The sequence below is a fragment of the Reyranella sp. genome (genome assembly GCF_044224635.1).
Classification (GTDB): Bacteria; Pseudomonadota; Alphaproteobacteria; order Reyranellales; family Reyranellaceae; genus Reyranella.
Genome location: NZ_JBGAKA010000044.1, coordinates 1 through 55,795, shown reverse-complemented (window position 1 = coordinate 55,795; position 55,795 = coordinate 1). Strand labels below are relative to the sequence as shown.

Genomic DNA, 55,795 nt, shown 5'->3' with positions numbered 1-55,795 from the left:
GGCGCTTAGCCTGGTGCTTCAAGTCGGCATCGCCTGGCTGGCCTGGTGGGGGCTGCAATCGTTCGCGACCTTCGAGATGAAATGGATCAACGAGGCAATCCGCTGGCTGGGCGGCGGCGCGGTCATCGTGCTGGCGCTGATGCTGTTTCCGGCAAGCTTCGGCATCGTGATCTCGATCTTCCTCGAGCAGATCGCCGATATCGTCGAAAGCGAGCACTACCCGCATCTCGGCCGGGCAAAGGGCATTCCGATTTGGACCGGCATCTGGACCGGCGTCGTCTTCCTGCTGGCCGTGATCGCCCTCAACCTGGTGATGCTGCCGTTCTACATCCTGTCGATCTTCATCGCCGGCCTGGGCGCGGTGCTGTTCTACGGCATCAACGGCTGGCTGGCCGGCCGCGTCTACTACGAGCAGGTGGCGCTGCGCCGCCTCACGCCGGCCGAGGTCAAGGCATGGCGACGCAACAATGCCGGCGTGCTGTGGCTCACCGGCATCGTCATCGTCTTCCTGGGCACCATTCCCATCCTGAACCTCATCGTGCCGGTGGTGGGCGTGGCGGCGATGGTGCATGTGGCGCAGCAGCTCAAACCGCCAGCCGCTCCACCCGGCCGGCCCTTTAATCCGCCCGCGGTCCCGCGCTAGACTGACGGACATGAGATCGGCTCGATCGGCGCTGGCGCTGGCGCTTCTCCTCGGCGGCTGCACCACCGGTTCCGATTCCGGATACTCCCTGACCGGCGGCGAGAAAGGCGTGTTCAGCTCGCGCAACGCCGGCACGCCGATCCCGGCCGATCGCATCAAGGGCCTCGACGAGACGCAGCTCGCAGCCCTGTTCGGCGTCGGCGTGCTCGACCGCAAGGACGATCCGGCGCGCGCGTTGCGCTACCAGTCCGACGCCTGCCAGCTGTTCGTCTACCTCTACCGCCGCGACGGCACGACGTGGCGTGCCGAATATGCCGACGCCTACGATCTTCATCTCAGACCGCTTCCGGTCGATCAGTGCGCCGGTTCGGTGGCGGCGCAGAAGCGCCAGGTGGCCTGAGAGCAGCGAAGAGTCATTGGCCGATCACGGTCGATCAGGTCAAGAAAGCGGGGTGGCCGGCATGATCCGGATCGGACTTCTAGGCGCCGGCGCCATGGGAAAGGTGCATGCGCTGGCCTATGCCGGCATGCCCGGGGCGAAGGTCGTCGGCGTGTACTCCCGCGAGGCCGCGCGGGCTGCGGCGGTTGCCGCCATGTGCGGAGCCGAGGCCTGCACCGACGCCGCGCTGCTGATCCACGATCCCGACATCGATGCAATCGATGTGTGCCTGCCGACACCTGTGCACGCAGAACACGTGATTGCCGCCCTGCGGGCCGGCAAGGACGTCTTCTGCGAGACCCCCTTCGCGCTTTGCCTGCGCGACGCGTACGAAATGCAGGAAGCGGCGCGAGAGGCCAATCGTCTGCTGCAGGTCGGACTGCTGATGCGTTCCGTGGCGGCGCACCAGCATGTGAAGCACGCGACCGATTCCGGCTCGCATGGAGGCCTGCTCAGCGTCGCCGCGTGGCGGCTCGGGTCGTACCTGCAGCCGGAAAGTCCCGGCCGCAAGGCGCACTACGGCGAACCCTCGATCGAGCTCATGACCTTCGACTTCGACTTCATCCATTGGCTGATGGGACGCCCGACCACTTTGTCGGCCAGCGCCGTGCAAACAGCGAACGGGCCCGGCGAGCTCTCGACCCTGCTGAACTATGAGGACGGCCGACACGCCACGGTGACGGCAAGCGGCCTGATGCCAGTGGGCTTTCCCTTCACCGCGGGCTTTCGCGCGCTGTTCGAGCGTGCGGTCTTCGAGCATTCATCGGTGTTCGATAAGGATGGACCGCCGACCAGCCACTTCACCATGGCTGACGAAAGCGGTCCGCGGCCCGTGGCCATCCAGGACCGCAATCCCTATCAGGTCGAACTGCAGCGCTTCATCGAGTGCGTCGCCGGCGTCGCCGACCCCGGCTTGCTTGCCGTCGAGCAGGCCATCGAGGCTCTCGTGTTCTCAACAGCGACCCGGATGTCGCTGGAAGACAAACGCCCGATCGAGATCGACTAATTCATGCTCTTCCGGACCGCGAGCGTCTCGCTCGCGGTCCGCAAGAGCATGAGGACGCCTCAGCGGCCGCCGCGATCCTCGCGCCACAGGTCGAGGCGCTCCTGGACCGGCCGGTCGGAGAAGGAGAACAGCACCGACTCGTCGGTCGCCTGGTGCACGACGGTGGCCCAGCTCGGGACGACGAAATGATCGCGCTTCTTCCAGCGGAAGGTCTTGTCGCCGATCCGGCTTTCACCCTGCCCTTCGACGACCGAGAACACCGTGCCGTCGGTACAGCGGTACGGCGCCGACGAAAAGCCCCTGGGCAGGAGCTGCATGAAGGTGCCCATGGTGGCGATCGGCGCGCCGCCATTGGCCGGATTGACGTAGCGCAGCTTGTAGCCGTGACAGGCGTCGGGCGGGCCTGCCTTGGCCAGGCGCTGCAACGCTTCGCGCGTGCGCGGGTAGGGATAGTTGAAGATCGGCGAGGTCTGGCGCGACGGCTTCCAGTCGACCGGCAGGAGGCCGCTGGCATACCTCGCATCCGACGTGCCCTCGGGTGAGGTGACGGCCTGCTCGTCGCTCTCGCCGTTCTCGGCGAAGCCGGCGTTGAACATCGCCACCAGCGGGATATCGAGCCCGTCGAGCCACACCATGGGCTTGCTCGAGTCGTTGCCGTGGTCGTGCCACGTCCAGGTCGGCGTGATGACGAAGTCGCCCTCGCGCATGATCGTGCGCTCGCCGTCGACCGCGGTGTAGGCGCCCTCGCCCTCGACGATGAAACGCAGCGCCGACTGGGTGTGACGATGGCTGGGCGCCACCTCGCCCGGCAGGATGAGCTGCAGGCCGGCATAGAGCGTGGGCGTGATGCAGGCCGAGCCCGGCATCGCCGGGTTCTCCAGGATCAGGACGCGTCGCACAGCTTCCTTGGCGGTGATCAGCGTACCCGATTCCATCAGGAAGGGGCGCACCGCATCATAGCTCCAGCACGCCGGCTGGTATTTCGGGGCCGGTTGCGTCGGCACCAGCTGGTGCAGCGACTCCCACAGCGGCGCCATCGACAGGCTGCCGATGCGCTCGTAGAAATCGCGGCGGGCGTTGTTCAGGGTCGCGGGCGTGGCCATCCCGCGAGATTAGCCTACTCGGCGGCGACGCGCAGTGCCGGCCGCAGCCGCGAGGCCGCGCGCGCCCGGCAGGCGGCGGCAAAAGCGTCGAACAGTTTCATCGAGACCGGGTTCTCGAGCGCGCGATGCTCGGGATGCCATTGCAGGGCAAGCGCAAAGGCGGGTGCGTCGGGAACACTGAACGCCTCGACCTGTCCGTCGTCGGCGACCGCCTCCAGCCGGGCGCGCGGCGCCAGCCGATCGACCCCCTGGGCGTGCAGCGAGTTCACCATGACGCGGCGCTCGCCCACCAAGGCGTGCAGCAGGCCGCCCTCGACGATGTCGATGGCATGAGCCGACACATAGTTGGCGTCGACGGACCCAGCCTTGGGCGAACGATGGTCGCGCCGGCCCGGCACCTCGTGGACGAGCTGGTGAAGCGTGCCGTCGAGGGCAACGTTCACCTCCTGCAGGCCACGGCAGATCGCCATCAGTGGCACTGCCCGGTCGATCGAATGACGGATCAGCGGCAGGGTCGTGGCATCGCGCGCCGGATCGTGCGCGGTGCCTGACCGGCTCTGCTCGCCGCCGTAGTGATGCGGCTCGACGTTGGAAGGGCTGCCGGTCAGCAGGACGCCGTCGAGGCCGTCGAGCAGGCGATCGAGCGCCGCGGTCATCGCCGCTTCCTCGTCGAACTCGGGGCCGATCGCCGGGATCAGGACGGGCAGGGCGCCGACGGCGCGGACGGCCGCCTGGATGTACCGGTCGCCGACGGTGTGATGCCAGCCGCCGCGGCCGTTTTCCTTGAAGCACGCGGTAATTCCCACGATTGGCCGAAGAACCGGGGGCCGAAGAGCAGATCGATCCATATCCTTGCAGAACGGTGCAAATTCAGTGCCGGCATCATCGTCTTGACGGCGGGATTTTGCAATTGACGCGGGTCCGCACCAGCCCGCGCCTTGTGCAGTGCAGCCCTGCATGGTACCGCCCGCCGCCGAGATTCCCGCCCCTCGCAACAGCGAAAGTCCGACATGTCGACCACACCGCCGCCCACTCCGCCTCCCGGCAACCCCCAGGCTCCCACCGCGCCGCTCATCATGCACGGCCAATACATCAAGGATCTCAGCTTCGAGAATCCGCGCGCGCCGCAGAGCCTGATCGAGCAGACCCAGCCGCAGCTGACGCTCAACGTGCAGGTCGGCAACCGCCAGTTCGACGCCAAGACCTTCGAGGTATTTCTCACCATCGAAGCCAGCGCCAAGACCCCGAAGGACGAACCGCTGTTCATGCTCGAGCTGGTCTATGCCGGCACGGTGACGCTGGGCGAGGTGCCGCAGGAAGCCTACGGCCCGCTGCTGTTCATCGAGACGCCGCGGCTCCTGTTCCCGTTCGCCCGCGCCGTCGTCGCCAACGCCACGCGCGAGGCCGGTTTCCCGCCGCTCAACATCGCCCCGGTCGATTTCGTGGCGCTCTATCGCCAGCAGCTCGAAGCCAACGCCGGCAAGACGCCGGGACCCGGCGAAGGCCAGATCGGCCACGCCTGACAACGCTCTTATTCATGCTCTTGCGGACCGAGAGTGCCTCGCTCGCGGTCCGCAAGAGCATGAGTTCAATCCTTCCCTGCGGAGTCGACGGTGCCAAGCTCAGGCGGGTGGCGCCACGTGACTCTTTCCCTCCCCCGTCATCGAGGGAGGGAAATGAAATCACGCCCTCAGCCACAGCGGATCGGTGATCTGCTTCAGGAAAGCGAGATGGGCAGCGAGCTCCTCGGCGCTCGGCGCATGCGGCCGCGGTGGACGGACCGGACGTGGGCCAGACACGACACCGCGCGCGGCAGCAGCCAAGCCGACGCCGAAGCCGAGATCGCGCTGCCGGCCGCCGCTCAGCTCGAGATAGACCTCGGCCAGCAGCTCCGAGTCGAGCAGCGCGCCGTGCTTGCTGCGGTTCGAATTGTCGACCCCGAAGCGTTCGCACAGCGCATCCAGGCTGACGCGCTGGCCGGGGAACTTCCGGCGCGCCATCGACACCGTGTCGACGTAGGAATTGACCAGCTTCGCCCGGCCGACGCGCTCCAGCTCGGCATTGAGGAAGCCGATGTCGAACTGGGCGTTGTGGATGACCAGCTGATCCTCGCCGATGAACGCCAGGAACGCCTCGACCCGGTCGGCGAACAGCGGCTTGTCGGCCAGGAACTCGTCGGTGAGGCCGTGAATTTCCTGCGCCTCCGACGGCATGATCATTTGCGGATTGAAGTAGGTGTGGAACGTCTTCCCGGTGGCCACGGTGTTGAGCAGCTCGAGGCAGCCCAGCTCGACCACGCGATGGCCGGAAAGCGGATCGAGGCCGGTGGTCTCGGTGTCGAGAACGATCTCACGCATGCCCGACTTGTAGCCTACTTGCGCCGCTCCCGCGCGAGCCGGGCTGTGAATTTCTCCCGCCACGGGTTGGGCGGCCAGAAGCGGCCGTGGCCCCGCTCGAGCGCCGCGATGGCCTCGCCGAGCGCACGGCGCGTCGGCGCAAGGCCGAGGCCGGTCGGGATGACGACGCTCGCCTTGCGCCGCTTGATGGCATCGGGAACCTGCTGGCGCAGGATGCCGTCGAGGCGCTGCTCGGTCATGCCCGGCCGGGCCATCACGCGCCGACGCTGCAGGAAACCCGGCGCGCTCACCACCAGCGTGGCGTCGACCCGGCGATCACCCAGGCCCTCGAACAGCAACGGGATGTCGAGCACGACCAGCTTCTCCCGCCGCAAGGCCGCCCGCTTGAGGAAGGCGCGCTGGCGCTGGCCGACCAGCGGATGGACGATCGCCTCGAGCCGGCGCAGCGCCTCCCTGTTACCGAACACCCGCGCGCCCAGCGCCTGGCGATCGAGCACACCATCCTTCACCACGCCAGGAAACGCCGCCTCGATCGCCGGCAGCGCCGCGCCGCCCGGCGCCTGCACGGCATGCACGTTGGCGTCGGCGTCATAGACGGGCACGCCCATCTGTCGCAGCATTCTGGCCGCGGTCGATTTACCCATGCCGATGGAGCCGGTCAGGCCGACGATCATCATTGCGGCCTCATGCCCGCCGGGCCAGCTGCTGGTCCGCCTTGTGCAGGCGCGCCACCCAGATCGCACCCCAGGCGCAGAGGGCGCCCACGACCACGACGCCGATCGCGACGATCGGCCGATACCACAACCAGGCGACGGCGATGATCAGCGGGGCCATCACGACGGTGAACAGGAACCCGACCAGCCCGGCGCCGGCGCGGACGACGTCGCCGATGATGGGAATGAGATCGCCCAGCACGCCGAGCGGCCCCAGGATCAGGCAGAAGCCGAAGAACATCAGCACGCAGCCGGCGCCGCGGAGCAACCACGTCAAGGTCTCGTTCTCCTGCTGGGCCGACTTGAACATGTCGGCCGAGGGCACGCGGCCCGGCATGATCAGCTCGACCGTGCCACCGGCATGGGTCTGGTAGGGACCGAGGCCGATCGGCGACTGGCGGGCAACCACGCTCGCCTCCTGCGTTGGCACTTCGGCGAAGGCGATGCGCAGATCGCCGACGGCCGGTTTGGACGGATCGCCGCCGATGTAGAGCACGCCATCGACGACGCGCACCGGCTTGCGCAGCCGCCGCTCCAACGCCGCCGCCCGATCGTCGGGAAACGGCAGAGGCTGCGCAATGCCGAAGCCAGTCACCATGCTGTCCGGCAAGCCATAGGCGCCGATCCTGGGCTTGGCGGCCAGCAGGTTGCGTTCCTGATAGGGCATCGCCGGGTTGGCATGCCCGGTGCGCTCGTGGAACTTGGACGAGTCGACGGCGTGGTCTGCCCACTTGCGGGTGTAGCGCCAGGTCGTGACCCTTTCCTCGGCGCCACCCAGCTTGCGGTGCGTCTCGGTGTGCTGCTCCTCGGTCCACTGGTACATCTCGACCTTGCGCACCAGCCGCAGGCCATTGCTGCGGACGCCGAAATCGACGTCGCTGATCGCGCTCGCGACCGAGATCGGCCCGGCCACGTAGACCAGCCTGCCGTCGTTGGCCGGATCCAGCTTGGCTGCCTCGACCTCGACCACGACGGCAGCGCCTTCCGTCAGGGACTGCGCGGTCTCGATGGCGCGGCCCTCGTTCCAGAACAGCAGCATGCCGGAACCGGCTATCAGCAGGAATCCAACAAGGACCCCTCCGAACGAGCGACCGAGACGGGTCAGCCAGCCGGTCCGCTGGACCTCGCTGACCTCGTCCTGTCGGCCTTCCTCCTCGGCCATCAGGGCACGAGAACGGTCTGCCCGGTGGTTTTGCGCCCTTCGAGGTCGATGTGCGATTGCGCCGCCTCGGCCAGCGGGTAGCGCTGGTCGATGGCGATCTTCACCTTGCCGCTCTTCACCATCCTGAACAGCGACGCCGCCGACGCTTCGAGGTCCTTGCGCGTGGCCGTATAGGCGCCGAGGCTGGGCCGCGTCAGGTAGAGCGAGCCCTTGGTGTTGAGGATGCCGGGCGGCTGCGGCGCCACCGCACCCGACGCGTTGCCGAACGAGCACAACAGGCCGCGTGGACGCAGGCAGTCGAGCGAGGCGTTCCAGGTATCCTTGCCGACGCCGTCGAACACCACCGGCACGCCCTTGCCCTTGGTGATCTCCTTCACCTTGGCGACGACATCCTCCTTGGTGTAGTCGATCACCCACTTGTAGCCGTTCTTCTTGGCGAGCTTGGCCTTCTCGGGCGACGACACCGTGCCGATGCACTTGTAGCCGCGCGCCTTGGCCCACTGGCCGAACAGCAGGCCGACGCCGCCGGCGGCGGCATGGAACAGCACGATGTCGCCCTTCTTGAGCCACGGCTTGGCGCAATGATCGACGAGGTATTCCGTGGTCATGCCCTTCAGCATGATCGCCGCGGCCTGCTCGTCGCTCACGCCCTTTGGCACCTTCACGAGCTGCTCGGTTCCCATCAGGCGTTCCTGGCAATACGCGCCCAGCACGCCGCAATAGGCGACGCGATCGCCCTTCTTGAAGCCGCGCACCCGGGGCCCGACCTCGACGATCACGCCGGCAGCCTCGCGGCCCACCGCATTGGGCAGCGGCGTCTGGTAGAGGCCGGAGCGGGTGTAGACATCGATGAAGTTGAGGCCGATCGCGGTGTGCCTGACCTTGACCTGGCCCGGACCCGGCTTGCCGACCTCGACGTCCTCGAGGACCATCTTCTCCGGGCCGCCATTCTCATGCATCAGGATCGATTTGGACATGTGAGCTCTCCCCTTTTCGTGGTGACTTGCTTCGCGCTACTCGGCCGCCTTCTGCGCCTGGGCGTCCTGGTACTTCTTGATCTCGCTCTCGACGGCCGCCTGCGACTGCACCGAGTAGGTGCCGCGATTTCCGGTGGCGGTGTCGTAGCTCAGCCGGCGCAGGTCGTTGGCGCCGCGCTGGAAGTGCGGATGGACGAAGCGCGCCATCAGCTCGTACGAACGCTGCGTCGCCGGCCAGTCGGCCCAATTGTGGGCGAGCAGCAGCACGGCACCGAAGCCGCCATCCGATCCCTTCCACAGCCTCTCGAAGTGCCTGACGCAATCGTCCGGTGTGCCGATGCAGGCGATGCCTTCCCTGGTCAGGAATTCGGCCGGGTCGGTGATGCCGGGCGGCAGGATCGGGAAGGTTGCAACGTCGGTGAAGTACTTGGTGAAGCGGTCGAGACCGAACCTGACCTCCTCGCGCGCCTGCGCAGCGGTCGGCGCGACGTGGGCGAAGGTGACGATGCGCCACTTGCTGCGGTCGGCGACCTGGCCGTTCTGCTTGGCATGGTCGCTGTAGATCTTCCAGTTGTTGGCATGCGCCAGCAGGGCGTCGTCCGACGTGCCGCCGATCGACAGCATGCCGATGCCGTGACGGCCCGAGGCGACGGCGCCGACCGGCGAGCGGGCGCAGGCTACCGCCATCTCCATGCCAGGCTGGCTGTAGGGCGGCAGTTGAAGCTGCGCGGCGGTAAGGTCGAACCAGTCGGTCTTGCGCGTCACCGACTTGCCGGCCATCAGCTCCATGATGACGTCGAGCGATTCGTTCATGCGGCTGCGCTGGTCGGCCGGCTTGACGCCGATCTTGGCGGCATCGTGCACCAGCGCGCCCGGGCCGACGCCGAACATGGCCCGCCCGCGCGTCATGTGATCGAGCTGGCGCATGCGCGAGGCCAGCATGAACGGGTTGTGATAGGGCAGCGACACCACGCCGGTGCCGAGCCGGATATGGCGCGTGCGCTCGGCCGCTGCGGCGATGAACATCTCCGGGCTGGCGATGATCTCGAAGCCGCCGGAGTGGTGCTCGCCGATCCAGGCCTCATGATAGTTCAGCCGGTCGAGGTGCTGGAGCAGCTCCATGTCGCGCTCGAGGGCGAGGGTGGGGTTCTCGTCCAGGGCATGGAAGGGTGCGTGAAAGATGCCGGTTCGCAAATAGCGGTCGGTCACAGGGGTGTCCCCCAATTTTGAGATTGCTGGTCGGCGTCGAGTATAATCGCCACGCCAACGTGCGCCAGTCTGCCGGCGAAAACGTCTGCCGGCGAAAACGTCTGCCGGCGAAAACGTCCGCCACCGCCAGATCGACAGGAGAGTCCATGTATCGACGCCGATTCGTGCTCGCTGCCGGCACCACGCTGGTCGCGCCTGCGGTGGTCCGGGCGCAGGAAATCATCCGAAGCGCCAAGGGGAACTACCGCTTGGTCACGCTCAGCCGCGACCTGGAGCAACCCTGGAGCATGGCCTTCCTGCCCGACGGCCGCATGTTGATCACCGAGCGGCCAGGCCGGCTGCGCGTGTTCGCCAGTGGGCGGCTGGAGCGGACGGCGCTGTCCGGCCTGCCCAAGGTCCATGGCCGCGGCCAGGCCGGGCTGCTCGACATCTGCCTGCATCCGGACTTCGCCCGCAATCGGGTCCTGTACCTGTCCTACATCAGCGATGGACCGGGCGGCCCGGTGACGACGGCCGGCCGCGCCGAGCTCGGCGCCGGCGGCTTGCACGGCATGACGCCGATCTTCGAGGCCCTGCCGCGCCGGTCGGGCAGCCTCAATCTCGGCTCGCGCCTGCTGTTCGATCGCGCCGGCCTGCTCTACGTGACCTGCGGCGATCGATTCCAGATGAACCAGGCGCAGGATCTCGCCGACCTCGCCGGCAAGATCGTCCGTTTGCGCGACGACGGCTCGGTACCAAGCGACAACCCGTTCGTCGGGCGGGCGGGGGCGCGGCCGGAGATTTTCACCTGGGGCAATCGCAACCCGCAGGGCCTCGCGCTGCATCCCGAGACCGGCAAGGTCTGGGAAGTCGAGCACGGGCCGCGCGGCGGCGACGAGCTCAACATCCTGAAGGCCGGGGCCAACTACGGCTGGCCGCGCGTCACCTGGGGCGTGAACTACGACGGCAGCAAGATCACCGACAACCGCAGCCTGCCCGGCATGGAGGACGCGCTGCGCACCTGGGTGCCGTCGATCTCGCCCTGCGGGCTCTCCTTCTATACCGGCGACCGTTTCCCCGGCTGGAAGGGCTCGCTGTTCACCGGCGCGCTGTCGGCCTATGCGCTGTTCCGCATCGAGCTCGACGGCGAACGCTACCGCAGCGAAGAGCGGTTGCTCGAGGGCCGCCTTCCCTACATCCGCGACGTGCGCCAGGGGCCCGATGGGCTGATCTACCTCGTCACCCACAGCGACGACGGCGGACTCTTCCGCCTGGAACCGGCCTAGGGCTTGGAACGAAATTGTCGATACAGTAATGGCTCATTCTCCTCCCCAGCGAAGCTGGGGAGGAGCAGTGAGCGCTGCGCTCGGGGATACAGGAATCATCATGCCGCCACCGCTCATCCTCGCCTCGGCCAGCCAGTCGCGGCGCCAGATCCTCGCCCATGCCGGGCTCGACTTCACGATCGAGCCGTCGGGCGTCGACGAGGACGAGGTCAAGCTGAGCCTGCTCGGCGAACGCGCGAAGCCGCGCGATATCGCCACGACGCTGGCTGAAATGAAGGCGACCCGGGTTTCGGCACGACACAGCGGCGCCCTGGTGATTGGTGCTGACTCGACGCTCGCCTGTAACGGCCGGCTGTTCGACAAGCCGCCGACGCTCGCCGCGGCGCGCCAGCAATTGAGCGAGCTCGGCGGCCAGACGCACGAGCTGCATTCCGCGGTCGTGGTGGTGCAGAATGGCGCCCGCCTCTGGCAGGCTGCCGATCACGGACGGCTCACCATGCGATCCTTCACCGACGCTTTTCTCGATGCCTACCTGGCGCGCGCCGGCGAGGCGGTATGCGCCTCGGTCGGCGCCTATCAGCTCGAGGGGCTGGGCGCCCATCTGTTCAGCCGCATCGAGGGCGACTACTTCACCATCCTCGGCCTGCCCTTGCTGCCGCTTCTCGCCTTTCTCGCCGAGCACGGCATCGGCCTGGAGCAACCGACATGAGCGCCTACACGACCCTTCTCGACGAGGCCCGCGGCCGCCCGTTCGCCGCCATCGTCGGCTGGCCGATCGCCCATTCGCGCTCGCCGGCGCTGCACGGCTTCTGGCTGAAGCAGCACGGCATCGACGGCCATTACGGCCGCCTGCCGGTCGAGCCCAACCGCGCCGCCCTCGAGGAGCTCGTTGCCTTCCTGCGCCGCACGCCCAATGCGCGCGGCTGCAACCTCACCCTGCCGCACAAGATCGACATCATGCCGCTCTTGGATCTCATCGATCCGGCGGCGGCGCGCATTGGCGCAGTCAACACCGTGATCAAGCAGCCCGACGGCACGCTCCAGGGTCGCAACTCGGACGGCTTCGGCTTCATGGAAGCGCTGCGCTACAACGCGCCGTCGTGGCGTCCCGAGGCCGGTCCGGTGGTCGTCCTGGGCTCGGGCGGCGCGGCGCGCGCCATCGTTGCCAGCCTGATGGATGCTGGCGTCCCCGAGCTGCGCCTGATCAACCGCACGCGCAGCACCGCGATCGATCTCGGCGTCGCCTTCACGCCCCGGGACGGGCGGCAGATCGTGGTCGATCACTGGGACGACCGGGCGCGCGCGCTCGACGGCGTCACCCTGCTGGTCAACACGACCTCGCTCGGCATGGCCGGCAAGCCGCCGCTCGACCTCGATCTCGCCCACCTGCCGCACGCGGCGGCCGTCTACGACATCGTCTACACGCCGCTCGAGACCGGGCTGCTAGCCGCCGCCCGCGCGCGCGGCAACCGCTGCATCGACGGGCTTGGCATGCTGCTGCACCAGGGCCGCATGGGCTTCGAGGCCTGGTTCGGCGTCGCCGTCACTGTCAGCGTCGAGCAGCGCCGCGCCGTCGCCGCCGATCTGGGAGCCTGACGCCCGGGCGCTGGCTTTCGCCTCTCCTCCCCAGCTTCGCTGGGGAGGTGCCCCGTCGTACGGGGCGGAGGGGTCATGAGCAGCGGGACTGGGGCTCATGACCCCTCCGTCGCCGAAGACGGCGACACCTCCCCAAGCTACGCTTGGGGAGGAAAATGAGAGAGCGCCCGTATGCGAATGCCCTGCCCGCCAGTTACTGGCCGGGAAGTTCGTTGCTGGCGACGGACCGGATGGCCGAAGCAAGGATGCCGACGATCTCGTCGATATCGGATTCAGTGACCACGAAGGGCGGCGCGAGCGCCAGCGTGTCGCCCTCGACACCGTCGACACAGCCGGCATTCGACAGCATCAGCAGGCCGTCGGCCGCCGCCCTGGCCACCACTTTTTCGCCGACCTGGTGCGATCGGGCGAACGGCACCTTCGTCGCCTTGTCCCGGACCAGCTCGAGGCCCCACAAGAGGCCCCTTCCCCTGACGTCGCCGACCATCGGCAAGTCGGGCAAGCGGTCCAGCGCCTTGCCGAGATAGTCGCCCATCACGCGCGCGCGCTCGACGAAGCCATTGCGCTCGATCTCAAGCAGGGTGGCGAGGCCCGCGGCGCAAACCAGGGCGTGTCCGGTGAAGGTCTCGCCGTGGCGGAACGAGCTTCCGGCGTCTTCGAAGGCGTCGTAGACGCGCTGGCGGACCACGGTGGCGCCGATCGGGACATAACCGCCGCCGACTCCCTTGGCGACCGTGATCAGGTCCGGCACGACGCCCGAATGGTCGACGCCGAAGTTACGGCCGGTCCGGCCGATGCCCGAGACGACTTCGTCGGCGATCAGCAGGACGTTGTGGCGATCGCAGATCTCCCGGATCCGGCGGAAATAGTCGTCCGGCGACACCAGCGCGCCGAGCGGGCCGCCGGCCACCGGCTCGACGATGAAGGCCGAGACGTACTGCGGGCCGATCCGGCGAATGATCTGCTCGAGCTGGTCGGCGCACGCGAGGTGGTACGCCGCCTGATCCGTGCCGGGCGGGCGGCGATAGCCATAGGGTGGGTCGATGTGGGGAAAGTCGAGCAGGTAGGGCTCGAACGGCTCGCGACGCCGCGGCTGGCCAGTGAGCGACAGAGCGCCCAGCGTGCTGCCGTGATAGCTGTTCCATCGCGCCACGACGCGCGTCTTCTCGGGATTGCCGGTCAGCAGATGGTATTGCCGCGCCAGCTTGATGGCCGTCTCGTTGGCGGCCGAGCCGGACGTCGACATCCAGACCTTGGCAAACCCCGTCGGCGCGAAGGCCAGCAGCCTGGCAGCGAAGTCGATGGCGGCCTGGCTGGTGAACGTCCCGGTATGGGCGAAGCTCACCCGCCGGGCCTGCGCCACCAGCGCCTCGATGACCTGTTGATTGCCGTGACCGAGATTGGTGACGAACACGCCGCCGGCGCCGTCGATGTAGCGCTTGCCTGCCGTGTCGTAGAGATGGATGCCTTCGCCGCGGTCGATGGTCGGGTACTCGCGACCCAGTTCGCGCTGAAAGACCGGATCTGCGTTCGAGCCTCTGTTCACGGTCGGCCTCCTGTCCCGGGCGCGCTGGCGATCAGTAGGTGGCCGGCTGCTCGACCTTGCGCGCGCGCCCTGCCCGAGCCTCGTTCATCGCCCAGTCGAGATCCCCGAGATATTCTTCGACGATCGGCTCGTGGGTCAGGTTCAGCATCAGATGGATGCCGGGCGGCTCGACCAGGCGTCCCACGAACCAACCGCGCGTCGACAGACGATCCGCCACCTGCGCGATATCGATCGCGGCGGAGCCGTAGCTCAGGATGCTGAGTTCCGGCCTGCCCCAGATTTCCAGGCCGAGTTTCTCGACCCCCGCGCCAATCGCCCTGCGGGTATCCAGAAGGCGCCGCGTGATGGCGCGGTAGCCGTCCTCGCCCAGGAAATTCATCACCGCCCACGCCGCCGCGATCGCGCCGCCGGCCCGGGTGCCGACCAGGGTCTGGGTCGCATAGACGCCGCGCGGCCAGTCGGAAAAGGAATAGGCCTGGAACTTGAAGGCCGCGGCGTCGCGATACAGCACCGTCGAGGCGCCCTTGGCCGCATAACCGTATTTGTGCAGGTCGGCGGACATCGACACGACGCCGGGCACGGCAAAATCAAAATCGCCGATCGGCTCGCCCAAGGCCTTGGCGAACGGCGCGATGAAGCCGCCGACGCAGGCGTCGACATGCATCCAGAGATCGTGCCTGAGCGCGACCGCCGCGATATCGGCAATCGGGTCCATGACGCCGTGCGGAAAGGCCGGCGCCGATCCCACCAACATGATGGTGCGCGGCCCGATCGCCGCCGCCATGGCGTCGGCGTCGGCGTGAAAGTCGGCGCCGACGGGAACGCGCTGCACCTCGATCCCCAGCCAATCCGCCGCCTTGTTGAAGGCGGGATGAGCGGTCTGCGGCACCACGATGTGCGGCCGCTCGACGGCCGGCCGCGCGACGCGGGCCCAATCGCGCGCCGACTTGACGGCCAGGAAGATGCTTTCGGTGCCCCCCGTCGTCATGGCGCCGCGCGCATCGCTGCCGCCATGCAGCAGGCGCAGCGTCATCGCCACGACATCGCTCTCGAACCGCGCCAGGCTGGGAAATGCCCGGGGGCCGAGGCCGTTCTCCGAAAAGAACTTCAGGTAGGCCTTCTTGGCGACGTCGAGAACCTCGTCTCCGGCGTAGTGGATATAGACTCCCACCCGGCCGCGGCGCCAATCGACGTCGCCGTCGCGGGCGGCATCCATCTCGCCATCGAGCTCGCTCCACGACTTCCCTTGCTTCGGCAACGATGTCATCGGGGCCCTACCTGTTCCAGCGTGTCAGCCATTGTTCGATGCGGGTCATGATCATCGACAGCGCGTCGGCGAGAACGACCAGGACCAGCAGCACGGCGAAGACGCCATCGGCGTCGAACGTGTTCGAGTAGTAGCTGATCAGGCTGCCGAGGCCCTTGCCGCCGGCGATGAGCTCGGCCGTGACGACGCCGAGCAGCGTGTAGACCAGGCCGAGCCGGAGACCGACGAAGATCGAGGGGATTGCCGTGGGGATGACGATCCGCTGGAAGACCTGTCGCCTGGACAGCCCGAGGCTGCGCGAGAGTTGCAGGTGATCGGGGTCGACCGACTGGGCGCCGGCAAGCGTGTTGTAGAGCAGGATGAAGTACATCAGCGACACGCCGGAAACGACCTTCGACAAGGTTCCCAGGCCGAACCACACGATGAACAGCGGCACCAGCGCCACGCGCGGCAAGGCGTTCAACGCGTCGATATAGGGATCGACCAGCTCCTTCAGCGTCGGATAGACCGCGAGCGCCAGCGCCGTCAGGAGCGCCAGGACTCCGCCCAGCACGAAGGCCATCAGGGTGGCCGACAGCGTGTCGACGGCGGCAACGGGGAACTTTCCGCTCAGCGTCTCCTCGACCAGGAGGGGCAGGAACTTCGAGGGTCGTCCGATGAAGGCCGCGGGGACCAGGCCCGTCCATGCCAGCGCTTCCCAGATGCCGACGACGGCCAGCAGCAGGACGAGGCGGCCCCACAGGACGAACAGCCTGTGCCGGCGCTGCCTGTCGCCGTCGTCCCGGACGGCGTCATCGAGGGCCGCGTTGTCGGCCGAGCTTGCCATCTCAGGCCGCGCCACCTCAGGCTCCCAGGGCCGGGCCGGTCGCCCGTTCGAGTTCCCGCCACAGCCGGGAATAGAGCTCGTGATAGTCGCTCATGCTTTGCAAAGCGCTGACCGAACGCGGTCGCGGAAGATCGATCGCGATGTCGGCGGCGATGCGGCCGGGACGAGCCGACATGACGACGACTCGATCGGCCAGCGCCACGGCTTCGGCGAGATCGTGGCTCACCAGGACGACCGTGCTCTGCATCTTCTCCCACAGCCGCAGCAGCTTGTCCTGCAGCACGAGCTTGGTCTGCGCATCGAGCGCGCCGAACGGCTCGTCGAGGAAGACGAAGTCGCTTTCCAGCGAGAACGTCCGCGCCAGGGCGACCCGCTGCCGCATGCCCTGCGACAGCTGCCGGGGATAGGCGTTCTCGAAGCCGTTCAATCCGACGTCGTCGAGCAGCTCGTGGATCACCGTGCGACGCCTGTCGCGGTCCGGGTTGCGGGTCGCCATGGCGAAGTCGACATTGGCGTAGGCGGTCCGCCACGGCAGCAGCGCATCGCGGGCGAACATCCGCGCCGTGTCGGAGCGCCCGACCGCCGGCGGCATCCGGCCGACCGTCACGCGGCCGCGCTGCAGCTCGACGAGGCCGCTCAGGATGTCGAGCAGCGTCGTCTTCCCGCACCCGCTCGGGCCCACCAGCGCCACGAACTCGCCGCGCCTGATCGAGAGCGAGATGCCATCGAGCACCGTCAGGTTCCTGTCCCGTCCGCGATAGGAATGGACGACGTCCTCGATCACGATGCCAGCGCTGCCGGCGGCGGCGAAGCTCAAGGCTTGGGCGCCCCGGCGTAGATGACGTCTTCCGCCTTCACCGCATGCGGGATCAGCTTGTTCTCCAGCAGGTACTCGTTCCAGGCGGCGATGGCGCCGCGGTCCACCGTGTAGCCGAAGAAGCGATTGTAGTTGTCGATCATCAGGCCGATGGTCTCGCTGCGCTTGTCCTCCGGGATGACCGACGTGTTGACGTACTTGCCGACTTCCACGACCAGCTTGGGCCGGTTCGCCGGATCCTTGATCCAGGTGATCGCGTCGACATGCGCCTTGATGAAGGCGTTCACCACGTCGGGGCGTTCGCGGATATAGGACGCCTTGGCGGAGAAGCCCTCGAAGGCGCCGCCCAGCTTCTGCAGAACCTCGGGTCCCTGGCCGCTGCTGAGATCGACCGCCGAGCGGCCGCTGCCGAGCGCCGCGATGATCTCCGGGAAGGGCGTGAAGCCCATGACGGCGTCGACGCGACCGGCTTGCCAGGCGGCCAATGCGGTGTTGGTCGAGCCGACGGCGACATAGGTCACGTCGTCGGGCTTGAGGCCGGCGCCCTTCAACAAGGCGTTCATCATCAGGTGGGTGGTGGCACCCAGCGCATTGACGCCGATGCGCTGGCCCTTGAGATCGCGGATCACGTCCTGGTAGCTGCTGCCGGCGGGCGGAAGCTTGACCTTGTTGGAGACGACGAGATTGAAGAAATTCTTGACCTCGTTGCCGACCACGACCTTGAGGTCGGTTCCCTTGATCTGATTGGTGATGATCTGGTCGGTCGGCGGCTCGACGAAGTCGAGGCTGCCGCCCAGCAGCGCGGCAACGCCGGCCGGTCCGGAATTGACCACGATGAGCTCGGCATCGAGCTTGTATTTCTCGTAGAAGCCCAGGTTCTTGGCGATCTGCGCGGGCAGCGACGTATAGGCGCCGTTGTAGACCATCACCCGGATCTTGGCCGGCGACGCGGGGATCTTGTCGGTCACCGGCAACGCATCGGTCTGGGCGGCGGCGATCGCCGCCCAACCGACAAGTCCAACGCACAGCAAGCTCGACCAAAGAGTCTTCAGGATCCTGAGCATTTCTCCCTCCTCAGCCGCTCGGTCGCGGCGTTATCCACCCCGTAGTCATCACCCTCGAGCACAACCCCATAGTCGCTCTCGGCCGCAGCGCGGCTGACCAGCCCGTCCTGCACATCGCGCACCACCAGCTCCACCGGACGGTCGAACGGGTTGCCGAATCCGCCGCCGCCGGGCGAGCGAATGGTCAGGCGCACCGGTCCGAGCTCCTTCAGGCAGTAAGGATCGGGACTCCAGGACGCGCGATCCGCGCCGGCGACGCGCACCTCGCCGATCGCCCCGGCGCGTCCTGCTTCGACGCCCAGCCCGGTCGGCCGCGTCGTGCCCTCGCCGCGGAAGGAATATTCGGCGGCGCCTTTGATATCGACCTCGAACTCGACCCCCGTGCCGCCGCGATGGTGTCCCGGGCCGCCGCCATCGGGTCGCAGCTCATGGCGGTGCACCGTGATGGGATAAAGCTGCTCGTAGGTTTCCATGTTGGGAATGACGAGGCCGCCCAGGGTGATCATCGGCCCCATCTGGTTGAAGCCGTCGCGGCCGGCAACGGCGCCGGCACCGGAATTACCGCCCCAATTGTACATCACCCAGGTGACGTTCTCGGCGTCGCGGCCGGAGGTGACGGGAAAGACGTTCTTGCCCCAACCCGCGATCGACCGCTTCGGATCGGCCTGGCCCAGCGCCCACCAGATCATGTGCATGATCTCATGCGCGGGAAACACCGTGCACATCGTGAGCGGCGCTGGCGCCACGGCGTTCACGACGGTGCCGCGCGGAGCGACGATCGAGACCGACCGGAAGGTTCCCTCGTTGCGCGGCAGGTCGCTGTCGAAGAATGACGCAATGCCGGCATAGACGGCGGAATAGGTATTGGCGAGCGAGGAGTTCTTGAAGCCGCGGATCTGCGGGGCGGTGCCGGTGAAATCGACCGTGATCCGATCGGCGCTCTTGGTGAGCGTCAGCCGCAGATCCACCCTCATCGCCGAGAAACAATCATTGTCGTAGCGTTCCTCCGCCCGGTAGACGCCGTCCGGCAGCTCGAGGATCGCCGCGCGCAGCCGCCGGTCGGCGTAATCGAGGATCTCGCCGAACAGCGCGACCGTCGCGACCAGGCCGAAATCGTCGACGACCTTGCGCAACTCCTCGACGCCGACGCGCGTCGCGCCGAGCATGGCCCGAAGGTCGCCGTCGAGCAGCTCCGGGCAGCGCGAGTTGATCATCAGGAGCTGCCAGAGGTCGTCGCGCGTCGAGCCCTGCTCGACCAGCTTCAGCGGCGGCAGGCGGATGCCCTCGTGGAATATCTCGGTGGCCTGGGGATTGTAGGTGCCGGCGGCGCCGCCGCCGATGTCGGACTGGTGTGCGCGATTGCAGGCAAAGGCGATCAACCTTCCTTCGGCAAAGACCGGCCGCGCCACCACCCAGTCCGGCAGATGGTTGCCGCCCGCGACGTAGGGGTCGTTCAGCAGGAAGACGTCGTCCTCCAAGATCCTGCCGGCGAATGTTTCGAGCAGGGCGCGCACCGCGAAGCCGCCGCCGCCGGTATGGATGGGAATGCCGTCAGCCTGGGAAACCAGCATTCCCTCGGCATCGGTGATGAAGCACGAGAAATCGTGCGACTGGTTGAAGATCGGGCTGCGCGACGTCCGGATCATCACCCAGCCCATCTGCTTGGCGATCTGATCCAGCCGGTTCTGCACCAGGGCGAGCGTGATGGGATCGGCCTCGGCCATCGTCTATCTCGCGATCTCGATGCTGTAGTTGCCGCTGGCATCAACCGCGACCCGGTCGTTGCGGCCGGCCAGCAGCGTGGTCGTCGCTTCGTTGATCACCGCCGGCCCGACGATGACGTTGCCGGCATGCAGGGTCGCGCCGTCGTAGACCGGCGTCTCGGCCCAACCCATCACGGCATCGATCCAGACACGCCGCCGCTCGATCGGCCGCGGATCGGCCGTGGCGCGTTCGGCCTCGACCATCTCCAGGCGCGGGATATGCCCGAAGGCCTGGATCCTGAGCTTGGTGATCTCGATCGAGCCGCCGGGCTGCATGTGCCCGAACAGCCGCTCGTGCTCGCGCTCGAAATCGCGACGAATGGCGGCGCGATCGAAAGCGGCGTCGGCCAGAATCGTGATGTCCCATTGCTGGGCGATGTAGCGCAGGTCGAGCGCGCGCTGGATGCGCATCTCCTTGTCGGCGAATCCTTCGCGGGCCAACGTTGCTCTCGCCTGCCGCTCGAGCTGGCGAAAGACGGCCTCGGCTTTTTCCGTCTCCGCGCTGTCGAGCTTGTCGAAGAACACGCGGACATAGTCGTGGCGGACATCGGCGTGCAGCATGCCCAGCGCGCAGAACGCGCCGGAAAGGCGCGGCACGTAGGCGCGCGGCGAGCCGAGCGGGCGGGCAACGGCAACGGCGTGCAAGGGGCCCGCGCCGCCGGCGGCGACGAGCGTCAGCCGACGCGGATCGTGGCCGCGCTCCGAGCTCACGCGCTGGACGGCATGGAGCAGCTTCTGCTCCATGAGCTGGATCATGCCGGCCGCCGCGCGCTCCAGCGGCAGGCCCAGCGGACGGGCGACGGCTGCTTCGATCGCCTCAGCCGCCAGGTCGCCATCGATGGTCACGGCGCCATTGGCATAGGGTCCGGACTTCAGTCGGCCCAGCACGACATGGGCATCGGTAATGGTGGGATCGCGCCCGCCCAGCCCGTAGCAGGCCGGTCCGGGATGGGCGCCAGCTCCCTTGGGCCCGACCTGGAGCAGGCCGGCCGCATCGACGCGGGCGATGGTGCCGCCGCCGGCGCCGATCGTGTGGACCTCGATCGCCGGGCTCGCGCACTTGTATCCGCCGATGTCGAGCAGGTCGGTGAAGCCGACCTCGCCCCGGCTCATCAGGATGACGTCGCAGCTCGTGCCGCCGATCTCCATGGAGACCAGATCGGTGGAGCCGATCGCCTCGCCGAAATACTGCAGCGCGCCGCGCCCCGCCGCCGGACCGGACAGCAGCAGCGTCACCGGCCGATCGCCCAGCTCCGCGACCGACACGACGCCCCCGTTGCTCTGGATCAGCAGCATCGGCGAGCGCAGCCCCAACTCGCCCAGCCTGGCATTGAGGGAGCGCAGGTAGGACAGCGTTCTCGGCGCGACGTAGGCATTCAACACTGCCGTCGAGGAACGCTCGTACTCGCCGATGATCGGCGCGATCGCGCTCGATACCGACACGAAGCCGCCGGGAAAGTCCTTCACCGCCGCGGCCGCCGCGCTTTCATGGCTGGCGTTCGAGAAGCTGTTGAACAGGCAGATCGCGATCGCCTCAACGCCCTTGTCGCCAAAAGCCCTCAGGGCGGCACCGATATCCTCGACGGAGAGTGCCTCGGTTTCCTTGCCACTGCGATCGATCCGGCCGCGCACCGGAAGCCGCAGATGGCGCGGCACCAGGACGCCCGGATAGGGCGTGCGATGATCCCACGGGTCGTCGCGCGCGCCGCGGCGGATTTCCAGCGAATCGCGAAAACCCGCCGTCGTCAGCATGCCGACGCGCGCGCCCTTGCCTTCGAGCACGGTGTTGGTGGCGACGGTGGAGCCGTGCACGAAGAGCGAGCAGGCGGCCAGCAGCCGGGCGACCGGAAGGCCTTCGCTCTCCGCGGCGCGTTGCAAGGCGTTCAGCACGCCCTGGCTGGGGTCCGCGGGGATGGACGGGACCTTGAAGACCCTGACGCCGCGGCCCGCCCCGACCAGGACGAGGTCGGTGAAGGTGCCGCCGACATCGACACCGATGCGCCACGACGGGGATGCCGTCTCCATGATGCGGCCCCCTCTACGCAGCCAGTCTCGTTGACTGGGGCAGCGCAGCGGCGATCTCGGCGCTCGCGGCGGAGAGCGCTGCGACGCTGCCCTTGATCCACTGCGACGACATGCGATAGCGCGGGACGGCGATGCAGAGCCCGGCGGGCCCATAGGCCGGATTGCACGGGATGGCCACGGCGATGCCGCCGACTTCCGCGCTCCAGCCGCCGCGATTGATCGAATAGCCGCGGGCGCGCACCTGGGCGATCTCGCGACGAAGTCGCTCGGGATCGGTGATCGTCTCCGGTGCGGTCGATGGCAGCCGCTTGGGCAGCACGCGATCGAGATAGTCCGTTCCCTGCGCCGCCAGCAGCGCCAGTCCCGTCGAGGTGCAATGGGCCGGGATGCGCTGGCCGACCTCGGCGTGAACGCGCACCGCCTGCGGGCTGCCCACCAGATGGACATAGGCGACATCGAAGCCGGACAGCACGCCCAGGATCACGCCGTCATTCACGGCCGCGGCGAGCCTGCCCATCACCGGAGCGGCGACCTCGACGAGCCGATCGGTCGGGACGAGCCGGCCGATCTCCCACGCCTTCAGGCCGATCGAATAGACGCCACCCGCCATGCGATTGGCGTAGCCACAGCGCACCAGGGCGGACAGCAGGCCGTGCGTGCTCGGCTTCGACGTCTTGAGGCGCCGCGCGATCTCGGCGAGCGCCAGCGGCTCGCCTGCATGCGCCAGAATCTCCAGCGCCTCGATGCCGCGGACCAGGGTCGAATACATCGTTCAGAATACCTGAATAGCTGTTTCGATATCCTGAAATACTAGGTTCGTTCTCCGGAAAGCGTCAAGCATGGGCGCGCTGACAATGCAGGCGTCGCTATGGAGAAAACTCATGGCGGGGGCGCGCCATTCCCAGAGCAGAGATTGTGAATCGTCGGTCGACGCCGAGCGGTTCAATCCATCGATTAAATGAAAGGTCCCTCGCTCACGCTCGGGATGACATCACCTTTTGGCGCAGCACCCTCGCTGTCATCCCGAGCATGAGCGAGGGACCTTTCATTTGGTCAATCGATGATCGATCGATACGCAGGCTGCGATAGCAGCCCGCTAATCCGTCGCCTTCGCTCGCCGCATGGCTTCCGCAGCGAGGCGCCTGCCTCGTCAAGCCGGGCCTGGCGCTGGTCCGCCGTGCTGGTGGCGACCACGCCGAACGGGGCACGCATGACATGGCCGACGCCGCAGCAGGTCAGCACGCAGGATCCAGCCTTTCACGATGGCCGGCGGCGCGCCCCGCAATTGGGATGCACCACGGCGAGCAGGTCGCTGGTGCGCAGCTCGTCGATGTGCGTTTGCACCGCCTTCATGCCGTCCCGCCGATCGCCCGGGCGCTACTGGTTCATCGAGCTGAAGAAGTCCTGGTTGGTCTTCGCTGTCCGGAGCTTGTCGAGCAGGAACTCGATGGCATCGACGGCGCCCATCGGCATCAGGATGCGGCGCAGCACCCACATCTTGGAGAGCGTCGCGCGATCGACCAGCAGCTCCTCCTTGCGGGTGCCCGACTTGGTGATGTCGATCGCCGGGAAGGTGCGCTTGTCGGAGACCTTGCGGTCGAGGATGATTTCCGAGTTACCGGTGCCCTTGAATTCCTCGAAGATCACCTCGTCCATGCGGCTGCCGGTGTCGATCAGCGCCGTGGCGATGATGGTGAGCGAGCCGCCTTCCTCGATGTTGCGGGCGGCGCCGAAGAAGCGCTTGGGCCGCTGCAAGGCATTGGCGTCGACGCCGCCGGTCAGCACCTTGCCCGAGCTCGGCACGACGGTGTTGTAGGCGCGGCCCAGGCGGGTGATCGAATCGAGCAGGATCACCACGTCCTTCTTGTGCTCGACCAGGCGCTTGGCCTTCTCGATCACCATCTCGGCGACGGCGACGTGGCGGCCGGCCGGCTCGTCGAAGGTCGAGCTCACGACCTCGCCCTTCACCGTGCGCTGCATGTCGGTCACTTCCTCCGGCCGCTCGTCGACGAGCAGCACCATGAGGTAGACCTCGGGGTTGTTGGCGGTGATGGCGTGAGCGATGTTCTGCAGCAGCACCGTCTTGCCGGTGCGCGGCGGCGAGACGATCAGGGCACGCTGGCCCTTGCCGATCGGCGCGATCAGGTCGATCACGCGGGTCGAGATGTCGAGCTGCTGCTGCGGCGTGCTGGTGGTTGCCTTCTTGGTCAGCGTGCCGGTGCGCCGGGTGCTGACGCGGCCCGACGAGGTGGCGCGCGGGCTGCTCTGCTCCTCGGAGATCGTCGGCGCCATGACCGCCGCGCCGTTCTCCATCTCGAGCTTCAGCTTCTCGTCGGGATAGAGCGGGGTCAGCGAGTCGAAGTTGATGCGATGGCGCAGCGCGTCGGGATCGTCGAAATTGATCTTGTTGATCTGCACCATGGCGAAGTAGCGCTCGCCGTCCTTGGGCGCGCGGATCTCGCCTTCCACCGTGTCGCCGGTGCGCAGGCCGAATTTGCGCACCTGGGTCGGGCTGACATAGATGTCGTCGGCGCCCGGCAGGTAGTTGGCTTCCATCGAGCGCAGGTAGCCGAAGCCGTCGGGCAGCACCTCGATGGTGCCGACGCCGAAGATCGCCTGGTCGGCGGCGGCGAGCTTCTGCAGGATGGCGAACATCAGCTCCTGGCGGCGCATCATCGCCGCGCCTTCGACGCCCTGCTCCTCGGCAAAGGCGAGCAGCTCGGGCGGTTTCTTCTTCTTGAGGTCCTGGAGGTTCATGGGTCTTCAGTCAGAGGTGGGAATGATGACGCACGCGCCCCGGCCGCTGGTGCGGCCGTCGTGAAATTGCGCAGTGTCGTTCAAGGTGGACCCCGTCGATCACCGCCGGGGAGGCAGCGCCAAGGGTCCTGGGTGGCGGCTATGTACAGGGCGGACGGCGCGCTGTCAAAGGCGGCTGATCGAGCTGAAAAGCCGGCTCGGCCTCGGCATCGTGCCTGTCCCCTACAAGGACATACGTGACCAGCCTCGCTCGCCGCCGCGGCTAGCGCAGCCGCGGGCCGGGGTCGAGCCCGAGGAAGGCGCGGCCGCCGATCGGATACCACTCCGGAGCCAGCGTCGCCGCCTGGCCGACCACCTGCAGGTCGCGCCACACCTCGGCCAGGCGGCTCTCGGTCTTGAACGAGGTGCTTCCGCCGTGCCGGAACATCAGGTCCATCGCCTGGCGCGCGCAGTCGCCGGCATGCACCGCGGCGAGCCGGCAGCGGGCACGCTGCTCCAGCGTGGTCTCGCGGCCGGCGGCGAGCGCATTCCACAGCTCCGCGATCATCGCGTTGCGATAGACGCGTCCGGAATTGAGGATCGCATCGGCGCGCCCGACCGCGTCCTGGACCTGCGGATTGTCGCACAGCCTGCCGGTGCGGCCGCGCGGCGTCTTGTCGGCGGCAAGCTCGACCAGCGCGTCGATGCCGGCGCGCGCCAGCCCGGTGATCACCGCGCATTGGTGCGGCCCGACCCAGGCCTGGGCCGGCAGGGCGTAGGCGATGCCCGGCCAGTGCCCCCACTGGTTGTCGAGCGGCACGCCGGCATGGATGGTCGTGCGCCGCTCCGGCAGGAAGAGATCCTTCACCGCCCAGTCGAAGCTGCCGGTGCCGCGCAGCCCGCTTACCTCCCAGCTGCCGGGAATGACCTCGACCTCGGCGCGCGGAAACAGGCCGCGCCAGAACAGGCCGCCATCGTCGCGGCGGCGCGGCTGGCCGTCGTCGAGAATCTGGAAGCTGCCGAGCATCCAGGCAGCTTCCTGACAGCCGGTGCCGAAGGTCCAGCGCCCGTTGACGCGATAGCCGCCCTCGACCGGGACCGCCTGGCCGCCGCCCTGCACCGCGGTGCCGGCAACCACGGTGCGATGGCCCTTGGGATAGATCTCCTGCACGCCGTCGTCGGGAAGGGCGAGCGTGACAAGCTGGCCGACGCCGTTGTTGGCGACGTTCCAGCCGACCGAGCCCGCGCCTTCGGCCAGGTGCTCGATGACGCGGATGTAGGTCAACGGATCGGCCTGCAGGCCACCCAGCGAGCGCGGCAGCAGCAGGCGGTAGAAGCCCGCCGCGTGCATCTGCTCGACCAGCTCGGGCGACAGCCGCTGCTCGCGCTCGATCTCGTCCTGGTAGCGTCGCAAGGTCGGCTTGAGCGCGGCCGCCGCCTGGACCACCGGCTGGGCCTCGATGTCGGCCGGCAAGCGGCGGTCTTCGACGATGGACTGCATCGGCACCTCCTGTTGCCCACCCCGGGTCGCGACGGGCGCGCCGGCGACCGTGTCAGGGGCAATGAACGGCATGGCCTCGGCAAACAGCCTGTTGGATCGTATCACGGCTCGGCGGCTCAAGGGTGAATGCAGCGGGCACCGTTGGTTTGGTAAGAACAACCGGCACTGCGACATGCAGGGAGGAACCCGATGAAAGAATTTTCCGGAAGGATTGCCGTCGTCACCGGCGGCGGCTCGGGAATGGGACGCGAGCTGGTGCGCCTGCTGGTGGCCGAGGGCTGTCATGTCGCCATGTGCGACGTCTCGATGAAAGGCATGGCGGAGACGCGCCGACAGTGCGAGGCGTCGGGACTGCCGCAAGGCCTGCGCGTCACCGCCCATCTCGCCGACGTATCCAGCGAAGCCGACGTGATGCGCTTTCGCGACGAAGCTGCCCGGCAGCACGCGACCGACCGCATCCATCTGCTGTTCAACAATGCCGGGATCGGCGGCGGCGGCAGCATGATCGCCAACGGTCGCGACGAATGGGAGCGCACCTTCAACATCTGCTGGGGCGGCGTCTACCTCGCCACGCGCGCTTTCCTGCCCCTGCTGCAGGCGGCCGACGAGGCGCATGTCGTCAACACCAGCAGCATGAACGGCTTCTGGGCCTCGATCGGCCCCGGCGCGCCGCATACCGCCTATTCGGCGGCAAAGTTCGCGGTGAAGGGGTTCACCGAGGCCCTGATCACCGACCTGCGGCTGAACGCGCCACACATCAAGGCCTCGGTCGTCATGCCCGGGCATATCGGCACCGGCTTTCGCACCAACTCGCTCAAGGTCCAGACCAGCAACGAGTCGGACGAGCTCGATGCCCGACAGATCGCCCAGGCGCGCGCGCGGCTCACCTCGATGGGCAAGGACGCGTCGGCGCTGTCGGACGAGGAGATCAAGGCCATGCTCGCCGAGCGCGCCCGGCGTTTCCTGAACGATGCACCGACCAGCGCCGCCGAGGCGGCCAAGATCATCCTGGACGGGGTCAAGTCGGAGCGGTGGCGCATCCTGGTCGGATCGGACGCCCACCTGATGGACCGGATGGTGCGTGACGACCCCGAGCACGCCTACGACGACCAGTTTTTCGGCCGCTTCGCGTCCGCGGCGGGCTGGCATCCGGGGCGTTAGAGTGTGAAGAAATGAAAGGTCCCTCGCGGCGCTCGGGATGACACAAGTGCCGCAATGACGGCAATGCCGTCATCCCGAGCGCCGCGAGGGACCTTTCATCTCATCGGTCGACTGCGCTGGCCGGCGCAGTTCGAACATTCACAAACTCTCAGGGTGAGGATTCCACCTGAAGCAATTCCGCTCTAGCCCTTCACGTACTCCAGGCGGAAGCCGTCGCCCCAGCGCTTGATGTGGCCGACCGAGGGCGACGGGAAGTGCATCGTGCAGCACAACGTGTCGGCGTCGCAGTAACGCTCGAGGAAACCTCGCCGCGTGCGGACGGCCTGGTCGCGGTCGGTGTCGACGCGCATGACCAGCTCGGGATAGCGGGCCTGGATCGGCGAATGGATCAGATCGCCGGTGAACACCGCGGCGTCGGAGCCCTTGCCGGCGCAGACCGCGAAATGGTCGGGCGTGTGGCCCGGCGTTGGGTTCAATCGGATATGGTCGTTGAGCGCATGATCACTGCTGACCAGCTCGGCCCGGTTGGCCTCGATGATCGGCAGCACGCTGTCGGTGATCTGGTCGAGCGGTGTCTTCTGATGGATCTCGCTCCAGTAGGTGTATTCCTTCTTCGAGAACAGGTAGCGCGCCTTCGGGAAGGTCGGGACCCAGCGGCCATTCTCCAGCCGCGTGTTCCAGCCGACGTGATCGCCGTGCAGGTGCGTGCACATCACGAAATCGATGTCCTCGACCCCCAGGCCGGCTGCCTTCAGCGCCGTCATCCAGTTGGGATCGGTCTTCTTGTTCCAGGTCGGCCGCAGCGGGAAGTTCTTGTCGTTGCCGATGCAGCTGTCGACCAGGATGTTGTGGTGCGGCGTCTTGACGACATACGACTGGAAGCACAGCACGACATTCCCGCTCGCGCTGTCGTAGCCGCCAGGCGCCAGCCAGGCGAGATTCTCGCTGAGGGTCTCTTTCGACAATGTCGGCAGGAAGTCGAGCATCGGCGTGAAGCCGGCCTCCTGCTCGACGATCCGGTGGATGGTCATGTCATTGACGGAAAAGCTGGTGCGCATGGCTGGCGTCTCCTCGCCCGTGGGCTAGCTCGAATTTGCCGGGCCATCGTAGCCCGGCCCGGAGCCGATGACGAACGGCGCGTTTGCGTCACAGCAACCGAGCGATCTCTCTCACGTCGTCGCAATCTTCCAGCCGCCGGACGGCGTCGACCAATCGCCCGGCAGTGCGGCTCGGCATCGCGTTCTCCGCGAGAGCGACGCACTTGGCGAATTTCCCGGCCACTTCGTCGAACGATAGCGGGTTGGCGGGATGGCCCTTGACGTTCGGCTCGCAGCCGATGACCGTCCGGCCGTTGGCGAGATGCACCTCGACGTCGGCCGACGCATATCCTTCGCGCGACGCCAGCTCGTTCTTCTCGGCACTGGGTTGGACCTGGATCTTCTTCGCCAGACCCGTCACCCGGTCGTCGCCGAGGATCGCGTCATTGAACACGTCGGGGAAGACGGATCCCCGCACGGCCACCGCCGCCATGGTGAACGGGATGCTGAACTGCGCCTCGTTGAGGTTGCGCGGCGCGTGCTTGGGCTCGCCATGCTCGTTCAGGACCGCGAGTCGCATGTTGTAGTCGCTGGTGCGCACGTCGATCCTGTCGATGGCCGCCTCGTCGATGCCGTGGTGCGCCATCAGCGTCTGCAGGGTATAGATCGCGTGATGCGTCGCCTTGCACGACGAGTAAGGCTTGATGCTGACGTTGCCGCTCTCGAATTCCTTGCCCAGGTCCGAGAGCAGCGCGTCGGCGTGATACTCGCCGCGGAAGTACAAGGGGTAGAGTCCCGAGCTTCCCAGCAGCGGTGCCCGCGCACCTTTGTGTCCGCGGCGCGCGAGCTCGGCCGCCACCATGCCGCTGCGTGCGGCGATGCCGGCGTTCAGCCAGACGTCCCAGGTGCCGTCGCTGGTCGACTGGATGTTGCCGGCGCAGTGGGCATAGGCCGTCCCCAGGGCGCTTGCCGTGGTGGCGCGGTCGAAGCCGCGCAGCCTGGCGACCGTCGCCGCGACGCCGAACGGCCCGACGGTCGGCCCTTCCCAACCCAGCCGCCCGGCATTCCCGGCCGCCATGCGCAGCCGCGGGATGAGATCGCCGCCCACGGCCAGCGCCACGATCAGGTCCTTGCCGGTCGTCGCCCCAGGGAGGCTTTCGACCGTCGCCAGGGCCGACGGCACCAGCATGACATTGACGTGCCCGCCATGGCCCATGCCGACCCGCGGCGATCCTTCATGCACGTCGTCGAGCTCACGGCAGCGCGCCATCACGGCATTGGCGAAGGCCGCCTCGGCGGCCGGGACCCTGGTACCTTCCGTCCAGAGTGCGGCTTCCGGCTTGCCGCCGTTGTCGCGCGCCATGCCGATGACGATGCGGCCGATCTCCGTCGAACGGCCGGCAATGCCGGCGCCGATCGTGTCGAGGAACGACTTCTTGACCGCATCGACCACGTGCGCCGGCAGGTGCTCGTAGCGGGCCGCCGCGATGTAATCGACCAGTAGCCCGGTCGGATCCGCCTGCTCGATCGCCACCACGCCCCTCCTCGCTCACCGGCAACCCGGCGACCATCCGCCTTTGCCCGGCAACTCCGCCGTGCCGGAGAGTACCGGGAGACCGGACCGTTCATCCATGCACGTGATGTCGATCGTTGTCGCCGGCCGGCCAATCAGGTTTGATCGCTCCCGCGGGATCGCCGAGGCCCGTAGGACGACGCCCGGCAGGAGGTTGCGCAGGAACGCCACCGAGAAGCGCGCGCCGGGCAGCCAGCGGTCGCGATGCAGGCCGCCGAGCAGGCAGCTCATCAGTCCCAGCGAGTAGCGTCCGGGTGCGATGATGTCGGCGAGGCCCGCCGCCTTGGCGGCCGCTTCGTCGTTGTGCAGGCTGGCGTGCGGACCGTAGACCTGCTCCTCGGCCGCGTAGAAGCTCAGGATGTCGTCCCGCGTCAACGCCTTCGGCCCGAACGAGACGGCCAACGCGGGACCGCCTGCTTTCGCAGGGTCGGGTGCCGAAGCCGCCGGCGGATCGGCCTGCGCCACGCGGCGTCGCGTCACGACCTCGCGGAAGTTCAGCAGCATGCTGTTGCGCACGGTGCAGACGGGCCGCCCGTCGTCATCGACGGTCGCCATCTCGAAGACCGCGTAACGTCCGCCGCGCCGCTCGTACTTGTCGGCAATGCGGCCCGTGACGTGGATCCTGTCGCCGGGGCGTACCGGCCCCTCGAGCGCGACGTCACACTTTGCATGCACGCTGCCGGCCCAGGAGAAGTGCCTGCGCATCACCCATGAGTGCTGGCCGTAGAGGAAGCTGGGTTCGGCGAACTCGCCGTCCTCCGTCCTGAAGCACGCCGACAGGTCCCGGCCCGACAAAGCCGCCAGCCGCCTTTGATTGAAGTCGCGCGGGACGACATAGGCCAAGGGACCGACGGCCTGGCCGACGGGAATCGTCCCGTAACACAGCGGCTCTACCATGCGTGACCTCTTCCTTGCGCTGAGGCGCCCCGTCCATCGGCCGGGCGACGCCCGCGACGAAGGACGCCTCATCCGAGTGCAGGAAGAACGCGGCGTTGGCAATCTCTCCGGTCGAGCCGGGCGGCCGGTTGGGTTCATGCCGCCGCGCCGCGGGCCAGTGCCTCGATGTCATTGCTGCCCCAAAGGCCCCCCGGGGTTGGGATGACAGCGGTTCTGGAGCACTTGTTTCGTGACAGGCGCTAAACTGGCCGGGGCTCCGTCCCGGCGCTGGGCCTGATGAACATCGGAACCCGTGCTTCGACGTCAGACGGCTTGCAGTAAAACCCCAGCCAGCCACTCCGGCTCATTGATCATGACGCTATGGCCGGATGTCGTATTTTCCAGGGTCGTCCAAGATGCGTCGGCCTTGCACTCCGCAAATGCCTTATCCAACGGAGATGATGGGAATTGGGGTAAGCGGATGTAGGTCTTCCTTGCGACCCGTTCGCGTGCGCCGGAGAGTTTCACCGGTTGCAGCCACGTGCCGATCGGTTGCGGTGTCAACTTCGACAGGAACCAGGCCGCGTCCTTGGCATCGTGAAAGGCGCTCGGAGGAACAGTCTTGGGAGGCGGACGGCTGATCGCACCCTCTTCCGCTTGGAACGGCACCTGGTCCCGAAACGACTGACCATCCGCAGGTTTCATCGCATCGACCCAGACGATGGAGGAGACGCGGTTTCCGATGCGTTCGAGCGCGCCCGACGCCGGGAAGCCCCCATACGAATGGGCGACAAGGCAAATGCCTGCGAGGTCTTCCCATTCCACGAGGTTGGCGATGTCGGCTATGTGGGTGTCCAGATTGACGTCCTTGCTCATCAAATGCGAACGATCTGCCAATCCGGTAAGGGTGAGCGAATAGACTTTGTGACCCTCCTTCTCGAGTCTGTCCGAAACGCGCCGCCAATACCAAGCTCCACAAAAAGCCCCCGGAACCAGAACAAAAGTCTTGCGAACGGATTGAGCCCGCGCCTGACCGATCAACGTGTCTGGCGGAATCACGGCGGCGGCAGCCGCTCCGGTCGCAAGAACACCGATCATTCCGCGTCGCGTGACGTTTGGCAAAGTCATGTAGCCTCCGTACGAGAAAGTGGACCAGTCGAGATCGTCTCGTTGATCGCGAAACGCGCCGTAAGGCGAAGGCCGACTTCACGCGCCTTGCAGTATCAACTGACTCACGCGGTCCGGCGCATCGAGCATGGCAATGTGCCCGACGTCGGGCAGTGCGACGGTGGTCCAGGACTTGTCTGCCTTGCAGTCCGCCAGCGCCTTATCGAAGGCTGGCTGAGGAAACTTCGGAAGCCGGATGTATGTCTTCTTCGATACCTTTTGGAGCGAACCGGACACCTTGATCGGCTGCAGAAAGGTGCCGATCGGTTGCGGCGTGAACTTGGACGCAACGAACGCCTGTTCGCGTTCGGCAACAAAAACGTCTGAAACCTTGGGCGGTGGACCGAAACCCGGCTCACCCTTGTCAACGGCCGCTTGGACGGCCTTGCCAAAAGCAGTGACGTCCACCACCCTGTGTCCGTCGGCAGGCAGAAAGGCATCGAGCCACACGATCGACGAGACGCGGTCGCCGAGACCATCGAGTGCGCCTGAACCAACGAAACCCGCATACGACCATGCGACGAGGCAGACGTTCTCGAGGTTCTCCCATTTGATCAGGTTGACGACGTCCGCGATGTGGGTATCCAGATCGACGTCCTTCCTCAGCAAATGCGAGCGCTCGCCCAAGCCGGTCAGGGTCGGAACGAATACCTTGTGACCGCTCTGCTCGAGCTGGTCCGCGACGCGACGCCAGGTCCAGCTGCCGGCAAAGGCACCGTGAACGAGGACAAAGGTCTTTCGTGTCGATTGCGCGCGGGCGACGCCGAACATGTTGCTGCCACCCGCTGCAACCACGAGGCTGCCAGCGACAGCGGCGCCGCGAACCACACGGCGGCGCGAGACTTGAACCTTGATCATGGCGTATCTCCCCCATCGGTTGAAGCCACCGCACGCGTCAGTGTCCGCATCGGGGAACGGGGAGTCCTGATGGATTTCTTGTGTTATCCTTTGGATATTCCGGCCAAACGCCGAACCTAAGGCAGCGAGCGGTCGGGGTACTGGGGATGTCGCGCCGTGGCAATTCAGTTCGATGATTATGTGCTTGATCCCGTGCGTCGGGAACTGTCGCGCAACGGGACGGTGCGAAAGGTCGAACCCAAAGTCTTTGACCTGCTGCTCCACCTGATCGAGAACCGGCATCGAGTGGTCGGCAAGGACGACCTCATCGCCCGGGTCTGGGGGAGCAGGATCGTCTCGGACTCCGCCCTCACCCATGCCATCAATGCGGCGCGCACCGCTATCGGGGACAATGGAAAGGCCCAGCGGCTGATCCGTACCAGCTCCCGTTGGGGATACCGCTTCGTCGGCAATGTCACGCTTCAGGCGGGGGCGGAGCCTTCGCCAAGCCTGGCCGGCGCGACAAGCTCTCCCGAGGGGCCTGCTCTCGCGCTGCCCGATGGGCCTTCGATTGCCGTCCTGCCGTTCCACAATATAGGCGACGACTCCGAGCAGGAATACTTCGTCGATGGCCTGGTCGAGGACATCATCACCGCGCTGTCGCGCTTCAAGTCTTTGTTCGTCATCGCGCGCAACAGCTCGTTTACCTACAAGGGCCGCGCCGTTGATGTCAGGCAGGTCGGCCGCGAGTTGGGCGTACGCTACGTGCTCGAAGGCTCGGTGAGAAAGAGCATCAACCGGCTGCGCATCACCGCGCAGCTGATCGACGCGATCTCGGGTGCGCACGTCTGGGCAGAACGTTACGACCGCAATCTCAGCGACGTCTTTGCGGTACAGGATGAAATGACGGCGAGGGTCGCCGGGCTCATCGAACCGGCGCTTGCCGAAGCTGAACGGCAGCGCGTGCTGCGCAAGCCGCCCGACCGGCTCGATGCCTGGGAGGCCTATCAACGCGGCCTTTGGCATTTCTACAAGTACGGACCCGAAGAGAACCAGACGGCCCTGACCTTCTTCCGCCAGGCCATTGCCCTCGATCCGAATTTCGCTCCCGGTCACTATGGGTACGCGTTGGCCCTGCAATGGGACATCTGGCATTACTCCCACCGCCCGTTCGAGGAGGTTCAAGGAACCGCGCGTAATGAGGCGCTCCTCGCCGTCTCTCTCGACGACAAGGACGCGATGGCACATGCCATCCTGGCGCACATGCTGATGTGGGGCAGCGAATGGGAGGCAGCCATCGCCGAGGCCCGCACGGCGCTTGCCCTCAATCCGAACAACGCTTTTGTGATCAGCATGCTTGGCTGTGTGCTCGGCTTTGGCGGATATCGCGAAGAAGCGATCGATCGGATACGCCAGGCAATGCGCGCCAGCCCGCAAGATCCGCTGACATGGCTATGGACCCTGTGGACCGCGTCCATTCAATTGGGCGGGCGAAAGTTCGATGCGTCGCTCGAGGCTCTGCACCAGGTCGTTCGACTGCGTCCAGGATTGGCCCTAGTCCATGAATTGATGGCTTCCTGCCTGGCCCATCTTGGGCGCCTGGACGAGGCGCGCGCTGCGCTCGAGCGCATCCCCCCGCAATTTTCCGAGCAGTTCCGGCGCCATCAGCAGAGACTGCCTTGGGTACGGCCGGAAGATTACGCGGTCAGGGAAGAAGGACTTCGGCTGGCGGGTTACCGAATGATCGAGCGCGCTGCCTCGGCTTGAGGGCCGCGACGTATCGTGTCGCGAAGCGTCTCATCACACAGAGATGAACGGCGCCAGCAGGCTGGGGCCCGCCCAGCCCCGCGGGGCGTGCGGCAGTTCGGCCCGCTATTGTCAGTCGAGCCAGCGGCATCGTTCCAGGTTCAGGCGATTACTGTCGTCGAATCTGATGCCTTCCTTTTCCAGCAAGCGCCGCTGGAGGGCGTCGCCGCCATTGCGGGACAGGCTGTAGGACACCTCGCCCTTGGCGTTGACGACGCGGTGCCACGGGATCTTGGTTACCGGATCAAGGCGCTGAAGTACGCGGCCAACAAGGCGGGCCCGCCGCGGCAGGCCGGCCATCGCCGCGACTTGGCCATAGGTTGCAACCCAGCCCATGGGGATGCGGCGGATTACGGCGCAAATAGCTTCGACGGCTTCATCGCCTTGGGGTTGGGCAGCCTGACGCAGCTTGCGCTTCGGTAGCGCCCGTAACTTTCGTTGATCCGCGGTTGCCCAGCCTTGCAGCAGTCTGGACCCTGAAGCCAGCCCGAGACGCTTGTCAGGACGACGCATCGTGCGAATCCTCCGAAGGACGCGAGCCACACAGTTTGCAGCAGAACGAGTGCGTGATCACGGTGGAGCGCGAGAGACACGCCAAAAAATTGCGTCAGACCGGCCGGTGCTCCGTCCCGGCGCCGGGCGTGATGAACATCAGGTCGCCTGGCCTGGTGACGATGCCCCTGTGCCACACGCCCCTGGGCACGATGAAGGTCTGCCCGGGCGCCAGCTTCGCCCGCTGCTCGCCCGCAGCGGTGTCGAGCACCACTTCCATCTCGCCCGACAGCAGCACCAGGATCTCGTCGCCGGCGGGGTGGCGTTCCCAGTGGTTCCAGTCGGCGCTCTGGCTGGTGCTGCCCATCAGGCGGCCTTCGGCGAGGTCGCGCCGGTCGGCGATGCCGGCCCAGAAGGCGGCGCCGCCCGGCATCGAGGCGGCGCTCTCGTCGGGCCGCAGATGGATGTAGGTGCTGTCGAGCGTGAATGCGTCGGTCATTTGCCCGCCTCGGCCAGCATCTCGGCGTAACGGAAGATCTCGGTGTGATCGGCGGCCGCCCCGAGCTTGCCGACGGCATCGGCCCAGTAGCCCACCGACTGCTTGAGCACCGGCATGTCGAGCCCGAGATGGTTGGCGACCTCGCCCGCCGTGCGCAGGTCCTTGGCCATCAGGCCGGCCGTGAAGCCGGCGGCAAAGGTGCGCGAGACGACGAACTGGCGGCCCTTGACCTCGGTGGCGTTGCTCTTGCCGGTCGAGCTGTTGAACACGTCGACCATGGTGCCGGGATCGAGCCCGAACGCCTCGCCGACCACCAGGGCCTCGCACATGGCGACGAGGCCGGCCGCTGACAAGTAGTTGTTGAGCGCCTTCAGCGCATGCCCGGCCCCGGCCGGGCCGCACAAGGTGATGGTCTTGCCCATGGCCCCGAACACCGGCCGGGCGCGCTCGAGGTCGGCGGCGCCGCCGCCCACCATGATGCTGAGCGAGCCGTCGATCGCGCGGCGCACGCCGCCCGACACCGGCGCGTCGAGCAGGGCCACGCCGCTGGCCGCGAGATCGCGCGCGAGCTTCTGGGTGTCGACCGGGTTGGACGAGCTCATGTCGACCACCAGCGCGCCAGGCGCCAGACCCTCGCGCGCCGCGTCGCGGCCCTCGATCACGGCCTGCCGCACGACCTTGCCGTCGGGCAGCATGGTGATCAGCGCATCGGCGCCCTGCGCCGCAGCCTTGGGCGACGCCGTGGCCAGCGCCGACGGATGCGCGCCGATGAAATCCGAAACCGCCTTCTGCGACAGGTCATAGAGCCGGAGCTTGAAGCCCGCCTCGGCGAGCCGCGCCGCCATCGGGCGGCCCATCATGCCGAGACCGATGAAGGCGATGGTGGCAGGGGGAGCAAGCGTGGTCATGGGTCGGTCCTGATGGGAAAACGTACGAGGAGAGATCGTATCTACACAGAGAGATCATACTCATAGAACGGCAGGGTGCGGCCGGGAATGGCATCCGACGGCGCGTGCCGCAGGTAGCGGGCCCCAATGCGCTCGTAGAACGATGCGGCATGGGGGTCGGCCAGGATGGTCATGCGAAGGCCGCCGAGCCGGCGGGCCAGGCCGGCCGCGGCGTCGAACAGCGCGCGGCCGGCGCCCTGGCCGATCGCCGGCGGATCGACGAACAGCATGTCGAGGTCGGCGACGGCGCCGTCCACGATCACGCAGGCCACGCCGAGGGGCCGCTGGGCGGCATCGACGGCCACCAGCACGCGGCCGTCGGCGATGTCGCCTTCGTCCACCGTCAGCGATGGCGCGCTCCGCGCCATGAACGCGGCGTCGTAGCCCCAATGGGCCTTCGACCTGATGCAGAGCGCGCTCAGCCTCGCGGCCTCGCCCGTCTCAGCCGGCCGAACCGCCGCCATGGCTCAGACGCCGCGTTCCTTGAACACGTCGCGGGCGGTCTTGAACGCGTCGAGGCCGGCCGGAATGCCGCAATAGATCGCGACCTGGAGGAGAACTTCCTTGATCTCCTCCTTGGTGAGGCCGTTGTTGAGCGCGCCGTTGACGTGCAGCTTGAGCTCGGGGCCGCGATTGAGCGCCGCCAGCATGGCGAGGTTCAGCATCGAGCGCGTCTTGCGCGACAGGCCCGGGCGCGTCCAGACGTAACCCCAGCAATACTCCGTCGTGACGTCCTGAAACGACATCATGAAATCGTCGGCGCTCGCCATCGACGTATCGACGTAGGTCGCGCCGAGCACGGCTTTGCGCACCTTCATGCCGTCGTCGTAGAGCTTCTTGTTGCGCGGATTGGCTTTGGGCTTCGCTGCCTTGACCGCTGCCTTCGGTTTCGCCGCTCTCTTGGCTCTCGCCATCTCATTCCTCCGGTTCGATGAACCGGCGGACACTAGAGCATCGTGCGCTCGGCTGGAACCGGCCGGACGCGCAGTGCGTGCTGTGACGAACAGTCGAGCGGCGCGCTTCTCAATTGAGGATCAATCCTCTCCAGCGAAGCTGCGAAGGAGTGGACACATCTCCAATCCCTCCCCCTGTGGCGCCGTAAACAGCGCCACAGGGGGAGAAAATGAGTTATGAGGTCGCGTGTCGATCGGTCTGGCCGGTCGACGGGCCGGGCAGGCCCTTGGCCTGGGCGGCCTGGCAGAGATCCTCGATGGTGATGGCGTCGAGCTGGGTCATCATGCGCTCGCGCATGGTCTCCCACATCGGCCACACGACCTCATGGGCGAGCGGCGAGCCGATCGCCGGGTCCGTGGGCTCGGTCTCGGCCTCGAGGTTGCGCACCACCCGGACCACCTCGCCCAGGGTGATGCGTTTTCGATCACGGCCGAGACGATAGCCGCCGCGCGGCCCGCGCTTGCCGCTCAGGATGCCGGCCCGCACGAGGTGCTGCAGGACCTGCTCGAGATAGCGCTTGGGAATGCGCTGGCGCTCGGTGATGTCGCCGCTGCGCACCGGGTGCTCGCCGACATGGAACGCCACGTCGAGAACCGCTTCGATGGCGAACATGGTTTTCTTGCTGAGCCGAGGCATCCCCGGTTTCCTCTATCAGGCGACTTTCGATGACCCGGCTGATACTCCTGTCGAACCAAACCCGCCCGCACCGCGCGCCGTACGTTCGAGCTCACTCACTTCACGCCACACCGCGCGGGCATGCCGGGCGACGATCAACTGTGCAATCCGCATGCCGCGCGTGATGCGGAACGGCTCCTTGCCGAGATTGACCAGGATCACGCCGATCTCGCCGCGATAGTCGGCGTCGATGGTGCCGGGTGCGTTGGCCACTGTCACGCCGTTCTTGGCGGCCAGGCCCGAGCGCGGCCTGACCTGGGCCTCGAACCCCGGCGGCAGGGCGATCGAGATGCCGGTCGGCACGATCCGCCGGTCGAGCGGCCCCAATTCGATCTCACCCTCGATGGCGGCCAGCAGGTCGGCGCCGGCGGCGGCGGCCGTCGCATAGTCGGGCAACGGCAGGTCGCGCGCGTGGGCAAGGCGCACCAATTCGATCTCGACGGTCTCGGCGCCGGTCGTCATGGCTACTCGGCCGCCTTGGCCGTAGGCGGCTCCGCGAAATGCGAGGCGATGCGGGCGGCGAGCCGCGATGCGACATCGTCCTTGGCCAAGGTCGGCCAATCCTCGATGCCGGCGGCGCTGATCAGGTGGACGGTGTTGCGCTCGCCGCCGAACGTGCCGGTCGCCGGCGAAACGTCATTGGCGACGATCCAGTCACAGCCCTTGCGCTTGCGCTTGTCGATGGCGTTGGCCACCAGGTTCTCGGTCTCGGCGGCGAAGCCCACGACCAGGGCCGGGCGCCGTGGCCCGGCACTGGCGCCGAGGCTCGACAGTGTCGCCAGGATGTCGGGATTGGGAACCATCGTCAGGACCGGCGGCTCGGCGCCAGCCTGCTTCTTGATCTTCGCGGTGGCCGGGCGGGCGACCTTCCAGTCGGCCACGGCGGCGGCACAGACCGCGATGTCGACCGTGCCGACGGCCAGGCAGGCGGCCAGCATCTGGTCGGCCGAGTCGATATGCACCGTCTCGAGGCCTGGCGGATCGGCCAGGCTGACCGGCCCGCACACCAGCGTGACCTCGGCGCCGAGCCCCGCAAGGGCGCTCGCGATGGCATGGCCCTGCTTGCCCGACGAATGGTTGGAGATGTAGCGCACCGGGTCGATGGCTTCGCGTGTCGGCCCCGACGTCACCAGGGCGCGGCGGCCGGCCAGGGGCTTTGCCGGCGCCGGCGCAAGCAGGCTCTCGATGGCCACCACGATCTCGTGCGGCTCCGACATGCGGCCCGGACCGTATTCGTTGCACGCCATGGCCCCTTGGTTGGGACCGACGAAAGCGACGCCGCGCCGTCTCAGCGTCTCGACATTGGCGACGGTGGCGACGTGCGTCCACATGCGGACGTTCATCGCCGGCGCGGCCAGCACGGGCTTGTCGGTGGCGAGCAGCACCGTCGCCGCCAGGTCGTCGGCCATGCCCGACGCCATGCGCGCCAGGAGGTTGGCGGTGGCCGGCGCCACGACCAGCAGATCGGCGTCGCGCGAGAGCTGGATATGACCCATCTCGCTCTCGTCGGTGAGCGAGAACATGTCGCTGTAGACGCGATCCTCGGTCAGCGCCTGCAGCGACAGCGGCGTCACGAACTTCGCTCCGGCCTCGGTCAGGACGCAGCGCACCGACGCGCCGCGCTCGCGCAACCGCCGGATCAGTTCGAGGGATTTGAAGGCCGCGATGCCACCCGCGACGATCAGCAGGACCCGCTTGCCGTTCAACATGGCGCCGAGACTATCACAACAGCCGGCTCGCGAAAGTGTAGAGCCCGGTCAGCAGGAGGGCCCAGAAGACGGCGATGCGAAACTGGTCGATCGACAGGCGCAGGCGGACCTGCTGGCCGAGCCACATGCCGGCGAGTGCCGGCACCACCGCCGCTGCCGAGACCAGCGCGCGCGGCCCGTCGATCAGGCCGAAGCTCACCAGGGAAACGGCGAGGGAGAAGGAGGTGGCGCACAGGACCACGCCCAGGGTCTGCACCAGCTCGGCCGGCTTGATGTCGAGGCCCTGAAGGTACGGCATCAGCGGGACCACCGGCACGCCGACCACGCCGCCGACGAAGCCGGAAACGACGCCGACCAGCGGCGCCAGCGGCTTCTCCAGGTCGGCATGGATATGCAGGCGGATGCGCAGCAGGCCAAGGGCGCTGTAAGCGACGAGCACGGCCCCCAGGACGAGAAAGGCCCACTCCGGTCCCTTGCGGCCGAGCAGGCCCATGGTGGCGTAGAGCGACACCGCCAGCGGGACGACCAGGGACCAATGGCGGCGCACGATGGCGCGGAAGCGGCCGCCGACCGAGGCCTGCCAGACGTTGCTGAAGATGATCGGAAAGGTGACCAGCGCCATCGCTTCGGTCATCGGCAGCACGAGCGAGGTGAGCGCGATGGTGATGGTCGGCAGGCCAAGCCCGACCAGGCCCTTGACCAGCCCGGCGACCAGCAGGACCGCGAGACCGAAGACGATGTCGGTCAGCGACATGGTCGTGTCATGCCGCCGGAAGCGCGCCACTTCGTGGCGCTCATCTCATTTTCCTCCCTAAGCGAAGCTTGGGGAGGTGCCGCCGTCTTACGGCGGCGGAGGGGTCATGAGTCACGAGAGAGGGTTGAGCCTGAGGCTCATGACCCCTCCGTCGCGTATGACGCGACACCTCCCCACGCATGGCGTGGGGAGGAGAAGAGTGCGGCACGGAGTGCCACGCTCCCGGCAATGAAAGGAGCATCGCAATGGTGCTCAGTGCCACCAGGCGACGATGGCGGCGAGCAGTGCCAGCGCGGCGATGATCTCGGTGAAGCCCAAGCGAAGCCACGACCGGAATGCCCTCGGCAGCTCCTTCAGCTCCGCCTCGGCCTTCTGCCGCTCGTGCTCGGCCATCAGATGCAGGCTTTCGATCAGGCGCGGCAGGCGGCGCAGCCCCTCGGCCAGGTCGGTGGCGGCGCGGCCGATCGTGGCGCGCGGACCGAAATGCGTCCGCATCCAATCCTCGATCAGCGGCCGCGCCAGCTCCCAGATGTTGACGTGCGGGTTGAGCCTGGTGCCCATGCCTTCGGCCATCAGCATGGTCTTCTGCAAGAGCAGGAGCTGCGGCTGCACCGTCATCTCGAACTGCTCGGTGACGCGCAGCAGATGGGCGAGCAGGCGGGCGATCGAGATCTCGTGGCTCGGCTTGCCGAAGATCGGCTCGCCGATCGAGCGGCAGGCCTGCGCGAACATCTCGCGCGACTGGTCGGGCGGCACGTAGCCGGCGCGGAACTGGACGTCGGCGACGGCGCGATAGTCGCGGCGCAGGAACGCGACCAGCAGCTCGGCGAGATAGCCGCGCGTCGCCTCGTCGATCCGGCCCATGATGCCGAAATCGACCGGCACGATGCAGCCCGAGCGGTCGACGAAGGCGTTGCCGCCATGCATGTCGGCGTGGAAGAAGCCGTCGCGGAACACCTGGTAGAAGAACGCCTCGGCGCACTTCTGCATGATGGCGTCGGGATCGTGGCCGGCGGCGACGATGGCGTCGCGATCGCCGATCGGGATGCCGTCGACGCGCTCGAGCGTCATCACGCGCTGGGCGGTGCGGTCCCAGTCGATCGTGGGCGCGCGATAGCCCGGATCGTCGACGAAGTTCTCACCCAGCTCCTCGCACGCCGCGGCTTCCATGCGCAGGTCCATCTCGACCCGGATGACGTCGGCGAAGGCGCGCACCGAATCGACCGGCTTGAGGCGCCGGAACCTGGGCTGGGTGCGCTCGACCAGCTCGGCCATCCAGTAGAACAGGTCGAGGTCGCGCGCGAACGCCTTCTCGATGCCGGGACGCAGCACCTTCACCGCGACGTCGCGCCCTTCGGTGGTGACGGCGAAATGGACCTGGGCGATCGACGCCGCGGCGACGGGAACGTCCTCGAATCTGGTGAACAGCGCGTCGATCGGCCGGCCGAGCTCGGCCTCGACGATGCGGCGCGCCTCGACGCCGGAAAAGGCGGGCAGGTGATCCTGCAGCTGCGCCAGGTCGGCGGCAACGCTCTCGCTCAGGAGGTCGGCACGAGTCGACAACGCCTGGCCGAGCTTGATGAAGGACGGCCCCATCCCCTGCAACGCCGCGGTCAGCCGCTCGCCCGGCCGCCGCGTGTCGCGCCGCCCGGCGAACAGCCGCGCCCAGGCGATCAGCGGCGGCGCGATGCCCAGCGTCTCGAGCGGAAACAGCGCATCGTGCCGCGCGAAGCTCAACGCCATGCGCAACAGGCGCCACGAATTGCGAAGCGCACGCAGCATGCTAGCGCGAAGTGAACACCTCCCCAGCTTCGCTGGGGAGGTGTCGCCGTCTTACGGCGACGGAGGGGTCATGAGTATCAGTACTGTGGCTCATGACCCCTCCGCCCCCCGATTACGGGGGCACCTCCCCAGCGACGCTGGGGAGGAGAATGAAGGCGACGACCTGCCATCACACCCGCCAGCCCGAATGCAGGGCCACGACGCCGAGCGTCATGTCGCGCCAGGCGACGTTGGCGAAGCCGGCACCCCGCATGCGCCGGGCCAGCTCGCGCTGCGGCGGGAAGCGGCGGATGCTTTCGTGCAGGTAGCGGTAGGCTTCGGCATCGCGGGCGACAACGCGGCCGAAGAACGGCAGGGCCCGGCTGGAATAGGCGTCGTAGACGCGGCCGACCGGCGCCGACCTCACCTTGCTGAACTCGAGACAGTAGAAGCGCCCGCCCGGCTTCAGCACGCGGTACGCCTCGGCGAGCGCCTTGTCGATATCGGTGACATTGCGCAGCCCGAAGGCGATGGTGTAGCCGTCGAACGAGCGGTCCTCGAAGGGCAGGCTCTCGGCATCGCCGGTCACCCAGTCGAGGCCGGCCACCAGCCCGCGATCGATCGCCCGGTCCCGGCCGACCGCCAGCATGGCCTGGTTGATGTCGCATATCGTGACATCGGGCCGGTCGCCCTGGCGGCGCACGAGACGAAACGCGATATCGCCGGTGCCGCCTGCGACATCGAGGAAACGTTCACCCAGCCGCGGGTTCGCGACATCGATCAGCGCATTCTTCCAGAGCCGGTGCACGCCCCCTGACATCAGGTCGTTCATCAGGTCGTAACGCGGCGCCACGCTCTCGAACACCTGCCGCACCAGGCCCGCTTTCTCGCCCGCCGGAACATCGCGATAGCCGAAGGACGCGCGATCCGGATCGGGATGTCGCGGGGCCTGACCCGCCGGGACCGGCACGCTGGGATCGGGCTTTGTCATGGGCGGCAACCTAGGCCGATTCGCTACTTGATGGAACCGCGGTGCCGGCCGTGGGCAGGCGGGCGTTCGGCCGTGGAGGCGCTCTTTCATGACTCCTCCCCAGCTTCGCTGGGGAGGTGCCCCGTCATACGGGGCGGAGGGGTCATGAGCCTCAGTCCCGCTGCTCATGACCCCTCCGTCGCCGTAAGACGGCGACACCTCCCCAGCGGAGCTGGGGAGGGGAATGACGCTCGAAATGCATGTATCGAGAATAAGTGTTGCAACAGGCACATTTCGTCCGGCTGTAATCAGCCGGACGAAATGTGCCCCAGAGGAACCGCCATGCTGCTGAAAGACCGGGTGATCCTGATCACCAATGTCGAGAAATTCGCCGGCCACGGCACGTCGGCGGTGGCGCTGGTCCAGGGGGCCACGGTCGTGGCGCACGACCCGACCTTCGAGGCACCGAGCGCCCGCCGCGCCTTCGAATCGCGCCATCCGGGGGCGCACGCGCTGTCCGCGACCGATCCGGCGACGATGATCGAGCTGGCGCTCAAGCGTCACGGCCGCATCGACGCCCTGGTCAGCAACGACGCCTTTCCGGCCCTGCGGGCGCCAATCGCCGAGGCACGCCTCGAGGACTATCGCACCGCGCTCGAGACGATGGCGGTGGCGCCCTTCCGGCTGATCCAGCTGGTCGCGCCGGCGATGAAGAAGCAGAAATCGGGTCGCATCGTCCTGGTCTCGTCGGCCGCCCCGCTGCGCGGCATCGCCAACTACGCGCCCTACGTGTCGGCGCGCGCCGCCGCCAACGGGCTCGTCTCCTCGCTCGCCAAGGAGCTCGGGCGCGACGGCATCACGGTGAACGCGGTCGGATCCAACTATGTCGAGAACCCCGACTACTTTCCGCCGGCGCTGCTCGCCAACAAGGAAGCGATGGCCAAGATAACGGCGCAGATCCCGCTCGGCCGACTCGGCAAGCCCGAAGAGCTTGGCGCGGCCATCTGCTTTCTCTGCTCGGAACAGGCGGGCTTTATTACCGGTCATGTTCTTCCGCATGCCGGCGGATGGGCGTGACGACGCCAAGAGAGCATGCCACACTTCGTGCAACTAAGGGTCTCACAGACCCTAAAGGCCGCGCACGAATGATCGAAGCGCGGTGGTCAGGGAGCGACGTCGAGACACGCTGGTGATTCCGGCGCGCGTTCCCTTGGCTTGACTAGGTCGAGGATGGCGCATGGGCAGACAGATCATCCACCGCCTGCTGGTCTCGTTCCCGGCGCTGCTCGGGGTTCTGTTCCTCTGCTTCTGCCTGTTGCAGGTCGTGCCGGCCGATCCGGCGATGATCATCGCCGGCCCCGACGCCAAGGCCGAGACCATCGCCGCGATCCGCAACGAGCTCGGCCTCGACCGGCCGATCCCCATCCAGTTCGCCGACTATATCGGCCGCGTGCTGCGCGGCGATCTCGGCCGCTCGATCATCTCCAACAAGATGGTGAGCGAGGAGCTGGCGCTCACCATCGGACCGACCGTCGAGCTGATGCTGGCCGCCATGCTGATCGCCGTGCCGTGCGGCCTGGCGCTCGGCACGCTGGCGGCGGTGCGGCGCGGCTCGATCGTCGATCGCCTGATCATGGCGGTGTCGGTGGCCGGCGTCTCCATGCCGGTGTTCTTCATCGGCCTGATCCTGATCCAGTATGTCGGCTTCAAGTGGGGCCTGCTGCCGTTCACCGGCCGCACCGGCCCGGTGTGGGACGGCGGCCTGCCCAGCCTGGTGCTGCCGGCGACCACGCTGGGCCTGGTGCTGATCGGCCCGATCGCGCGACTGACGCGCACTGCCGTGCTCGAGGTGCTGGGCGCCGACTTCGTGCGCACGGCGCGCGCCAAGGGCCTGCGCGAGACGGTGGTGATCGTCCATCACGCGTTGCGCAATGCCCTCATCCCCGTGGTCACGCTGATCGGCCTTCAGGCGGCGTTCCTGCTGGGCGGCGCGGTGGTGACGGAGACCATGTTCTCCTGGCCGGGCGTCGGGCGGCTCGCCGTCGGGGCGATCGTGTCGAGCGATTTCCCGACGGCGCAGGGCGCCATCATGATCCTCGCCATCGCCTTCTTGACGATCAACCTGCTGGTCGACGTGCTCTACGTCTATCTCGATCCCAGAGTCCAACGGTCCTAGGGGTGCAGCGCTCATGAGTGTGGAAACCCTGGACGCCGTCGTCCGGACCGAAGAGTCCGGAGTCCTTTCGCGCTCCGGCGTGCTGCGCCGGCTGGCGCGCGACAAGGTCGCCGCCGCTGCCGCCCTGGTGCTCGCCCTGATCGCCCTGGCGGCGGTGTTCGCCCCGGTCGTGGCGCCCTACGATCCCTATCTCACCGACCTCACCAAGGTGATGCAGCCGCCCAGCGCCGAGCACTGGTTCGGCACCGACAATACCGGCCGCGACATCCTGAGCCGCGTCATCTACGGCACGCGCAACACGCTGATGCTGGGCCTGGTCGGCGTCATCATCGGCGGCCTGCTGGGCGGCGTTCTCGGCATCTGCGCCGCCTACTATCCGCGCGCCGACGGCTGGATCATGCGCATCGTCGACGTCATGCTGGCCTTCCCGGCGATCCTGATCGGCCTCGCGGTGGCGGCGGTCGCCGGCGCCGGCCTGGGCGCCGTCGTGATCGCCCTGGTGGTCGCCACGGTGCCCGACGTGGCGCGCGTCGCGCGTGGCGCTGCGGTGGGCATCATGGGGCAGGAATTCATGGAAGCCGGCCGCGCCGTCGGCGTCTCCGACCGCACCCTGATCTGGCGTTACCTGACGCTGAATTGCATCTCCACCATCTTCGTCTTCCTCACCCTGCGCTTCGGTCAGATCATCCTGATCGGCTCGGCGCTGGGCTTCCTGGGGATGGGCGCCCAGCCGCCGACCGCCGAGCTCGGCATGATGGCGGCCCAGGGCCGCGACTTCCTGTTCATGGCGCCGCATATCGCCACCATCCCGAGCTGCGCGATCTTCGTCATCGTGCTGGCCGCCAACCTTCTGGGCGACGCCCTGCGCGACGTCCTCGATCCGAGGCTGCAACAATGATCAGAGCTTTTCTCCGTGTTGCGTTCGCATTGAGTATCGCGGGGAGTGTCACAAGTCCGGGCGCCGCGCAGACCCTGAACATGATGAAGTCGATCGATGCGCCGCATTACGATGCCCAGCGCACGACCTGGGGCCCGACCTCCGACATCGTCAACATGTTCCAGGACACGCTGGTGGCGCTCGACTGGGACGGCAAGACGCCGATCCCTTATCTCGCCAGGTCGTGGACCGTTAGCCCCGATGGCAAGCTCTACACCTTCAGGCTGCGCGATGACGTCACCTTCTGCAGCGGCAAGAAATTCACTGCCGAGGACGTGGTCTACTCCTTCAAGCGCCTGACCAGCCCCGAGATCAAGGGGCCGTTCGCCTGGCGCGCCGGCACCATCAAGGACCTGCGCGCGCCCGACCCGTACACCGTCGAGTACGAGCTGGCCGAGCCGTTCTCCGAGCTGCTGCTGCAGCTCACCATGTTCACCAACGTCATCCACAACAAGGACAGCGTCGAGGCGCTGGGCAAGGATTACGGCGTGAAGAGCGCCGACGGCACCGGCCCGTGGTGCTTCGAATCCTGGCAACCGCGCACCCAGATCGTGCTGAAGCGGCACGATGCCTACAAGTGGGGCCCCTCGATGTACAAGAACAAGGGGCCGGTGAAGTTCGAGAAGCTGGTGATCAAGATCGTGCCGGAGGATTCGAGCCGCGTCGCGGCGATGATGGCCGGCCAGTTCGACATCACCCACCAGTTCCCGGCGCAATTCATCGCCCAGGCGCGGGCCGCGCCGATGCTGCAGGTCCATCCGGCCAAGCCGAATTTCCAGCTGCTCTATTTCGGCTACAAGATCTCGCGGCCGATGGTGGCCGACAAGCGCGTGCGCGAGGCCATGAGCATCGCCATCAACCGCGCCGAGATCGCCAAGGGCATCCTGCTGGGCAATGCCGAGCCGGCCTACACCATCGTCGACAAGGACGCCCTCGATCACGATCCGAAGACGATGGGCATCATCAAGGAGGACATCGAGCGCGCCAGGAAGCTGCTCGACGAGGCCGGCTGGAAGCCGGGCGCCGACGGCATCCGCGAGAAGGACGGCGTCAAGCTCGCCCCCAAGGTCTACTACACCGCCAACGCCAACTCGGCCCGGGTGGGCGAGGCGATCCTGGGCTACATGCGCAGGATCGGCGTGCAGTGGATGGTCCAGCCTTGGGACTCGACCATCGCGGCGGCCAAGATGGCCGAGCAGGATTACGAGATCTGGTCGGTCACCGTGCCCTACCTCTCGGCTGGTGACCTGATGAACATCTACTTCGATTCCAGGAACATCCCGACGCCCAACCGCATGAACTACAAGGACGCCGAGACCGACGAATGGCTGAGGCTCGGCCGCGCCGCGCTGACCGAGGCCGACCGTGCCAAGTACTACGCGCTGGTCCAGCAGAAGGTGATGCAGGAGCACCTGTGGATGCCGGTGCTCAACATCAACATGGACGAGGTCGTCAACAAGAAGGTCAAGGGCGCCCGGCCGCACATGATCTACCAGAACACTTTCTACAAGGGGCTGGACGCGTCTTTGTGAGTTCTTTTCTCCTCCCCACGCTTCGCTGCTCATCCCCCTCCCCAGCGAAGCTGGGGAGGTGTCGCGTCATACGCGACGGAGGGGTCATGAGCAACGGGACTGAGGCTCATGACCCCTCCGTCGGCGATTACGCCGACACCTCCCCAGCGAAGCTGGGGAGGAGGATGAGCAGCAAAGCTGGGGAGGAAAACAACAAAGGTGAGGAAACGACGATGCGTAAATTCTTGATGGGCGTGGCCGCGTTGCTTGGCGTGGCGGGAGCGGCCTCGATCACCGAGGCGCAGACCCTGAAGATGATGAAGTCGCTCGACGCGCCGCACTATGACGGGCAACGCACCACCTGGTCGCCGACCTCCGACATCGTCAACATGTTCCAGGATACGCTGGTGGCGATGGACTGGGACGGCAAGACGCCGATCCCCTATCTCGCCAGGTCCTGGACGGTCAGCCCCGATGGCAAGCTCTACACCTTCAAGCTGCGCGACGACGTCACCTTCTGCAGCGGCAAGAAGTTCACCGCCGACGACGTCGTCTACTCCTTCAAGCGCCTGGTCAGCCCCGAGCTCAAGGCGCCGCTCGCCTGGCGCGCCGGCAACCTCAAGGACATCCGCGCGACCGATCCCTACACGGTCGAGTACGAGCTGAAGGAGCCGTTCTCCGACCTGCTGCTGAATCTCACCATGTTCACCACGGCGATCCACAACAAGGAAAGCGTCGAGTCGCTGGGCAAGGACTACGGCGTCAAGGCGATCGACGGCACCGGCCCATGGTGCTTCGAGTCATGGCAGCCGCGCACCGAGATCGTGCTCAAGCGGCACGACGCCTACAAATGGGGACCGTCGATGTACCAGAACAAGGGCCCGGTGAAGTTCGAGAGGCTCAGCATCAAGATCGTGCCGGAGGATTCGAGCCGCGTCGCCGCGATGATGGGCGGGCAGTTCGACGTCACCCACCAGATCCCGCTCCAGTTCATCCAGCAGGTCAAGGCGTCGCCCGCCCTCAACGTCCAGGAAGCCAAGCCCAACTTCCAGCTGATGTATTACGGCTACAAGGCCAATCGCCCGATGGTCTCCGACAAGCGCGTGCGCGAGGCGATGAATATCGCCATCAACCGCGCCGAGATCGCCAAGGGCATCATGCTGGGCAATGCCGATCCGGCCTACACCTACATCGACCCCAAGGCGCTCGATTTCGCCGACAGCACCAAAAGCATCATCAAGGAAGACGCCGAGCGCGCCAGGAAGCTGCTCGACGAGGCCGGCTGGAAGGTCGGCAGCGACGGCATTCGCGAGAAGGACGGCGTCAAGCTGGCGCCGCGCGTGCTGTTCACCCAGGTCGCCTACTTCCCGCGCGTGTCGGAGGCGATCCAGGGTTACATGCGCAAGATCGGCGTCGACTGGAAGATCGTCGGCTTCGATTCGACGATCGCCCCGGCGGAGATGGGCAAGCAGGACTACGAGCTGTGGACCGTGACCTTCCCCTACATGTCGGCCGGCGACCTGCTGAACTTCTACTTCGATTCCAAGAACATCCCGGCACCCAACCGGATGAACTGGAACGACCCGCTGACCGATGAGCTGCTGCGCAAGGGCAAGGCCTCCCTGAGCGACGCCGATCGCGCCAAGTACTACGCGCTCGCCCAGCAGCGCGTCACCGAGGAGCATCTCTGGATGCCGGTCATGAACGTCGCCATGTACACGACCAGCCTGAAGAAGCTGAAGGGCGTGCGCCCGCACATGCTCTACCAGAACACCTTCTACAAGGGCCTGGACTACTCCTTCTGATGGGCAAGCTGCTCGAGGTCCGCGGCCTCAAGACCCACTTCAACACCGACCGCGGGTTGTTTCGCGCCGTCGACGGCATCGATTTCGCCGTCGGCCGCGGCAAGACGGTGGGCCTGGTCGGTGAATCCGGCTGCGGCAAGAGCGTGACCTCGCTCTCGGTCATGGGACTGGTGGCGAGCCCGCCCGGCGAGGTCGCGGCCGAGGCCGTGATGTTCGACGGCCGCGACGTGCTCGGCCTCTCGGCCGACGAGCGCCGCCGCCTGCGCGGCGGCAAGATGTCGATGATCTTCCAGGAACCGATGACCTCGCTCAATCCGGTCCACACGATCGGCCAGCAGATCGTCGAGGCGATCCTCGCCCACACCACCCTGTCGCCGCACGCGGCCAAGAAGCGCGCGATCGAGATGCTCGAGCTGGTGCGCATCCCGTCGGCCGCCCAGCGCATCGACGACTACCCGCACCGCCTGTCGGGCGGCATGCGCCAGCGCGTCATGATCGCCATGGCGCTCAGCTGCGAGCCCACCCTGCTGATTGCCGACGAACCGACCACCGCCCTCGACGTCACCATTCAGGCGCAGATCCTCGATCTCCTGCAGGATCTGCAGCAGCGGCTCGGCATGGCGATCCTGATCATCACCCACGATCTCGGCGTCATCGCCGAGGTCGCCGACGACGTGCTGGTGATGTACGCCGGCAAGATCGTCGAGCAGGCGCCGGTCGGCGCGCTGTTCGCCGATCCGCAGCATCCCTACACGATCGGCCTCTTGGGCTCGATCCCGCGACTCGACGTCGATCGCGAGCGCCTGGCCACCATCGAAGGCACGGTGCCCTCGCCCAACAATCAGCCGAAGGGCTGCCGCTTCGCGCCGCGCTGCCCGTTCGCCGACCGGCGTTGTCACGAGCAGCCGCCGCCGTTGCGCGAGATCGGCGACGCCCATCACGTCGCCTGCTGGAAAGCCCCTGTCGCATGAACGCCACCGCTCCGGTCCTGCAGGTCCCAGTTCTTGAGGTACAGGATCTGGTGAAGCACTTCCCGGTCAGCCGCGGGCTGATCCGGCGCAAGGTCATCGGCCTGGTGCGCGCCGTCGAGGGCGTGACCTTCGAGATCGCGCGCGGCGAGACGCTGGCGCTGGTGGGCGAGTCGGGCTGCGGCAAGTCGACGACCGGCCGCCTGATCCTGCGCCTGATGGACCCGACTGCCGGCTCGGTGCGCTTCAAGGGCGAGGAGATCGCCGGCCTCGACAAGCAGTCGCTGCGCCGCCTGCGCCGGCACATGCAGATCATCTTCCAGGACCCCTACGCCTCGCTCAATCCGCGCATGACGGTGGGCGAGATCCTGCTCGAGCCGATGGCGGTGCACGGCATCGGCAGCGAGGCCGAGCGCGAGAGCCGCGTGCGCGAGCTGCTGGCCGTGGTCGGGCTGCTGCCCGAGCATGCGCGGCGCTATCCGCACCAGTTCTCCGGCGGCCAGCGCCAGCGCATCGGCATCGCCCGGGCGCTCGCGGTCAATCCCGACCTGATCGTGTGCGACGAGCCGGTCTCCGCGCTCGACGTCTCGATCCAGGCGCAGATCGTCAACCTGCTGCAGAACCTGCAGCGCCAGTTCGGCCTGTCCTACCTGTTCATCGCCCACGACCTCGCGGTGGTGAAGCACATCAGCGATCGCGTGGCGGTGATGTATCTCGGCAAGCTGGTCGAGATCGCCACCAAGCGCGATCTCTACGAGCGCCCGCTGCATCCCTACACCCAGGCCCTGCTGTCGGCGATCCCGCGGCCCGATCCCTCGATCCGCCGCAAGCGCATGCTGCTCGCCGGCGACGTGCCGAGCCCGCTGGCGCCACCGCCGGGTTGCCGCTTCCACACGCGCTGCCCGTTCGCCCAGCCACGCTGCCGCGAGGAGGAGCCGATGCTGCGCGAGGCCGACACCGGCCCCGGCACCGGCCATCGCGTCGCCTGCCACTTCTACGAGATCCTGCCCGCGCCGCCGATCGCCGCCGCTGCCGGGCCGGCCAAGGGCAAGTTCACCGACCGCCTCGCCGCCTTCGAGGCCGCGAAGGCGGCCCGGGCCTCGGCCTGACCGGCGCAGAGTCTCGTCTTCCGGACCTCGAGCGTTCCAGCGTAATCGATCGATTTCTTGGCCGGCGCCCTATTCCAGCTTGGCGGGCGACGAGAACGGGCGGCTGGCGTCGACGACGAACATGACGAGCTGGTCAAGGTCGGTCGTCCCGGCGCTGAAGACCTCCATCGGCATGTCGGCGCCGTGGCCGTTCATGGCCGTGCCCGCCTCCGCGTGCATGACGCCGTGCGGCGTCTTCTGACCCAGACGGCCCCTCAGCACATAGAACGCTTCCGACCCGGGATGGGTGTGCGGTGGCGTGCGCGCGCCCGGCGGACCGCTCGCGTGATTGATACGGATCAGATATTCGGCCGCCTTGATCGGCGGCACCGGGCCGACCTCGGCAACCTTGGTGGCGCCCGGCGTGGCACCGCCCGCGACCCCGAGCGTGAACAGCCAGACCTTGCCGGAAATCTCGGCCGCGAGCGCGGTGGGGCCCGCGGCGGCCTGGGCTTGCGGCAACGTGCCGAAGGTCTCGATACGCCAGAACAGCGGCCCCGGCGGCAGCTCCTTGAGCTTCTTGTCGATCACGGGCCTGACCGACAGCGGCGGTGCTTGCTGCGCCATCGATGGGGTTGCCGAAAAGGCGACCATCAGCGCGAGAAGAAACGAGGGCCAGCGTTTCGTGCTCATCGTTCGTCCTTCGGGTCAGGGCTGATCGAGAGGCTTGCACAGGCGGACCTCGGCCGCTTGAGGTCCGCCTCACGATCCCCTCCATTTTTCCTCAAGGAGAGACATGGTAGCGTTCCCTGCTTCGTTCCCGTGGCTGGAAGAGCATTGCGGTACGTTTTCGCGAACTGCGTCCTCGACATGGACCGACGCGAGCTGCGCCGAGGGTCGGCGCTGATCGCCGTGGAGCCGCAGGTCCTCGACCTGATCGCCCATCTCATCCGCCATCGCGATCGTGTGGTCAGCAAGGATGACCTGCTGGGCGCCATCTGGCACGGCCGCATGGTCTCGGAGTCGGCGCTGTTCAATCGCATCAACGCAGCCCGCCGGGCGATCGGCGACACCGGTGAGCACCAGCTCCTGATCAGGACGTTTCCCCGCAAGGGCCTGCGCTTCGTTGCCGAGGTGCGCCAGGAAAGTCCCGACCCGCTCCCTCTGCCCGATCGCCCGTCGATCGCCGTGCTGCCGTTCGTCGACCAGGGCGGCGAGCCCGGCGAGGGCTATTTCGCCGACGGCATCACCGAGGACCTGGTCACCGGCCTGGCGCGCATCCGCTGGCTGTTCGTGATCGCGCGCAATTCGGCGTTCGTCTACAAGAACCGCGCGGTCGACGTGAAGCAAGTGTCGCGCGAGCTGGGCGTGCGCTACGTCCTGGAAGGCAGCGTTCGCCGGGCCGGCGCGCGGCTGCGCATCACGGCGCAACTGGTCGACGCCGCGAGCGGCGGGCATCACTGGGCCGAGCGCTACGACCGCGAGCTGGGCGATATGTTCACGATCCAGGACGAGATCACGCGCAACGTCGCCGGGGCCATCGAGCCGCGGCTGCTGGCCGCCGAGGGCATACGCGCCCTGTCGCGCTCACCGGGCCATCTCGATGCCTGGGATCTGGTGGCGCGGGCGCAGACCCATTTCTGGCGCCTGACGAGGACCGACTGCGACGCGGCCATCAAGCCGCTGCAGCATGCCGTCGACTCGTATCCCGACTACGCCCCCGCACATGGGCGGCTGGGCTTCTGCCGCGTGTTCGCCGTGCACATGGGCTGGATCGCCGGCGAAGACGGCATGGCGTCCGGCCGCGGCCACGCCATCCGGGCGATCGCGCTCGACGATTGCGATCCGTGGGGCCATATCGCGCTCGGCTACGCGGCGATGATGGAGCGGCGAACCGAAGAGTCGATTGCCGCTTTCGGCCGGGCCGTTTTGCTCAATCCCAGTTCTGCCGCCGCTCATTCGCATCTTAGCCGCGGCTATGCCTTTGCCGGACGGTTTCAAGCGGCCGTCGACCACGGCGGCGAAGCGATACGCCTCAGCCCGCTCGATCCCGAGATGGCCTTGTTCCTCGGCGCCATCGCGGTCGCTCACTTCACCGCGGGCCACTATGAAGAAGCCGTGCGCCACACCGCCGAGGCGCTGCGCCTTCGCCCGGGCTTCCAGGGCGCCCAGAGGCTGCACTGCGCCGCCATGGCGCAGGCCGGCCGCCTCGCCGAGGCGCGGGCATACCTCGCCACGGTCCTCGAGGAGCAGCCAGGCCTTACGACCGCATGGGTGCGCGCCAACGTGCCCTATCAGACCGAAGCGTTGATGGACCAGTTCGTCAGCGGCCTTCGCAAGGCGGGACTTCGGTGAGGCTTGGCACGGCAATTCCGGCGGCAGAGGCAGCGGAAGCCATGTGCTGGGCATCATGTCTGGCGACTGTGGTCGCGGTTGCTGGTCAGTGGTATGAAGCTTTCATACCGCGCGAAGGGTTCCCATGGCCAAGATATCCAAACGGACGTTCAGCCTTCCGACCGAGCAGACCCGGTACATCGATGCAAAGGTGTCATCTGGCGCTTATGCGTCTGCTTCGGAGGTGATCAGGGCCGGTCTTCGTGCCCTGCAAGAACGCGATGCCGCATTCGAACGGTGGCTGCGCGAGGAGGTCGTGCCTACCTATGATGCGACCATGGCTGACCCGTCGAGCCGGGTTCCGGCCAAGGCGGTCTTCGCCGACGCCCGTGCTCGTTACGAAGGACGACGCAAGGCACGTCGTTGATTCGGCGAACTGTCACATTCACGCCCCAGGCGCACAGCGATCTGCTCAACATCGGCGATTGGATCACCGAACGCGCCGGCGCCGATGTTGCTCGAAGCTACATTGCGCGGCTCGAGAACTATTGCCTCGGGTTTGAATTCGCTGGCGAGCGAGGTCAGCGACGCGACGACCTGCGCCCAGGCTTGCGTGTCATCGGATTCGAGCGCCGGGTCGCGATCGCATTTGCCATATCAGAGGACGAAGTGGTGATTCTCCGCCTCCACTACGGCGGCCAGAACTGGGACCTCGCTAACTGAACGCCTCGTCCCAGGTCCCGCGCGTCGACGCCTTGGAATACTCGGTCGCGCGGTTCTCGAAGAAATTGGTGTGCTCGATGGCATTCAGCATCTGGTCCATCCACGGCAGCGGGTTCTTGGCGTCGCTGCGGTAGATCGGCTGCAGGCTGATCTGGGTGAGCCGGCGGTCGGCGATGAAGCGGATGTAGCGCTTCACGTCGACGGCGGTCATGCCCTCGATGCCGCCGAGCTCGAAGGCCAGGTCGATGAAGGCGTCCTCGTGATCGACGATGGTCGAGCAGGCGACGTAGATCTCGCGCTGCAGCGCCTCGGTCCAGATCTCCGGGTTCTCCTGCACGAAGGTACGGAACAGGCGGATGATCGAATTGCAGTGCAGGGTCTCGTCGCGCACCGACCACGACACGATCTGGCCCATGCCCTTCATCTTGTTGAAGCGCGGGAAGTTCATCAGCATGGCGAACGAGGCGAACAGCTGCAGGCCCTCGGTGAAGGCGCCGAACACCGCCAGGGTCTTGGCGATATCGGCCTTCGAGTCGACGTTGAAGCCCTGCATGTAGTCATACTTGTCCTTCATCTCCTTGACGTGGAGGAAGGCCGAGTACTCGGTCTCCGGCATGCCGATCGTGTCGAGCAGATGGCTGTAGGCGGCGACGTGCACGGTCTCCATGGCCGAGAAGGCGGCCAGCATCATCTGCACCTCGGTCGGCTTGAAGATGCGCGAGTAGTGCCGCATGTAGCAGTTGTTCACCTCGACATCGGCCTGGGTGAAGAAGCGGAAGATCTGGGTCAGCAGGTGACGCTCGCTGTCGGTGAGCTTGTTGCGCCAATCCTTGACGTCGTCAGCCAGCGGTACCTCTTCGGGCAGCCAGTGGATGCGCTGCTGGGTCAGCCAGGCGTCGTACGCCCAGGGATAGTGGAACGGCTTGTAGATCGGCTTGGCGTCGAGCAGGGACATGGCGGCAACCCGGTAGAATCGATGAGGCAAAAAAGGTCCCGTCGCGCCCGCCGGAATTCACCGGC

The 55,795-nt window shown here is 67.1% G+C and carries 53 protein-coding genes and 2 pseudogenes (1 of these 55 cut by a window edge); 19 read left to right on the top strand and 36 right to left on the bottom strand.

The window, feature by feature from the left end:
* From ACILR9_RS29180 to ACILR9_RS29170, 3 genes are all read left to right on the top strand, one after another.
* On the top strand, positions 1-643 hold the 3' portion of the coding sequence (locus tag ACILR9_RS29180; protein ID WP_395713492.1) for an EI24 domain-containing protein. Its footprint begins 74 nt before the window's first position; only the last 643 of its 717 coding nucleotides appear in the window; the start codon falls outside the window, past its left edge; its stop codon occupies positions 641-643.
* Positions 644-653: 10 nt separating this feature from the next.
* The gene (locus ACILR9_RS29175) at positions 654-1,043 is read left to right on the top strand and encodes a hypothetical protein (protein WP_395713491.1); all 390 of its coding nucleotides are present in this window, start codon (positions 654-656) and stop codon (positions 1,041-1,043) included.
* A 61-nt stretch (positions 1,044-1,104) separates the two neighbouring features.
* Positions 1,105-2,088, top strand: a complete 984-nt coding sequence (locus tag ACILR9_RS29170; RefSeq protein WP_395713504.1) for a Gfo/Idh/MocA family protein — start codon at positions 1,105-1,107, stop codon at positions 2,086-2,088.
* A gap of 59 nt (positions 2,089-2,147) precedes the next feature.
* Here the strand turns inward: ACILR9_RS29170 and gtdA are convergent, their stop codons facing one another.
* Both gtdA and ACILR9_RS29160 read right to left on the bottom strand, forming a co-directional pair.
* Positions 2,148-3,191 (bottom strand): gentisate 1,2-dioxygenase, encoded by a 1,044-nt coding sequence (gene gtdA / locus ACILR9_RS29165; RefSeq protein WP_395713490.1) that lies wholly within the window; start codon positions 3,189-3,191, stop codon positions 2,148-2,150.
* Positions 3,192-3,205: 14 nt separating this feature from the next.
* Complete coding sequence (locus tag ACILR9_RS29160; protein ID WP_395713489.1) at positions 3,206-3,997, bottom strand: gamma-glutamyl-gamma-aminobutyrate hydrolase family protein; 792 nt, start codon at positions 3,995-3,997, stop codon at positions 3,206-3,208.
* A gap of 204 nt (positions 3,998-4,201) precedes the next feature.
* On the opposite strand from ACILR9_RS29160, the gene secB reads away from it, so the two are divergent.
* Positions 4,202-4,714 carry a protein-export chaperone SecB gene (secB, locus tag ACILR9_RS29155; RefSeq protein ID WP_395713488.1) on the top strand — a complete coding sequence of 171 codons (513 nt, stop codon included), beginning with the start codon at positions 4,202-4,204 and terminating at the stop codon, positions 4,712-4,714.
* Positions 4,715-4,873: 159 nt separating this feature from the next.
* Here secB and dnaQ read toward each other — a convergent pair whose 3' ends face one another.
* Genes dnaQ through ACILR9_RS29130 form a run of 5 tightly spaced genes read right to left on the bottom strand, consistent with a single transcriptional unit; the run spans position 4,874 to position 9,609 of the window.
* The gene (gene dnaQ, locus ACILR9_RS29150; protein WP_395713487.1) at positions 4,874-5,548 is read right to left on the bottom strand and encodes a DNA polymerase III subunit epsilon; all 675 of its coding nucleotides are present in this window, start codon (positions 5,546-5,548) and stop codon (positions 4,874-4,876) included.
* 14 nt (positions 5,549-5,562) lie between these two features.
* Entirely contained in the window at positions 5,563-6,225 is a 663-nt protein-coding gene (gene coaE, locus ACILR9_RS29145) for a dephospho-CoA kinase (protein ID WP_395713486.1), read from the bottom strand.
* A gap of 7 nt (positions 6,226-6,232) precedes the next feature.
* Entirely contained in the window at positions 6,233-7,423 is a 1,191-nt protein-coding gene (locus ACILR9_RS29140) for a TMEM43 family protein (RefSeq protein ID WP_395713485.1), read from the bottom strand.
* Positions 7,423-8,400 carry a quinone oxidoreductase family protein gene (locus ACILR9_RS29135; RefSeq protein WP_395713484.1) on the bottom strand — a complete coding sequence of 326 codons (978 nt, stop codon included), beginning with the start codon at positions 8,398-8,400 and terminating at the stop codon, positions 7,423-7,425. Before ACILR9_RS29135 ends, ACILR9_RS29140 begins: the two co-directional genes overlap by 1 nt.
* Before the next feature lie 36 nt (positions 8,401-8,436).
* Positions 8,437-9,609, bottom strand: a complete 1,173-nt coding sequence (locus ACILR9_RS29130) for an LLM class flavin-dependent oxidoreductase (protein WP_395713483.1) — start codon at positions 9,607-9,609, stop codon at positions 8,437-8,439.
* Between the two features lie 146 nt (positions 9,610-9,755).
* On the opposite strand from ACILR9_RS29130, the gene ACILR9_RS29125 reads away from it, so the two are divergent.
* From ACILR9_RS29125 to ACILR9_RS29115, 3 genes are all read left to right on the top strand, one after another.
* The gene (locus ACILR9_RS29125) at positions 9,756-10,874 is read left to right on the top strand and encodes a PQQ-dependent sugar dehydrogenase (protein WP_395713482.1); all 1,119 of its coding nucleotides are present in this window, start codon (positions 9,756-9,758) and stop codon (positions 10,872-10,874) included.
* A 100-nt stretch (positions 10,875-10,974) separates the two neighbouring features.
* Positions 10,975-11,583, top strand: a complete 609-nt coding sequence (locus ACILR9_RS29120) for a Maf family protein (protein ID WP_395713481.1) — start codon at positions 10,975-10,977, stop codon at positions 11,581-11,583.
* On the top strand, positions 11,580-12,470 hold the full coding sequence (locus ACILR9_RS29115) for a shikimate dehydrogenase (protein ID WP_395713480.1): 891 nt from the start codon (positions 11,580-11,582) through the stop codon (positions 12,468-12,470). Before ACILR9_RS29120 ends, ACILR9_RS29115 begins: the two co-directional genes overlap by 4 nt.
* A gap of 193 nt (positions 12,471-12,663) precedes the next feature.
* On the opposite strand, the gene ACILR9_RS29110 is transcribed toward ACILR9_RS29115, so the two are convergent.
* The 11 genes and pseudogenes from ACILR9_RS29110 to ACILR9_RS29060 all read right to left on the bottom strand — a co-directional run bounded on the left by ACILR9_RS29110 (position 12,664) and on the right by ACILR9_RS29060 (position 26,015).
* On the bottom strand, positions 12,664-14,016 hold the full coding sequence (locus ACILR9_RS29110) for an aspartate aminotransferase family protein (protein WP_395713479.1): 1,353 nt from the start codon (positions 14,014-14,016) through the stop codon (positions 12,664-12,666).
* 31 nt (positions 14,017-14,047) lie between these two features.
* Positions 14,048-15,283, bottom strand: coding sequence for a pyridoxal phosphate-dependent decarboxylase family protein (locus ACILR9_RS29105; protein ID WP_395713478.1), 1,236 nt, complete (start codon positions 15,281-15,283; stop codon positions 14,048-14,050).
* 7 nt (positions 15,284-15,290) lie between these two features.
* Positions 15,291-16,124, bottom strand: coding sequence for an ABC transporter permease (locus tag ACILR9_RS29100; protein ID WP_395713477.1), 834 nt, complete (start codon positions 16,122-16,124; stop codon positions 15,291-15,293).
* A gap of 1 nt (position 16,125) precedes the next feature.
* The gene (locus ACILR9_RS29095) at positions 16,126-16,926 is read right to left on the bottom strand and encodes an ABC transporter ATP-binding protein (RefSeq protein WP_395713476.1); all 801 of its coding nucleotides are present in this window, start codon (positions 16,924-16,926) and stop codon (positions 16,126-16,128) included.
* On the bottom strand, positions 16,923-17,990 hold the full coding sequence (locus tag ACILR9_RS29090; RefSeq protein ID WP_395713475.1) for an ABC transporter substrate-binding protein: 1,068 nt from the start codon (positions 17,988-17,990) through the stop codon (positions 16,923-16,925). The genes ACILR9_RS29095 and ACILR9_RS29090 overlap by 4 nt, the downstream gene beginning before the upstream one ends.
* On the bottom strand, positions 17,975-19,714 hold the full coding sequence (locus ACILR9_RS29085) for a hydantoinase B/oxoprolinase family protein (protein WP_395713474.1): 1,740 nt from the start codon (positions 19,712-19,714) through the stop codon (positions 17,975-17,977). The genes ACILR9_RS29090 and ACILR9_RS29085 overlap by 16 nt, the downstream gene beginning before the upstream one ends.
* Positions 19,715-19,717: 3 nt before the next feature.
* Positions 19,718-21,778, bottom strand: coding sequence for a hydantoinase/oxoprolinase family protein (locus ACILR9_RS29080; RefSeq protein WP_395713473.1), 2,061 nt, complete (start codon positions 21,776-21,778; stop codon positions 19,718-19,720).
* Between the two features lie 13 nt (positions 21,779-21,791).
* The gene (locus ACILR9_RS29075; protein WP_395713472.1) at positions 21,792-22,547 is read right to left on the bottom strand and encodes an IclR family transcriptional regulator; all 756 of its coding nucleotides are present in this window, start codon (positions 22,545-22,547) and stop codon (positions 21,792-21,794) included.
* A gap of 608 nt (positions 22,548-23,155) precedes the next feature.
* Positions 23,156-23,953 (bottom strand): annotated as a pseudogene (gene rho, locus ACILR9_RS29070) (transcription termination factor Rho); the annotation flags it as partial.
* Positions 23,954-24,058: 105 nt separating this feature from the next.
* Positions 24,059-24,535, bottom strand: a pseudogene (locus tag ACILR9_RS29065) (Rho termination factor N-terminal domain-containing protein); the annotation flags it as partial.
* Positions 24,536-24,797: 262 nt separating this feature from the next.
* Positions 24,798-26,015 carry an acyl-CoA dehydrogenase family protein gene (locus ACILR9_RS29060; protein ID WP_395713471.1) on the bottom strand — a complete coding sequence of 406 codons (1,218 nt, stop codon included), beginning with the start codon at positions 26,013-26,015 and terminating at the stop codon, positions 24,798-24,800.
* Positions 26,016-26,204: 189 nt separating this feature from the next.
* Between ACILR9_RS29060 and ACILR9_RS29055 the strand changes: the two genes are divergently transcribed.
* The gene (locus ACILR9_RS29055) at positions 26,205-27,176 is read left to right on the top strand and encodes an SDR family NAD(P)-dependent oxidoreductase (protein ID WP_395713470.1); all 972 of its coding nucleotides are present in this window, start codon (positions 26,205-26,207) and stop codon (positions 27,174-27,176) included.
* A gap of 182 nt (positions 27,177-27,358) precedes the next feature.
* Here the strand turns inward: ACILR9_RS29055 and ACILR9_RS29050 are convergent, their stop codons facing one another.
* The 5 genes from ACILR9_RS29050 to ACILR9_RS29030 form a co-directional block, all read right to left on the bottom strand.
* Positions 27,359-28,234: an MBL fold metallo-hydrolase gene (locus tag ACILR9_RS29050; RefSeq protein ID WP_395713469.1), complete on the bottom strand. Its 876-nt coding sequence runs from the start codon at positions 28,232-28,234 to the stop codon at positions 27,359-27,361.
* Between the two features lie 88 nt (positions 28,235-28,322).
* Positions 28,323-29,747 (bottom strand): MmgE/PrpD family protein, encoded by a 1,425-nt coding sequence (locus ACILR9_RS29045; RefSeq protein WP_395713468.1) that lies wholly within the window; start codon positions 29,745-29,747, stop codon positions 28,323-28,325.
* Positions 29,748-29,762: 15 nt separating this feature from the next.
* Positions 29,763-30,683: a hypothetical protein gene (locus tag ACILR9_RS29040; RefSeq protein WP_395713467.1), complete on the bottom strand. Its 921-nt coding sequence runs from the start codon at positions 30,681-30,683 to the stop codon at positions 29,763-29,765.
* Positions 30,684-30,986: 303 nt separating this feature from the next.
* On the bottom strand, positions 30,987-31,790 hold the full coding sequence (locus ACILR9_RS29035) for an alpha/beta fold hydrolase (RefSeq protein WP_395713466.1): 804 nt from the start codon (positions 31,788-31,790) through the stop codon (positions 30,987-30,989).
* 78 nt (positions 31,791-31,868) lie between these two features.
* Positions 31,869-32,687: an alpha/beta fold hydrolase gene (locus tag ACILR9_RS29030; protein ID WP_395713465.1), complete on the bottom strand. Its 819-nt coding sequence runs from the start codon at positions 32,685-32,687 to the stop codon at positions 31,869-31,871.
* Between the two features lie 156 nt (positions 32,688-32,843).
* On the opposite strand from ACILR9_RS29030, the gene ACILR9_RS29025 reads away from it, so the two are divergent.
* On the top strand, positions 32,844-34,433 hold the full coding sequence (locus tag ACILR9_RS29025; RefSeq protein ID WP_395713464.1) for a winged helix-turn-helix domain-containing protein: 1,590 nt from the start codon (positions 32,844-32,846) through the stop codon (positions 34,431-34,433).
* Positions 34,434-34,544: 111 nt separating this feature from the next.
* Here the strand turns inward: ACILR9_RS29025 and ACILR9_RS29020 are convergent, their stop codons facing one another.
* From ACILR9_RS29020 to ubiE, 11 genes are all read right to left on the bottom strand, one after another.
* Complete coding sequence (locus tag ACILR9_RS29020; protein ID WP_395713463.1) at positions 34,545-34,985, bottom strand: MGMT family protein; 441 nt, start codon at positions 34,983-34,985, stop codon at positions 34,545-34,547.
* Between the two features lie 94 nt (positions 34,986-35,079).
* Entirely contained in the window at positions 35,080-35,463 is a 384-nt protein-coding gene (locus ACILR9_RS29015; RefSeq protein ID WP_395713462.1) for a cupin domain-containing protein, read from the bottom strand.
* Positions 35,460-36,371 carry an NAD(P)-dependent oxidoreductase gene (locus tag ACILR9_RS29010; protein ID WP_395713461.1) on the bottom strand — a complete coding sequence of 304 codons (912 nt, stop codon included), beginning with the start codon at positions 36,369-36,371 and terminating at the stop codon, positions 35,460-35,462. Before ACILR9_RS29010 ends, ACILR9_RS29015 begins: the two co-directional genes overlap by 4 nt.
* Positions 36,372-36,412: 41 nt before the next feature.
* Positions 36,413-36,874 carry a GNAT family N-acetyltransferase gene (locus ACILR9_RS29005; RefSeq protein WP_395713460.1) on the bottom strand — a complete coding sequence of 154 codons (462 nt, stop codon included), beginning with the start codon at positions 36,872-36,874 and terminating at the stop codon, positions 36,413-36,415.
* 3 nt (positions 36,875-36,877) lie between these two features.
* Positions 36,878-37,228: a carboxymuconolactone decarboxylase family protein gene (locus tag ACILR9_RS29000; protein ID WP_395713503.1), complete on the bottom strand. Its 351-nt coding sequence runs from the start codon at positions 37,226-37,228 to the stop codon at positions 36,878-36,880.
* Positions 37,229-37,538: 310 nt separating this feature from the next.
* Positions 37,539-38,000, bottom strand: a complete 462-nt coding sequence (locus ACILR9_RS28995; protein ID WP_395713459.1) for an RrF2 family transcriptional regulator — start codon at positions 37,998-38,000, stop codon at positions 37,539-37,541.
* A 15-nt stretch (positions 38,001-38,015) separates the two neighbouring features.
* Entirely contained in the window at positions 38,016-38,501 is a 486-nt protein-coding gene (gene dut, locus ACILR9_RS28990) for a dUTP diphosphatase (RefSeq protein WP_395713458.1), read from the bottom strand.
* Between the two features lie 2 nt (positions 38,502-38,503).
* The gene (gene coaBC, locus ACILR9_RS28985) at positions 38,504-39,748 is read right to left on the bottom strand and encodes a bifunctional phosphopantothenoylcysteine decarboxylase/phosphopantothenate--cysteine ligase CoaBC (RefSeq protein ID WP_395713457.1); all 1,245 of its coding nucleotides are present in this window, start codon (positions 39,746-39,748) and stop codon (positions 38,504-38,506) included.
* 13 nt (positions 39,749-39,761) lie between these two features.
* Positions 39,762-40,502 (bottom strand): sulfite exporter TauE/SafE family protein, encoded by a 741-nt coding sequence (locus ACILR9_RS28980; protein ID WP_395713456.1) that lies wholly within the window; start codon positions 40,500-40,502, stop codon positions 39,762-39,764.
* 252 nt (positions 40,503-40,754) lie between these two features.
* Entirely contained in the window at positions 40,755-42,284 is a 1,530-nt protein-coding gene (ubiB, locus tag ACILR9_RS28975) for a 2-polyprenylphenol 6-hydroxylase (RefSeq protein WP_395713455.1), read from the bottom strand.
* Positions 42,285-42,453: 169 nt separating this feature from the next.
* On the bottom strand, positions 42,454-43,254 hold the full coding sequence (gene ubiE / locus ACILR9_RS28970) for a bifunctional demethylmenaquinone methyltransferase/2-methoxy-6-polyprenyl-1,4-benzoquinol methylase UbiE (protein ID WP_395713454.1): 801 nt from the start codon (positions 43,252-43,254) through the stop codon (positions 42,454-42,456).
* Positions 43,255-43,575: 321 nt separating this feature from the next.
* Here ubiE and ACILR9_RS28965 point away from each other — a divergent pair, with 321 nt between their 5' ends.
* The 7 genes from ACILR9_RS28965 to ACILR9_RS28935 all read left to right on the top strand — a co-directional run bounded on the left by ACILR9_RS28965 (position 43,576) and on the right by ACILR9_RS28935 (position 51,739).
* Entirely contained in the window at positions 43,576-44,310 is a 735-nt protein-coding gene (locus ACILR9_RS28965) for an SDR family oxidoreductase (RefSeq protein ID WP_395713453.1), read from the top strand.
* Positions 44,311-44,470: 160 nt separating this feature from the next.
* Complete coding sequence (locus ACILR9_RS28960; protein ID WP_395713452.1) at positions 44,471-45,409, top strand: ABC transporter permease; 939 nt, start codon at positions 44,471-44,473, stop codon at positions 45,407-45,409.
* Positions 45,410-45,422: 13 nt separating this feature from the next.
* Positions 45,423-46,307: an ABC transporter permease gene (locus ACILR9_RS28955; RefSeq protein WP_395713451.1), complete on the top strand. Its 885-nt coding sequence runs from the start codon at positions 45,423-45,425 to the stop codon at positions 46,305-46,307.
* An 80-nt stretch (positions 46,308-46,387) separates the two neighbouring features.
* Entirely contained in the window at positions 46,388-47,878 is a 1,491-nt protein-coding gene (locus ACILR9_RS28950; protein ID WP_395713450.1) for an ABC transporter substrate-binding protein, read from the top strand.
* A gap of 212 nt (positions 47,879-48,090) precedes the next feature.
* Positions 48,091-49,662, top strand: coding sequence for an ABC transporter substrate-binding protein (locus ACILR9_RS28945; protein WP_395713449.1), 1,572 nt, complete (start codon positions 48,091-48,093; stop codon positions 49,660-49,662).
* A complete protein-coding gene (locus tag ACILR9_RS28940) occupies positions 49,662-50,633 on the top strand; it encodes an ABC transporter ATP-binding protein (RefSeq protein ID WP_395713448.1) in 972 nt (323 codons plus the stop codon). Before ACILR9_RS28945 ends, ACILR9_RS28940 begins: the two co-directional genes overlap by 1 nt.
* Positions 50,630-51,739 (top strand): ABC transporter ATP-binding protein, encoded by a 1,110-nt coding sequence (locus tag ACILR9_RS28935; protein ID WP_395713447.1) that lies wholly within the window; start codon positions 50,630-50,632, stop codon positions 51,737-51,739. The genes ACILR9_RS28940 and ACILR9_RS28935 overlap by 4 nt, the downstream gene beginning before the upstream one ends.
* Before the next feature lie 69 nt (positions 51,740-51,808).
* Here ACILR9_RS28935 and ACILR9_RS28930 read toward each other — a convergent pair whose 3' ends face one another.
* Complete coding sequence (locus ACILR9_RS28930; protein ID WP_395713446.1) at positions 51,809-52,411, bottom strand: cupin domain-containing protein; 603 nt, start codon at positions 52,409-52,411, stop codon at positions 51,809-51,811.
* Positions 52,412-52,555: 144 nt separating this feature from the next.
* Here ACILR9_RS28930 and ACILR9_RS28925 point away from each other — a divergent pair, with 144 nt between their 5' ends.
* The 3 genes from ACILR9_RS28925 to ACILR9_RS28915 all read left to right on the top strand — a co-directional run bounded on the left by ACILR9_RS28925 (position 52,556) and on the right by ACILR9_RS28915 (position 54,775).
* A complete protein-coding gene (locus tag ACILR9_RS28925; RefSeq protein WP_395713445.1) occupies positions 52,556-54,073 on the top strand; it encodes a tetratricopeptide repeat protein in 1,518 nt (505 codons plus the stop codon).
* A 124-nt stretch (positions 54,074-54,197) separates the two neighbouring features.
* Complete coding sequence (locus ACILR9_RS28920; RefSeq protein ID WP_395713444.1) at positions 54,198-54,479, top strand: type II toxin-antitoxin system ParD family antitoxin; 282 nt, start codon at positions 54,198-54,200, stop codon at positions 54,477-54,479.
* Positions 54,476-54,775, top strand: coding sequence for a type II toxin-antitoxin system RelE/ParE family toxin (locus tag ACILR9_RS28915; protein WP_395713443.1), 300 nt, complete (start codon positions 54,476-54,478; stop codon positions 54,773-54,775). Before ACILR9_RS28920 ends, ACILR9_RS28915 begins: the two co-directional genes overlap by 4 nt.
* Here ACILR9_RS28915 and ACILR9_RS28910 read toward each other — a convergent pair.
* A complete protein-coding gene (locus ACILR9_RS28910; RefSeq protein WP_395713442.1) occupies positions 54,768-55,730 on the bottom strand; it encodes a ribonucleotide-diphosphate reductase subunit beta in 963 nt (320 codons plus the stop codon). The two genes, ACILR9_RS28915 and ACILR9_RS28910, sit on opposite strands and share 8 nt — an antisense overlap.
* Between the last annotated feature and the right edge of the window lie 65 nt (positions 55,731-55,795).

Excerpts from the sequence above, each read along its gene's own strand:
- ACILR9_RS29175 (WP_395713491.1), top strand. The coding sequence starts at position 654 with ATGAGATCGGCTCGATCGGCGCTGGCGCTGGCGCTTCTCCTCGGCGGC.
- ACILR9_RS29170 (WP_395713504.1), top strand. The coding sequence starts at position 1,105 with ATGATCCGGATCGGACTTCTAGGCGCCGGCGCCATGGGAAAGGTGCAT.
- gtdA (WP_395713490.1), bottom strand. The coding sequence starts at position 3,191 with ATGGCCACGCCCGCGACCCTGAACAACGCCCGCCGCGATTTCTACGAG.
- secB (WP_395713488.1), top strand. The coding sequence starts at position 4,202 with ATGTCGACCACACCGCCGCCCACTCCGCCTCCCGGCAACCCCCAGGCT.
- dnaQ (WP_395713487.1), bottom strand. The coding sequence starts at position 5,548 with ATGCGTGAGATCGTTCTCGACACCGAGACCACCGGCCTCGATCCGCTT.
- coaE (WP_395713486.1), bottom strand. The coding sequence starts at position 6,225 with ATGATGATCGTCGGCCTGACCGGCTCCATCGGCATGGGTAAATCGACC.
- ACILR9_RS29140 (WP_395713485.1), bottom strand. The coding sequence starts at position 7,423 with ATGGCCGAGGAGGAAGGCCGACAGGACGAGGTCAGCGAGGTCCAGCGG.
- ACILR9_RS29135 (WP_395713484.1), bottom strand. The coding sequence starts at position 8,400 with ATGTCCAAATCGATCCTGATGCATGAGAATGGCGGCCCGGAGAAGATG.
- ACILR9_RS29125 (WP_395713482.1), top strand. The coding sequence starts at position 9,756 with ATGTATCGACGCCGATTCGTGCTCGCTGCCGGCACCACGCTGGTCGCG.
- ACILR9_RS29120 (WP_395713481.1), top strand. The coding sequence starts at position 10,975 with ATGCCGCCACCGCTCATCCTCGCCTCGGCCAGCCAGTCGCGGCGCCAG.
- ACILR9_RS29115 (WP_395713480.1), top strand. The coding sequence starts at position 11,580 with ATGAGCGCCTACACGACCCTTCTCGACGAGGCCCGCGGCCGCCCGTTC.
- ACILR9_RS29105 (WP_395713478.1), bottom strand. The coding sequence starts at position 15,283 with ATGACATCGTTGCCGAAGCAAGGGAAGTCGTGGAGCGAGCTCGATGGC.
- ACILR9_RS29090 (WP_395713475.1), bottom strand. The coding sequence starts at position 17,990 with ATGCTCAGGATCCTGAAGACTCTTTGGTCGAGCTTGCTGTGCGTTGGA.
- ACILR9_RS29085 (WP_395713474.1), bottom strand. The coding sequence starts at position 19,714 with ATGGCCGAGGCCGATCCCATCACGCTCGCCCTGGTGCAGAACCGGCTG.
- ACILR9_RS29080 (WP_395713473.1), bottom strand. The coding sequence starts at position 21,778 with ATGGAGACGGCATCCCCGTCGTGGCGCATCGGTGTCGATGTCGGCGGC.
- ACILR9_RS29075 (WP_395713472.1), bottom strand. The coding sequence starts at position 22,547 with ATGTATTCGACCCTGGTCCGCGGCATCGAGGCGCTGGAGATTCTGGCG.
- ACILR9_RS29060 (WP_395713471.1), bottom strand. The coding sequence starts at position 26,015 with ATGCAGTCCATCGTCGAAGACCGCCGCTTGCCGGCCGACATCGAGGCC.
- ACILR9_RS29055 (WP_395713470.1), top strand. The coding sequence starts at position 26,205 with ATGAAAGAATTTTCCGGAAGGATTGCCGTCGTCACCGGCGGCGGCTCG.
- ACILR9_RS29050 (WP_395713469.1), bottom strand. The coding sequence starts at position 28,234 with ATGCGCACCAGCTTTTCCGTCAATGACATGACCATCCACCGGATCGTC.
- ACILR9_RS29040 (WP_395713467.1), bottom strand. The coding sequence starts at position 30,683 with ATGGTAGAGCCGCTGTGTTACGGGACGATTCCCGTCGGCCAGGCCGTC.
- ACILR9_RS29035 (WP_395713466.1), bottom strand. The coding sequence starts at position 31,790 with ATGACTTTGCCAAACGTCACGCGACGCGGAATGATCGGTGTTCTTGCG.
- ACILR9_RS29030 (WP_395713465.1), bottom strand. The coding sequence starts at position 32,687 with ATGATCAAGGTTCAAGTCTCGCGCCGCCGTGTGGTTCGCGGCGCCGCT.
- ACILR9_RS29020 (WP_395713463.1), bottom strand. The coding sequence starts at position 34,985 with ATGCGTCGTCCTGACAAGCGTCTCGGGCTGGCTTCAGGGTCCAGACTG.
- ACILR9_RS29015 (WP_395713462.1), bottom strand. The coding sequence starts at position 35,463 with ATGACCGACGCATTCACGCTCGACAGCACCTACATCCATCTGCGGCCC.
- ACILR9_RS29010 (WP_395713461.1), bottom strand. The coding sequence starts at position 36,371 with ATGACCACGCTTGCTCCCCCTGCCACCATCGCCTTCATCGGTCTCGGC.
- ACILR9_RS29005 (WP_395713460.1), bottom strand. The coding sequence starts at position 36,874 with ATGGCGGCGGTTCGGCCGGCTGAGACGGGCGAGGCCGCGAGGCTGAGC.
- ACILR9_RS29000 (WP_395713503.1), bottom strand. The coding sequence starts at position 37,228 with ATGAAGGTGCGCAAAGCCGTGCTCGGCGCGACCTACGTCGATACGTCG.
- ACILR9_RS28995 (WP_395713459.1), bottom strand. The coding sequence starts at position 38,000 with ATGCCTCGGCTCAGCAAGAAAACCATGTTCGCCATCGAAGCGGTTCTC.
- dut (WP_395713458.1), bottom strand. The coding sequence starts at position 38,501 with ATGACGACCGGCGCCGAGACCGTCGAGATCGAATTGGTGCGCCTTGCC.
- coaBC (WP_395713457.1), bottom strand. The coding sequence starts at position 39,748 with ATGTTGAACGGCAAGCGGGTCCTGCTGATCGTCGCGGGTGGCATCGCG.
- ACILR9_RS28980 (WP_395713456.1), bottom strand. The coding sequence starts at position 40,502 with ATGTCGCTGACCGACATCGTCTTCGGTCTCGCGGTCCTGCTGGTCGCC.
- ubiB (WP_395713455.1), bottom strand. The coding sequence starts at position 42,284 with ATGCTGCGTGCGCTTCGCAATTCGTGGCGCCTGTTGCGCATGGCGTTG.
- ubiE (WP_395713454.1), bottom strand. The coding sequence starts at position 43,254 with ATGACAAAGCCCGATCCCAGCGTGCCGGTCCCGGCGGGTCAGGCCCCG.
- ACILR9_RS28965 (WP_395713453.1), top strand. The coding sequence starts at position 43,576 with ATGCTGCTGAAAGACCGGGTGATCCTGATCACCAATGTCGAGAAATTC.
- ACILR9_RS28960 (WP_395713452.1), top strand. The coding sequence starts at position 44,471 with ATGGGCAGACAGATCATCCACCGCCTGCTGGTCTCGTTCCCGGCGCTG.
- ACILR9_RS28955 (WP_395713451.1), top strand. The coding sequence starts at position 45,423 with ATGAGTGTGGAAACCCTGGACGCCGTCGTCCGGACCGAAGAGTCCGGA.
- ACILR9_RS28950 (WP_395713450.1), top strand. The coding sequence starts at position 46,388 with ATGATGAAGTCGATCGATGCGCCGCATTACGATGCCCAGCGCACGACC.
- ACILR9_RS28945 (WP_395713449.1), top strand. The coding sequence starts at position 48,091 with ATGCGTAAATTCTTGATGGGCGTGGCCGCGTTGCTTGGCGTGGCGGGA.
- ACILR9_RS28940 (WP_395713448.1), top strand. The coding sequence starts at position 49,662 with ATGGGCAAGCTGCTCGAGGTCCGCGGCCTCAAGACCCACTTCAACACC.
- ACILR9_RS28935 (WP_395713447.1), top strand. The coding sequence starts at position 50,630 with ATGAACGCCACCGCTCCGGTCCTGCAGGTCCCAGTTCTTGAGGTACAG.
- ACILR9_RS28930 (WP_395713446.1), bottom strand. The coding sequence starts at position 52,411 with ATGAGCACGAAACGCTGGCCCTCGTTTCTTCTCGCGCTGATGGTCGCC.
- ACILR9_RS28920 (WP_395713444.1), top strand. The coding sequence starts at position 54,198 with ATGGCCAAGATATCCAAACGGACGTTCAGCCTTCCGACCGAGCAGACC.
- ACILR9_RS28910 (WP_395713442.1), bottom strand. The coding sequence starts at position 55,730 with ATGTCCCTGCTCGACGCCAAGCCGATCTACAAGCCGTTCCACTATCCC.